This window comes from Stieleria neptunia (assembly GCF_007754155.1).
GTDB lineage: Bacteria > Planctomycetota > Planctomycetia > Pirellulales > Pirellulaceae > Stieleria > Stieleria neptunia.
This window is the reverse complement of sequence record NZ_CP037423.1, coordinates 8,361,081-8,418,751: the sequence shown is the minus strand read 5'-3', so window position 1 is coordinate 8,418,751 and position 57,671 is coordinate 8,361,081. Positions and strand designations below refer to the sequence as shown.

General features: G+C 59.9%; 31 protein-coding genes (2 of these 31 cut by a window edge). 12 read left to right on the top strand and 19 right to left on the bottom strand.

Going from position 1 to position 57,671, the window contains the following annotated elements:
* A protein-coding gene (gene tnpC / locus Enr13x_RS29310; RefSeq protein WP_145385599.1) for an IS66 family transposase crosses the window boundary here: on the bottom strand, positions 1-552 show its 5' portion. Its footprint begins 1,005 nt before the window's first position; 552 of the gene's 1,557 nt are visible here — the first part of the coding sequence; the start codon lies at positions 550-552; its stop codon lies beyond the left edge, outside the window.
* 407 nt (positions 553-959) lie between these two features.
* A complete protein-coding gene (gene tnpC, locus Enr13x_RS29305; RefSeq protein ID WP_145385599.1) occupies positions 960-2,516 on the bottom strand; it encodes an IS66 family transposase in 1,557 nt (518 codons plus the stop codon).
* A gap of 134 nt (positions 2,517-2,650) precedes the next feature.
* Between tnpC (Enr13x_RS29305) and Enr13x_RS29300 the strand changes: the two genes are divergently transcribed.
* Positions 2,651-4,342, top strand: a complete 1,692-nt coding sequence (locus Enr13x_RS29300; protein WP_145390390.1) for a potassium channel family protein — start codon at positions 2,651-2,653, stop codon at positions 4,340-4,342.
* Positions 4,343-4,374: 32 nt separating this feature from the next.
* On the opposite strand, the gene Enr13x_RS29295 is transcribed toward Enr13x_RS29300, so the two are convergent.
* The 4 genes from Enr13x_RS29295 to guaA all read right to left on the bottom strand — a co-directional run bounded on the left by Enr13x_RS29295 (position 4,375) and on the right by guaA (position 12,271).
* Positions 4,375-8,517, bottom strand: coding sequence for a hypothetical protein (locus tag Enr13x_RS29295; RefSeq protein ID WP_145390389.1), 4,143 nt, complete (start codon positions 8,515-8,517; stop codon positions 4,375-4,377).
* Between the two features lie 93 nt (positions 8,518-8,610).
* Positions 8,611-8,877: a hypothetical protein gene (locus Enr13x_RS29290; protein WP_197455441.1), complete on the bottom strand. Its 267-nt coding sequence runs from the start codon at positions 8,875-8,877 to the stop codon at positions 8,611-8,613.
* An 85-nt stretch (positions 8,878-8,962) separates the two neighbouring features.
* On the bottom strand, positions 8,963-10,639 hold the full coding sequence (gene ettA, locus Enr13x_RS29285) for an energy-dependent translational throttle protein EttA (protein WP_145390388.1): 1,677 nt from the start codon (positions 10,637-10,639) through the stop codon (positions 8,963-8,965).
* 18 nt (positions 10,640-10,657) lie between these two features.
* On the bottom strand, positions 10,658-12,271 hold the full coding sequence (gene guaA / locus Enr13x_RS29280; protein ID WP_145390387.1) for a glutamine-hydrolyzing GMP synthase: 1,614 nt from the start codon (positions 12,269-12,271) through the stop codon (positions 10,658-10,660).
* Positions 12,272-12,680: 409 nt separating this feature from the next.
* Here guaA and surE point away from each other — a divergent pair, with 409 nt between their 5' ends.
* Positions 12,681-13,442: a 5'/3'-nucleotidase SurE gene (gene surE, locus Enr13x_RS29270; RefSeq protein ID WP_095737086.1), complete on the top strand. Its 762-nt coding sequence runs from the start codon at positions 12,681-12,683 to the stop codon at positions 13,440-13,442.
* 426 nt (positions 13,443-13,868) lie between these two features.
* Here surE and Enr13x_RS29265 read toward each other — a convergent pair whose 3' ends face one another.
* The 3 genes from Enr13x_RS29265 to Enr13x_RS29255 all read right to left on the bottom strand — a co-directional run bounded on the left by Enr13x_RS29265 (position 13,869) and on the right by Enr13x_RS29255 (position 18,256).
* Positions 13,869-14,096: a hypothetical protein gene (locus tag Enr13x_RS29265; RefSeq protein WP_145390386.1), complete on the bottom strand. Its 228-nt coding sequence runs from the start codon at positions 14,094-14,096 to the stop codon at positions 13,869-13,871.
* A 3-nt stretch (positions 14,097-14,099) separates the two neighbouring features.
* The gene (locus Enr13x_RS29260) at positions 14,100-14,321 is read right to left on the bottom strand and encodes a hypothetical protein (protein ID WP_145390385.1); all 222 of its coding nucleotides are present in this window, start codon (positions 14,319-14,321) and stop codon (positions 14,100-14,102) included.
* Between the two features lie 74 nt (positions 14,322-14,395).
* A complete protein-coding gene (locus Enr13x_RS29255) occupies positions 14,396-18,256 on the bottom strand; it encodes a CRTAC1 family protein (protein WP_197455439.1) in 3,861 nt (1,286 codons plus the stop codon).
* A 45-nt stretch (positions 18,257-18,301) separates the two neighbouring features.
* Between Enr13x_RS29255 and Enr13x_RS29250 the strand changes: the two genes are divergently transcribed.
* Both Enr13x_RS29250 and Enr13x_RS29245 read left to right on the top strand, forming a co-directional pair.
* A complete protein-coding gene (locus tag Enr13x_RS29250) occupies positions 18,302-19,156 on the top strand; it encodes a fumarylacetoacetate hydrolase family protein (RefSeq protein WP_145390383.1) in 855 nt (284 codons plus the stop codon).
* Between the two features lie 127 nt (positions 19,157-19,283).
* Positions 19,284-20,858, top strand: coding sequence for an aldehyde dehydrogenase (NADP(+)) (locus Enr13x_RS29245; RefSeq protein ID WP_145390382.1), 1,575 nt, complete (start codon positions 19,284-19,286; stop codon positions 20,856-20,858).
* 314 nt (positions 20,859-21,172) lie between these two features.
* Here the strand turns inward: Enr13x_RS29245 and clpB are convergent, their stop codons facing one another.
* Both clpB and dnaK read right to left on the bottom strand, forming a co-directional pair.
* Positions 21,173-23,818 (bottom strand): ATP-dependent chaperone ClpB, encoded by a 2,646-nt coding sequence (gene clpB / locus Enr13x_RS29240; protein WP_145390381.1) that lies wholly within the window; start codon positions 23,816-23,818, stop codon positions 21,173-21,175.
* A 375-nt stretch (positions 23,819-24,193) separates the two neighbouring features.
* Positions 24,194-26,131, bottom strand: coding sequence for a molecular chaperone DnaK (dnaK, locus tag Enr13x_RS29235; RefSeq protein ID WP_145390380.1), 1,938 nt, complete (start codon positions 26,129-26,131; stop codon positions 24,194-24,196).
* Positions 26,132-26,649: 518 nt separating this feature from the next.
* Between dnaK and Enr13x_RS29230 the strand changes: the two genes are divergently transcribed.
* From Enr13x_RS29230 to Enr13x_RS38360, 3 genes are all read left to right on the top strand, one after another.
* Complete coding sequence (locus Enr13x_RS29230) at positions 26,650-27,288, top strand: RNA polymerase sigma factor (protein WP_145390379.1); 639 nt, start codon at positions 26,650-26,652, stop codon at positions 27,286-27,288.
* Complete coding sequence (locus Enr13x_RS29225) at positions 27,288-28,826, top strand: serine/threonine protein kinase (protein ID WP_145390378.1); 1,539 nt, start codon at positions 27,288-27,290, stop codon at positions 28,824-28,826. The genes Enr13x_RS29230 and Enr13x_RS29225 overlap by 1 nt, the downstream gene beginning before the upstream one ends.
* A 225-nt stretch (positions 28,827-29,051) precedes the next feature.
* Positions 29,052-30,893, top strand: coding sequence for a hypothetical protein (locus Enr13x_RS38360; RefSeq protein WP_197455438.1), 1,842 nt, complete (start codon positions 29,052-29,054; stop codon positions 30,891-30,893).
* A 495-nt stretch (positions 30,894-31,388) separates the two neighbouring features.
* Here the strand turns inward: Enr13x_RS38360 and Enr13x_RS29210 are convergent, their stop codons facing one another.
* The 3 genes from Enr13x_RS29210 to Enr13x_RS29200 all read right to left on the bottom strand — a co-directional run bounded on the left by Enr13x_RS29210 (position 31,389) and on the right by Enr13x_RS29200 (position 34,865).
* Positions 31,389-31,574, bottom strand: a complete 186-nt coding sequence (locus Enr13x_RS29210; RefSeq protein ID WP_145390377.1) for a hypothetical protein — start codon at positions 31,572-31,574, stop codon at positions 31,389-31,391.
* A gap of 322 nt (positions 31,575-31,896) precedes the next feature.
* On the bottom strand, positions 31,897-33,354 hold the full coding sequence (locus tag Enr13x_RS29205) for a sulfatase family protein (RefSeq protein ID WP_145390376.1): 1,458 nt from the start codon (positions 33,352-33,354) through the stop codon (positions 31,897-31,899).
* 221 nt (positions 33,355-33,575) lie between these two features.
* Complete coding sequence (locus tag Enr13x_RS29200) at positions 33,576-34,865, bottom strand: hypothetical protein (RefSeq protein ID WP_145390375.1); 1,290 nt, start codon at positions 34,863-34,865, stop codon at positions 33,576-33,578.
* A 235-nt stretch (positions 34,866-35,100) separates the two neighbouring features.
* Between Enr13x_RS29200 and Enr13x_RS29195 the strand changes: the two genes are divergently transcribed.
* The 3 genes from Enr13x_RS29195 (at position 35,101) to feoB (ending at position 39,236) form a co-directional block, all read left to right on the top strand.
* Entirely contained in the window at positions 35,101-36,501 is a 1,401-nt protein-coding gene (locus Enr13x_RS29195; protein ID WP_145390374.1) for a dicarboxylate/amino acid:cation symporter, read from the top strand.
* A 272-nt stretch (positions 36,502-36,773) separates the two neighbouring features.
* On the top strand, positions 36,774-37,082 hold the full coding sequence (locus Enr13x_RS29190) for a FeoA family protein (RefSeq protein WP_197455437.1): 309 nt from the start codon (positions 36,774-36,776) through the stop codon (positions 37,080-37,082).
* A 39-nt stretch (positions 37,083-37,121) separates the two neighbouring features.
* Complete coding sequence (gene feoB, locus Enr13x_RS29185) at positions 37,122-39,236, top strand: ferrous iron transporter B (protein ID WP_145390372.1); 2,115 nt, start codon at positions 37,122-37,124, stop codon at positions 39,234-39,236.
* A 167-nt stretch (positions 39,237-39,403) separates the two neighbouring features.
* Here the strand turns inward: feoB and Enr13x_RS29180 are convergent, their stop codons facing one another.
* From Enr13x_RS29180 to Enr13x_RS29160, 5 genes are all read right to left on the bottom strand, one after another.
* Positions 39,404-40,585 (bottom strand): HD domain-containing phosphohydrolase, encoded by a 1,182-nt coding sequence (locus Enr13x_RS29180; protein WP_197455436.1) that lies wholly within the window; start codon positions 40,583-40,585, stop codon positions 39,404-39,406.
* 182 nt (positions 40,586-40,767) lie between these two features.
* A complete protein-coding gene (locus Enr13x_RS29175; RefSeq protein WP_231744455.1) occupies positions 40,768-42,903 on the bottom strand; it encodes an efflux RND transporter periplasmic adaptor subunit in 2,136 nt (711 codons plus the stop codon).
* 5 nt (positions 42,904-42,908) lie between these two features.
* Entirely contained in the window at positions 42,909-44,804 is a 1,896-nt protein-coding gene (locus Enr13x_RS29170; protein WP_145390369.1) for an efflux RND transporter periplasmic adaptor subunit, read from the bottom strand.
* A gap of 6 nt (positions 44,805-44,810) precedes the next feature.
* Positions 44,811-45,644, bottom strand: a complete 834-nt coding sequence (locus Enr13x_RS29165; RefSeq protein WP_145390368.1) for an efflux RND transporter periplasmic adaptor subunit — start codon at positions 45,642-45,644, stop codon at positions 44,811-44,813.
* Positions 45,645-45,912: 268 nt separating this feature from the next.
* Complete coding sequence (locus Enr13x_RS29160; RefSeq protein ID WP_197455434.1) at positions 45,913-47,829, bottom strand: TolC family protein; 1,917 nt, start codon at positions 47,827-47,829, stop codon at positions 45,913-45,915.
* Positions 47,830-48,193: 364 nt separating this feature from the next.
* Between Enr13x_RS29160 and Enr13x_RS29155 the strand changes: the two genes are divergently transcribed.
* On the top strand, positions 48,194-54,079 hold the full coding sequence (locus Enr13x_RS29155) for a DUF4347 domain-containing protein (RefSeq protein ID WP_197455433.1): 5,886 nt from the start codon (positions 48,194-48,196) through the stop codon (positions 54,077-54,079).
* A gap of 143 nt (positions 54,080-54,222) precedes the next feature.
* Positions 54,223-57,671 carry the 5' end (the start) of a DUF4347 domain-containing protein gene (locus Enr13x_RS29150; protein ID WP_145390365.1) on the top strand. Its footprint extends 4,984 nt past the window's final position, so only the first 3,449 of its 8,433 coding nucleotides appear in the window; its start codon is at positions 54,223-54,225; the stop codon falls past the right edge of the window.

The window sequence follows — 57,671 nt, the reverse complement described above, 5'->3', positions numbered from 1 at the left end:
ATGACGATAGAGCACGACGCGGAACTGTCCATCAACAATATCTTCCTGCAGGTGCTCCAATGGATCGGCATCCAACAAAATGACTTGGCGACTCGCGCAGCAGGGGCAGACTCGAGGAGCCTTGACATCAATGTCCCAATCGTACTCTTGGGGAGTCTTTCGAAACCATCCTGGATGACCTACCGGGGCGCCGCGTTTAGCTTTGCGACCCGAATCATCTTGGTTGGCCTCTTGCAATTCCGGTTTCGCATCGTCGTCAGACTGCTCATTGGTTGCAAACTTGTTCTGCCGCTCAATCTTCAATTCAAGTTTGACGCGTTCCAGTTGCTCTTGGAGGCTGACGACGTCGCTGAGCAATTCGCTGTTACGCTTTTCGAGCAATCGAATCTGGCGAAGCGATGATTCTCGGGTGTCCTCGCTTTGATTAGCTACCATCGCAACAGAAATCACCGAGGCGCCACCAAGATGCGGGCAATTCCCTACATTGGGGCAAGCGTGCTCGTGGTTGGGATAGATTGGAATAGACATTTCGCGGCAATCCTCGATTGCCACCAATTTATCCCGCCGCCCCAAAATCGACCAATAGCAGTTCCAAGAGGACTAAACTGTTACATCTGTAATGCGTGCCAAAAAAGGGTCAGGAGCCTTTTAGGAAGAATAGGCAAACGGCAGTTGCCCGTAACAGTTTAGTTGAATGACCTGGGGGACGGTGGTGTCGGACCATCGCTCGAACTGCGCATCGCCGAAGGATTGGATTCAGCTCTCCCCGCAGTCTGTCATGGGGCGTGCCGATTGGTTTACCATCAGCGCAGCATTCAACGTCGTTTCACCGGAATCGTCCAGCGAACGTGACTACAGGTGAGTCGCTCGGCTGAGAATTTCGCTCGCTGCTTCTTCCGGAGTCGCAGCTTGTCTCTTCCTATGAAGAGGCGACACGATCGCCTGCACCGGCGTAGCCGCTACGCCGGTGCATAAAGCGAACGCAGTACTTCGTCCGGAGGTCGCGTGAAAAGACCGTAGTAGATGTCGCTGGCACGGTGCCCATGACGCCGCGCTGTCTCTGCAACGCTCATCAGATCTGCCATCCGCTCACCACCTTCCCGACTTCGGCTGCCGAAGCAGATCTTGCGCAACACGACTAGTGGGCGAATAGCACGTTCTGCAAGGTTGTTCGTCGGCGAAACTCGTGGATCGTCGATGAACACCAACCACTCTGAGAGGTGACGAAGAATTCGCCCTTGAAGTTGGATCGCTTTTTCGTCTTCGACATCAGTCAACGAAAGGCGTTCCAATTCGTTTCGCAGCCACAAGATCTCAGACTCAAGTGCAGCTCCTTTTAGCTTACCGGCTTTTCGTCGGCGGTGGAGGCGAGTACCGCGTTGGACGAATTGCTTGACATCTTCGAAGAACTGATAGTCGGCTGATACCGGAGCAACGAGCTTTTGCCAATCACGCGAGGTTCGAGCAAGATGTGCCAAACATTTTTGCTTCGCGCCAGCGACCTGAGCATTGTAGCCACCGTAGCAGTCCGTTACCAAAGTGCCGCAAAAGTCAGGGCCAAGAACGTCGCGTGAAACGAACCCCGCACGCGTCGTTTCAAAAGTGAAATGGATGAACTGTTCGTTGCCGTGTACCCAAAAGTAGGCGCGATCGCCGTCTAAGGTCCAGTAGGTTTCATCCGCATAGACTGGCCCGTCAGTGCTGGCAAGCTTCTTGGCGATATCGTCGACAACCGGTTCGGCAAGCTTCGCAAGAGCCTTTTCGAAACCGATCAGTGCTGCCGCTGTGAACGTGATTCCAAATAACTCTTCAATCGCTCGTGGGACCTTGCGGTAGGTAATGCCAATGACATTGCGGAGATAGATCGCCTTGCTGCGCAACCCTGGTCCTATGCGACTTCCCAGAACCTCTCCCGGACCAGCTTTTTGCACAAGCGTATCACAGGCGATGCATTTGGCGACCACATGACGATAGAGCACGACGCGGAACTGTCCATCAACAATATCTTCCTGCAGGTGCTCCAATGGATCGGCATCCAACAAAATGACTTGGCGACTCGCGCAGCAGGGGCAGACTCGAGGAGCCTTGACATCAATGTCCCAATCGTACTCTTGGGGAGTCTTTCGAAACCATCCTGGATGACCTACCGGGGCGCCGCGTTTAGCTTTGCGACCCGAATCATCTTGGTTGGCCTCTTGCAATTCCGGTTTCGCATCGTCGTCAGACTGCTCATTGGTTGCAAACTTGTTCTGCCGCTCAATCTTCAATTCAAGTTTGACGCGTTCCAGTTGCTCTTGGAGGCTGACGACGTCGCTGAGCAATTCGCTGTTACGCTTTTCGAGCAATCGAATCTGGCGAAGCGATGATTCTCGGGTGTCCTCGCTTTGATTAGCTACCATCGCAACAGAAATCACCGAGGCGCCACCAAGATGCGGGCAATTCCCTACATTGGGGCAAGCGTGCTCGTGGTTGGGATAGATTGGAATAGACATTTCGCGGCAATCCTCGATTGCCACCAATTTATCCCGCCGCCCCAAAATCGACCAATAGCAGTTCCAAGAGGACTAAACTGTTACAGTTGCCCAGAGTGCCAAAAAGGCTCCTGACCCTTTTTCCCCGGGGCGGGCGAGATTACGACTCCGGAGACGTCATGAAGTCATTCACCACGCTGTATCTGCATTTTATGCGGAACCGTGCCAGTCGCCGCAACCTGCGGGTGCTTGCTCAGTTCGTCGTCACGTTGCTGGCGATGATCCTCGTCTACAGCGTGTTCTTTCACTACCTGATGGCCTGGGAAGGTCGTCGCTACAGTTGGATCACGGGCATCTATTGGACGTTGACGGTGATGTCCACGCTGGGGTTCGGCGACATCACGTTCCACACCGACTTGGGGCGGGTGTTTTCGATGCTGGTGTTGATGAGCGGAACATTGTTCATGCTGATCCTGTTGCCGTTTACCTTCATTCAGTTTTTCTATGCACCGTGGATGGAAGCCCAGGAGGCGGCGCGGGCACCTCGCGAGTTGCCTGAAGACGCCGAGGGCCACGTCATCTTGACGCATTACGGCCCGATCGACGCCGCGTTGATCAAGAAACTGACGCAGTACCAATATCCGTACGTCATCTTGGTTCCGGAAGTCGCAGAAGCGTTGCGGCTTCATGATCTGGACTTGAGAGTCGTCGTCGGGGAATTGGATGATCCGGAGACGTATCGACTGTTGCGTACCGACAAGGCAGCGCTGGTGGCCACCGTCGGCACAGATGTGGTCAACACCAACGTCGCATTCACCGCGCGCGAAGTCGCCGAGACGGTCCCCATCGTCGCCACGGCGGCTGACGTCGCTTCGGTGGACATCCTCGAGCTGGCGGGCTGCACTCGCGTGTTGGAACTGGCAGAAATGTTGGGGCGTTCGCTGGCCCGACGCGTGATCGGACGCGACGCCAAGACGCATGTCATCGGGCAATTCGATCAGTTGTTGGTCGCCGAGGCCAGTGCCGCTGGAACGCCGCTCGTCGGGCGAACGCTTCGAGACATTCGTTTGCGTGATCACGTCAATCTGACCGTGTCGGGCGTTTGGGAACGAGGGCACTATCAAAACGCCGGCCCGGACACGCTGATCGCCGAGAACACCGTTTTGGTGCTGGCCGGAACACGCGAGCAACTCGATGAATACGACAGCCTGTTTTGTATCTATCACGCCAGCGACGTACCGATCGTGATCATCGGCTACGGCCGTGTCGGGTCCGCGACCGCTCGCGGGCTTGCCGAGCAGTCGATTGATTATCGAGTTGTGGAGAAAAATGCGAAAGCAAACCGCGCTGACGACCGGCTGATCGTCGGCGACGCGGCCGATCTGGAGATCCTGAAGCAAGCCGGGATCATGGAAACGTCTGCGGTCGTGATTACGACCCACGACGACGCGCTGAACGTCTACTTGACGCTCTATTGTCGGCGTTTGCGCGCGGACATTGAGATCATCAGCCGAGCGACGCTCGAACGCAATGTTCACACCTTGCACCGCGCCGGCGCCGATTTTGTGATCTCGGAGGCCTCGATGGGGGCCAACGCGATCTTCAATCTACTGCACCGCAGCAACGTGTTACTGCTGGCCGAAGGGCTGGACGTTTTCAGGGTGAAGGTCCCGACCTCCCTTGCCGGCAAAACCTTGACCGAGGGCGCCATCCGCCAACGGACCGGCTGCAGTGTGATCGCCATTGACACCGCCGACGGAGTCCTCGTCAATCCGGATCCCAGCACCACGCTGCCCACAGACGGGGAAATGGTCGTGATCGGCAGCGATGAATCACAACAGCGGTTCTTAGAACAGTATTTGAATCGCTGACAAAGCACTCGCCGGTGTTGAGCTTTTGGCGGCTACTCTTTGGACCGCATGTGCGGCAGTCGTCGGCCTTGGGACTGGGCGACGTCGAGTTGGTCGTTGAGGTCGTCGACGGCCAGCGGAACGATCGGGATGGTCATCAGCGATTCGGGATCGATCTCGCTGCTGGCGCTGCGTTTGGCGAGTTGCTCGACTTCTTCCTCCAAGGCCGCCAACCAGGCGGGCACGTCCAACCCGGCGCCGGTCGGCGTGCGGGCGAGCAACTCGGCTTCTTCTTCCAGCAGTTCGAATCGCGAACTTTCGCGGCCGGCTTCGGCATCCCGCATGGCGGGTTTGACCAAGGCGCGCATCCGCGCGATCGTCATCGGCTGGACGAACCGTTCCAGGATGCGATCGGCGACGGTGGGCATTCGCATCGAGTAGTTTTTTTGCATCTTGCGCAGCCGCATCACGAACTTTTCGGCTTCGGCGCCGATCCGCTCGCTCAAACTGCGGCGCCACATCATCGCCGCGTTCTCCAGGCCGTTTCCGACCAGGACTTCGTGGGCCCACATGACGGGTTTCAGGTTCCACGCGATGCGTTCATAGCTGGCCCGCAGACGCAGGAAATCCATGAACATGTAAACCAGATCGCCGCGATCGCTTTGCGTCGTCGTGCTGTTGTAATCCTGGTACTCGGCGTGATGATCGATCAGCGTTTCGTAGACCAGGGTGATCCAGCGGTTGGCCTGGTTCATGGACAGTTTTCCGCTCCGCAGATCCTCGAACAGTTGCATGTCGGCGATCTGGGCGTCGTCTTCGTCGATCACGCGTTGCAGCCAGTCCGCGACGCCTTGATGCAGGATGGCGCGGACGTTGCCGAGTTGCAGAAACACCTGGGTGAAGATCGGGTCGCCGTAGCGGCGGATGAATTCGACCAATCGTTCCCAGCTTTGCCGGTCGTTGACCGTTTCGAGCGGCGACAAACGCAGCGTTTGGCTGTGGGCGAGCCACGAACCGAGCATCGTTTCGGTCAGCCGTTCGACTAGCGGAATCAGGACTTCGCCGATCGCGTTTTCGTCACCGTTGAGTTCTTCGTAGTCGCGATCTTGACGCACCGAGGCCGTCAACGCGTCGACTAACGCGGTGAACCCGTCACGGAACAGGCTGTCAAATTCCGTGACCGCGCCGATGCCGACGCTGTTTTGCTGTTCCATCAATCGCGACACTTCGATCAAGCGGCACGCTTCGCTGACCAGCCCGCGACGTGGCAGCCAGTGCATCAAGTGCCGCAGCACGCGTTGACGCAACCGGGCCAGATAAATTTTGACCGGGTCGCCGCCGCGTGAAATCGGGATGTACAGCAGGTTTTCGCGGCTGATCGCGTCGACGTATTCCGGGAACAGTTTGCGGGTCGATTCGACATCGCCGGCGATCAGCGACGCGTACAGTTTGACCGCTTGCACGTCATCGGCGGACATCTCGTCCAGTCCCGCTTCCTCGCCGGCCACCTGATCGGTCGACGATTCGCTGTCCGCCGCATCGGGACGCAGCGAGGGGTGACTGGCGACATGGGCAATGATCGCGCCGCAGATCAAACGTCGCGCGTCGGACATCTCGACCGCCGTGCCGATGATCCGTTCCATCAGCGAATCGCGGAGCACGCGGGAGCGATCGTAGTCGCGCATCGACTCTTTGTCGCTTCCGCCGGGCGTGATTTTGTACTCGCGGACGGCATCGAGCAGTTCCAGCAAGCCGACACGGTTGACCTTGGCGCGTTGAGACCAATCGCGGAGCGCGAGCAGTTGGTCTTGGGCCCGTTCGGCGTCGTCTTGACCATCGGTGATGACGATATCGGCCGCGACCGACCACATGCGTGCCAGCGATTGCAGGAAGGTGAGCCGATCGACCAGCCGTTTCCATTCCGCTTCCAATTCGTCTCGGCTGCCGTCGCCGGAATATTCAAAGATCGCGCCGTCGACGCCATCGTCGGTGGTGTCGCGGTAGGAAACGCCGTCGTATGCGGCGTCATACAAACCGCCCGATTCGGGGTCGTTTTCTTCGTCCGGGTTTTCACCGGCGAGTTCGCGTTCCCAGTCGCGCGGGGGTTTTGCGTTGTCACCGAGTTCGAATCGGGGGGCCGACCAAAAGTCTTCGGCGTTGGCTTCCAAGTAATCGAAGCACTTCCGCGCCAGGGGCCAAATTTCGGACGCCTCGCAACCGGCGCGTTGGGCATCGTCCTGAGATTCGTCTTCGAACTGGCCACGCAGTCGCATCAACCAGCGTTCGGCCAAACGTGGCAACGAGTTGCCGCCTTGGCGAAGTCCGATTTCATTGGCGTTGCCGAGCCAGTGAATCAGCAGTGCCATCGCGGGCAGAAAATCGTAGCGTTCCAACAGCGCCGAGATCACCAGCGAGTAGGCTCGCGGGGAATCAAAAAACTCCGCGTGGGGCGCCCAAAATTTCACATCGCCGGCCGCCGCACCGCCTTCGTGCCAGACGCGCAGGGCTTGGGCGACCAGTCGCGCCGAATCGTAGGATTCCAGCGGATCGGCCGCTTCGAGTGATTCGACCGTGTGGGCACCGAATTGACGCCACCACTCGGCGACTTCACGGTACAGCTTGCTGATCGATTCGTATGACGCGGCATCGTTGCGTGCCGCCGCCTCGCTCCAGACCTTGGCCATGTAACTGAACAGCTGGTCGATCAAGTACAGCAGATCGTCGGCACGAGAATCGTGAACGCTGCATTCTGGACTGGGGTGCAAGCTGAATTGGCCGGCAAAACCGATCAGGTCCCAGGGGTCGGCCAGGGCACCGCACTTGATGGCGCGTTTGATCAAGTCATAGACGCGCTGCGGCACTTCCATCGCCTGGTCGAGCTTGCCGAACCGCAGGGCGCGCAGACCCAACGTGGTTTCGCAGTCGATGCGGCAAATCATCCGCGCCGAGGCGGCCGGGACGACATCGATTTGTCGTCCCGCGGCGTCGGGGTATCCCATGCGGGCGTACAGCCGCGCCAGTTGGACATGTTGGACCTGCGCGGCGCGACGTTCGGCCAACGCGGCGTTCAGGTTTTGGCGGGCCGCACCAAAGGGTTGCCGACGAACCTGTTGCTCGGCGTCCAACCGTTCGCGATGGTCTCCGGTCAATTTGCTCAGCCGATCCAGATAGAACGCATCGCGATACTCCGCGATCGGTTTCATCAACGTGCTCAGCGTGACGTCGCTGGAATAAGCCGTCGGTCCCCAACCGCTGATCCCGCTGGCCATCAGGATGGTGCCGGCTAAAACCGTCGCCGCTTCGGTCATCAATTCGTCGGGGGACAGCCCCTGGATTTCGACCTGCTCTTGATCGCTGACCCGTTTGAGCAGCGAATCGAGCGTGACCTGCCGCAGCACGAACCGGTCGTAATATCCCTCGGGATTGACGCTGCGTTCGTCCCAGCCACCGAAGTGATAGTTGGGGCGTCGATTGACCGGGTGATCGAAATCATAGGCCCGGGGGTCGAGCGACAATTCGGCGAGCTGCTGGAAGTCGAACGAGGCGCTGCGCAGGACATCGGGGTCGCTGTCTTGCAGGATCGCAATCGTCTGCGTGATCAGCTCGAAATAGGGTCCCGCCGAAACGCCGGCCCCATGCACATAGAGCGGGATCGGGCGGACGAATTCGTTCGGGTAGGGCTGGCAACGCCGGTTTTCCAGCACCGCGACGGGGCGGTACCCGACGAAGTCGTTGAGTTCGCAGATCGCTTGAAAGACCAAGCCGGACGTCGTGTCCTCGTCGTCGTCGGTCGAGGCCTGTTCGCTGTAAAGTCGCAACACCGACTCCGCGGCCCGGGCCAGGAAGAACCCGTTGAACAAGACTTCGGGTTCCTGATGGAACAGCAAGTCCCGGTGGTAGTCCATGTAGGCCGGCAGCAATTCGCTGAGCAGCAATCGTGAGACGTCGCGTGCCTGGGTGATGTCGGCAAACGCGGACGTCGACTCGGCCAGCCCGGCCAAGGTTTGCTCGATCCAGTTATTGAGCACGAGCCAAGCCGGCGTTCCCGTCAGGGGATTGCCTTGGCTGGCGTGGTAATACGCTTCGTTCCAAAGCGCAGCGATCGTGGGATCGCTGCTGCCGCTGGAAAAATTCAGGTACCCCGCCAACCGCTTGAGCGAATCGCAGATCGACTCCGGTGGTGGAAGATTGGACATGGGGTGCGGGCAGCAAAAAGTAGGGCGACTCACCGAATCAGAGGACAAACAAGCGTGGGCAGAATTCGACAGGAATTCGCCTCACCGGGGAAATCACTTTTTGGTCGTCTTTTTCTTTTTGACGCTCTTTTTCTTGGTGCTCTTCTTGGATGCGGCTGCGGTTTTGGCGACGACTTTTGTTGCCTTCTTCTTGGCGGCTTTCTTCTTCGCCGGCTTCGTGGCGGTCACGCCGGCGGCGGCCTTCTTCTTGCTCGCTTTCTTGGCGGCCTTCTTCTTGCCGGCTTTTTTCTTCTTGCCGCCAAAAATGTCGTCCCAATTGTTGGAGTACTTTTCGTTCGTTCCGATACGAAGAATGGTCATAGCTGAGTGTGGTTAGGGAAAAAAGGAACTGCCGCGTCGGCGGCAAGATGGATGATTTGATCGAGGTGACCGCGGCGCCGGCGGGTTAACCGGCGTGAATGCTCTTGTAGCGGGCCTGTTTGACTTCGTTGGGGTCCTCGCCCATCCGCTCGCGCAATCCCCGATCGTAGACTTCGAAGTTGCCTTCGCACCACGTGACTTTACCGTCACCTTCGAATGCAAGGATATGCGTTGCGAGCCGATCAAGGAACCAGCGGTCGTGCGAAGTGACCACCACGCAGCCGGCAAAATGCATGATCGCTTCTTCCAGGGCACGCAGGGTGTCGACATCCAGGTCGTTGGTCGGTTCGTCCAGCAGCAGCACGTTGCAGCCACGACGCAACAGTTTCGCCAGGTGGACTCGGTTGCGTTCACCACCGGACAGGTTGCCGACTTTCTTCTCCTGGTCGGGGCCTCGGAAATTAAAACGCGAGACGTAGGCCCGTGCGTTGACGTTGCGGCCTCCCAACACGATCGTCTCGGTGCCGCCGCTGATTTCTTCAAACACGGTGTGGTCGTCGGCCAGCGAATCGCGGCTTTGGTCGACGTAGCCCAAGTCGACGGTCTCGCCGACGCGGAACTGACCTTCATCGGCCGGTTCCTGGCCGGTCAGCATCTTGAACAGCGTCGTCTTGCCGGCTCCGTTGGGGCCGATCACGCCGACGATGCCACCGGCGGGCAAGCGAAACGACAGGTCATCGATCAAGACCTTGTCGCCGAACGCCTTGTGAATGTTTTTGCCTTCGATGACCAGTTCGCCGAGGTGTCGATTGGAGGGGATTTGGATCTCCAGTTCGTCGGGCCGATCTTCGAATTTTTCGGACGCCAAATCCTCGTACGCCTTGATCCGCGCCTTGCTTTTCGCCTGGCGGGCTTTGGGGCTCATGCGGATCCATTCCAGTTCGTTGGCCAGCGTGCGTTCGCGGGCCTTGGCCTGGCGTTGTTCCAACTGCATCCGTTTCTGGCGGGCTTCCAGCCAAGCGGTGTAGTTGCCTTCGAACGGAATGCCGCGGCCGCGGTCGATTTCCAGAATCCACTGGGCGACGTTGTCCAGGAAGTAACGGTCGTGGGTCACCGCGACGACGGTCCCGGGGTACTTGGCCAGGTGTTGTTCCAGCCACGAGACCGATTCGGCATCGAGGTGGTTGGTCGGTTCGTCCAACAGCAGCAAGTCGGGCTGGCGGATCAGCAATTGGCACAGCGCGACGCGTCGGCGTTCACCGCCCGAGAGCGTGGTCACGGTGGAATCGCCGGGGGGCAGATTCATGACCGCCATCGCCATTTCGACTTGTCGATCCAGTTCCCACAGGTTGTAGGCATCGATCGTGTCCTGCAGCGTCGCCATTTCGTCGCACAACTTTTGCATTTCGTCGTCGTCGGTGACGTCGCCGAGCAGCATGCTGATTTCATTGAATCGATCGACGATCGCGCGACGCTCGGCGACGGCGGTTTGAACGTTTTCGAACACCGTCTTGGTTTCGTCCAGCGGCGGTTCTTGTTCCAGGTAGCCGACGGTGAAGCCCTTGGTCAGTCTCGCGCTGCCGTCAAAGTCGGTGTCCTGGCCGGCCATGATCCGCAACAGCGTCGACTTTCCGGCACCGTTGGGGCCGAGGACGCCGATTTTTGCGCCGGGGTAAAATGCCAGATTGACTTCGTTGAGCACCGTCTTTTGACCGTGCTTTTTCGTCAAGTCTTCGACTTGGTAAATGTATTGCCTGCCCATGCCTTGCTTATTCCTGTCCTATTCCCACTCGATCGTTGCGGGCGGCTTGCTGCTGATGTCATAGCAGACTCGGTTGACGCCCTTGACTTCGTTGATGATTCGTGTGCTGATCCGCGCCAGCAACTCGTACGGCAATCGGCTCCAATCGGCCGTCATGAAATCGTCGGTGTTGACGCTGCGGACGGCGATCGCATTGTCGTACGTCCGCGCGTCGCCCATCACCCCCACACTTTGGACCGGCAACAGCACCGCAAAGGTCTGGCTGGTTTCGCGGTACAGTCCCGCCGCTTCGATCTCTTCGATCACGATCGCATCGGCCGCCCGCAGCACGACCAGTTTGTCGCGTGTGACTTCGCCCAGGCATCGGACGGCCAGACCGGGACCGGGGAAGGGGTGCCGCCAGACCAGTTTTTCCGGCAGACCCAATTCCAATCCCAGTCGTCGGACTTCGTCCTTGAACAGGTCGCGGAGCGGTTCGATCAGTTCAAACCCCAATTCCTCGGGCAACCCGCCGACGTTGTGGTGCAATTTGATCGTTGCGGCCGGTCCGTCGGGATCGGCGCCGCTTTCGATCACGTCGGGGTACAGGGTGCCTTGGGCGAGGAAGTGGGCGTTCTCGATCGATTCGGCTTCCTTTTTGAAACACTCGATAAAGTCATGGCCGATGCGTCGGCGTTTTTCCTGGGGCTCGACGACTCCGGCCAACGACGCCAGGAACCGGTCTTCGGCATCGACGACGTGCAAGTCGGCTTTGAAGTGATTGGTGAACTCGTCGATCACCAACGCTTGTTCGTTCTGGCGAAGCAACCCGTTGTCGATCAAGATGCAGGTCAACTGCGGGCCGATGGCTTTGTACAGCAGTGCCGCGACGACGGAGGAATCGACGCCGCCGCTGAGCCCGCAGATCACGCGTCGGTCGCCGACGGCGTCGCGAATCTGGCGGACGGTGGCATCGGCAAAATCACTCAGTTGCCAATTCGGTTCACAGCCGCAGATGCCGCGGACAAAATTCGCCAGCACCTTGCCGCCCAGCGGGGTGTGCGTGACCTCGGGGTGGAACTGCATGCCGTAAACCGGCAACTCCTTGTGCCGGATCGCCGCAAACGGGCAGGTGCTGGTGCGGGCGAGCGGTTCAAATTGCTCGCTGATCGCCGAAATCTGGTCTCCGTGGCTCATCCAGACGTCGATCTCGCCCGGCAATTCGTCAAACAGCGTACCGGGCTGGACGATTTCGCACATCGCGTGCCCGTATTCGCGTCGCGAGGTGTTGGTCACCTTGCCCCCGAACGCTTCGCAGGCGACTTGTAACCCGTAGCAGATGCCCAGGACGGGAATCCCGAGTTTGAACAATTCGGGATCGCAGCGCGGCGCCCCGTCCTCGTAAACACTCGACGGGCCGCCCGACAAGATGATGCCTTTGGGGGCCAGTTCAGCGATCCGATCGGCGGACAGATCGTGCCGGATGATCTGACAGTAGACGTTCTGCTCGCGCACGCGTCGGGCGATCAGCTGGGCGTATTGCGAACCGAAATCCAGAACAACGATCCGTTGATCGGTCAGCACCGAAGCGCCGGCCTCGGAAAGGCTTGATTCGGTGGAGTTGCCCGTCGAGTGGGCGCTGGAAACACTCATGCAGGTGTGAATGGATTAAAGGGGGAGCCGAGGTGGCAGGACCGTCGGGCCGAACACGCGACGATTTGGAAACGCCGGCGGCGTCGATCAGCCGCCTGCGTTTCGCTGGATCGACTTTGTTGCGCGTGCCGTAGTCGCCAATGCCAAACCGGGAGTGTAGAAAATGCACCGGTAATCCCCAAGGGGCTAAACCGCTGACGCCGGGTTTATCATCCGGCTCTGTCGGCCGTGGGGGGCGTTTGCATCGGCTGTCGATGCCCCGCCGCCGGCCCGAGTTTCGGCCGCCAACCCCCGGGATGGACCAGCGATCGGCTGAGCCGAGGGCTGGGCTGAAGGCTGAGCCGAGGGCTGGGCCGAGGGCTGGGCTGATCGCCAGAATTTTCCGTAACGATGCCACTTTGAAAAACTCATGCGAATCCTTTTGACCAACGACGATGGCGTGTTCGCACCCGGACTGGCCGCACTGGAGCAACAGCTCCGCCACCTCGGGGAGGTGATCGTGATCGCGCCGGCGACCGAACAGTCCGGCGTCAGCCACTCGATCACCTTCCTCACCCCGTTGGTGGGGAAATCGATTCATCGCGACGGCCGGCACTGGGCCTGGGCGGTTGAGGGGAGCCCCGCCGATTGCGTCAAACTGGCGATCGCCGAGCTGCTGCGAGACAATCCGGTCGATCTGGTCGTCAGCGGCATCAACAACGGACTCAACGCCGGCATCAATGTGCTGTACAGCGGCACCGTCGCCGCGGCGATCGAAGGGGCGTTTTTCGGAACCACCAGCGTCGCCGTTTCACTCGAATATGACCCCGACGCCGATTTTCAATCCGCCGCGGTGATCGCAAAAAAGATTATCGGTGGAATCGCAAAACACCCCGCCTCCAAAGGAAAGTTGTTCAATCTGAACATCCCGACCGCCGCCACCCAGTCGCCCGCGGAATTGCAAATCGTGCCGATGGGACTGGCCCAGTACGGCAACCGCTACGAAAAACGCCAAGACCCCGGCGGACGCGATTACTACTGGGCACTCTGGGAAGAACCCAGCGAGCCGCCGCAAGAAAAAACCGACATCACGGAGCTGCGCAAGGGCAACGTGACGCTGACGAGTTTGCAATTCGACATGACCAACCACCCGCTGACCGACGACATGGAAGGCTGGGGATTGAAGTTGTAGCGACGAGGCTCAACGCCTCGTCAAATGCGAAGCGAAGTAGGGCATGCTGTGCATGCCAGCGCACGTTGGTGTCTAGCCTTCAGGCGATTCCCTCTCGCTGCGGGGGAAGTCGATTGTATTACTGAGCGACTTTTTGGTTAGTACCGCTCAGTGGTGTACATCGATTTGCTTTGTTAGCCCAGCAGGCTGTTTCACGATGCTGCGGAACTCATTCCGCAGCACTTGCCCAAAGGGCATACACATCCCTAGCCTGGGGTCAGGGAACGAGCGCAGCGGAGTGACCGCAACCCCAGGAAAGAAAGCCCAACGCCTCTCTCCCCCTTTCGATCGGCCGGCGGCTTTGCCGCCGGCCGATCGAAAGGGGGGAGGTTTCTTGATGTGCGTGGACCTGGGGTTACGCCCGGATTCGCTGGGGCTCATCCGGTCTCACCCCAGGCTAAGTTGTAGATCGCCGTTGGCGAACCGAGCCGAGTGATCTTCGATGCCGAACGTAACAAAACCAACTGAATCCGTCAGTAATACAATCGACGTCCCGAGCAGCGAAACGATGCGGCTAAAGCCTGGGCACCAGCGCATGGTACCGCCGGGCCAGGGTATGGTGGTGCGTTCGGCGATCTCATCATCCCCGATCGGGGCGGCCGTCTCGATCAGCAAGCGTTACGGAAGTGTTGTCTGGTCGACTTGCCGATCTGCCTGAACCTCCCGCTGGCGCTCGATCGCAGGACGGTCTTCCTTGCGCAGATTCAGGTACGTCAGCATTCCGATGATCGGGAGCATCATCACGATGATAAAGAGCAGAAACTTTCGTAACACGGATTTGTTCGCCGCATCGTTCTGGACGACTTCTTCTGGGGCAGATTCGGTTGGCAATTTGGTCATGGCGAGTGGGTCAAGCAGAGGGACAATCGCGGAGAGAAGTGAACGTCGAAAATGCGGCAATTGATCGCTTGTTGCTAACCGGCATCGCCAGTCGTCAAGAACGGCTTTTCGCTCTGCGTTCCGCGATTCCAAAACGCTCGGAACGACTGGCGTCGACGCAGCGAATCCGCGTTCTTGCGTTCGACCGAGTCAAACTGATTCGCCGACTCCAACGTCGGGGGGTAGCCCCGCATGTCGCGAATCGGCAGCGGCCCGATCGATTGGCCGGTCAGCGTGTTCAGGTCGGCGTCCTTGTCCCAGCCCACGCAGTGCAAGATGAAGTCGCGTTTCCACCCAGCCGGCAGTTCCTGCTCGGGGGCGCGAAACCGCATCCGTATTTCATCGCCGCCGCTGATCACGACCATCGAGTCATCCCAATCGCGAAGTCGGTCGCTGCAGTCACCGAATTGTGTGACCGCTCCACGCAGCGGCGGCCATTTCGGTTGGGCGTCGGCTTGCCCATAGTCGTAGGTTTCCGGACGCGTGGAGTCGGTTTGGATCCGTTTCGAAAACCCGTGAAAGCCGACTTCGGCGTCGATCAAGGACATCGGTTGGGTCACGCTGGACGCCGGGTTTTCCTGGATCGCAAGCGCGGCCGCGTCCCAATAGATTTGCGCGCTGGTTCGCACCCGAATGCGTGGATCGTCCAGCAGAACGTGTTCGCTGACGTCGACGACGATCGTCTTGGTTTTGCCGCCCGGAAAACCCATGAACTCGATGGCGTTTTTCCAACCCGATTCGGCCGACGCATCGGGCACCCAAACCGACGGGAATTCGATCGCGGGCAGCTCGGGGTTCTGGTCGATCTGAATGTTCAACGATGTGTCGGTCGGCAAGATCCAACCGCGAAGCACCAGATAGACCGACGCATCATCGCTGGCGGCGAGCTGTTGTTTGACCGCGTCACCGAAGTCCAAATCGATCCAGTGCGGCGGGCAAAGGCCTTGCCGGATCCGCCGATCGAAGCCTTGGACGTAGCGTTCATCCGCCGTGGTTAATAATTCAGTCACGTCGTTTGCGCGGGTATCCGAGGCGGCAGTGACCGGATGCAATTCGTTTTCGTCAAACGAATAAATGGTGGGTGTCGCGACGCTGGGGGGGCCGACTTTTTCATTGGAGTAAATCGCGACGTCGGCGGGATGGTCGACGGCGGTCAATTCAATCTTGTCGACGTAAGCGACTTCCCACAACTCTTCGGTCAATCGAAATTCGTATTCGCCGTCATCGTTTGGACGCACCTTGTCGCCGTCGATCTTCAAATACTCCCACGGCCGATCCGGTTGAACGACGCCGGCGGCGACTTGCAAACCCAACGGGGCCGCCCACAAACAATCGGTGACGAAGGCAAACCGTTCCCCGTCCCAGCTGTAAAGGTACGGACAGGAACCTTTGAGCGTTTGCTCTTCTTCGATGATCGAGTCAACCTCGGGGCTGCGGATCGTTTGCGTCAATCCGTTGGGCATGATGACGCGGATCGTGTCGGCCGAATCGAATCCATCCATGCCGAAATGCGTCGCCGGCCCGCGCACGATCCGGCTACGATAATGTGGCCCGAATCGCAGCTCCAGGACCGATCCGATCGCGTAGTGGTTCACCCGTCCGCTCGCCGCCGCGTTGTCGGCGATGCCTTTGAAGCGAACGGAAATCTGGTGCGCGTCTGCGGCGGGCTGGTTGACCCCGACTTGGATGCCGTCGGCGTTGGTCGACACGAGGTCGATGCGGCCATCGCCGTTGACGTCGGCCGCGGCGGCGCCCGTCAGATCTTCGGGCAGGTCGGTGTCCGATTCGATGACATTGATCCCCCACGGGCCCAGTTTCAGCGTTTGGGCTGTCGTGGGTGACGACACCGGGCCGATCAGCTCGAGATAGGAATCGTTGTCAAAGTCAGCCAGGACCGGCGGTGATGCAAACCCCTTGGCCGTTTCCACACGGTCGACGGTCCAGACCCCGATGTCGGATGAGTTTCCGAAGGCGACCGTCGACTGTTGGCTGGACGTTGCGACGACATCCCAGCCGACATTGGCGTCGACGTCTTCGACCGTGATGGTCAGCGCTGGATCGTTTTCGGAAACCGGCAGCGGTGGCACGGCGTCCAAGTTTCGGAAACGGAATTGCAGGTGCAACAAGTTTTCCAGCATGCTGACACGCCCGGACCGATGGATGGCCAGGACGTCCAAGTCGATGTCACGATCCAGGTCGGCAATCGTCATGTCGGCGATCGGATCTCCGTCGTCCACGGTGCTGGTTCCGATCGGTGCTTCGAAAAACGTGCGATTACCGCGATTGATCCACACGCGGATCTGGCCGTCGGAGGGCGCGACGATCAAATCCAGATCGCCGTCCCCTTCCAGGTCGCCGGTCGTCACCGCGGAAATTGCCGGCAAGTCCTCGAGCCCCGTCGTCTTTTCCACCAACGTCAATCGCTTGTCGGCGGGGGTGTCACGTCGCATGTCGATCTGGATCAGTCGCAAGCCGAAGGGGCCGTATGCGACCAAGGTGGGCAGCGTGTCATGGCGAGCTTTGGTCGAATAGTCGCGCTGGGTGTCTTCCCCGGCAACTGGTTCGCTACGTTTGATGCGATCGGAATCACTGCTGTCGACCATGAATAGATCCGCGGCCACCAAACCGCTCGGAACCACGCCGAGATCGAGTTCGGCGATCGTATCCCAGGCGTCGCCTTGTTGCTTCAGCAAGTTCAGTTTTCCGTCACCCGAGACGCTGGCCAGATCGATGGTGAAATCCAGGTCGGCATCGACTGGCAGCACCAGTGCCGCGTCGCCGGCGGCGGAGACGTCGAATGCGATTCCCGTTTCGTCGCTGGCGATCGGTTTGGCGCTGGCGATTTCGGAACTCAGTTCCCGGACGGTGTTGAAATTCAATCGGTCCAACGGGTGCGGCGAAGTCCGTCGCCGATCGGTGCGGACGATTTCTAAGGGATTCAAAACGTTCGACCACAACACCGATGACTGGTCGGCTTTACCCCAGTCTCCGTCCTCGATCGCTTCTTTGATTCGATTGACCAGGTCTTCGGGCGACAGTCCGATCGGTTTGGTGTAGGCGGCCAAGGTCGGCTCGACGGCTTGGGCCAAACGCCAGGTGCGGTCGACCAGTTCGGCCGCCGACGGGTCTTGGTTGTCGATCGCCAGACGCAGTGCCCGCAGCGCCAGGAACAGGTTGTCTTCGTTTTCGTCGGAAAGTCGTCGCAGCGATTTGGCGGCCGGTTTCAGGACGGAGTCCGGCAGCCCATCGACGGGGTCGGACATTTTTTCCAGCAGGTCGATCAGCGGTCCGCCCAAGATGACGGCCCTGGGGTCGTCGCCCATCGGGCCGTCGATGGCTGCGGTCAGACGCGTGAACAGATCCCGGCGCAGCGACTTGCCGATCGTCGCCCCCAGCAGCGCCGCCTCGTGCGCGTCGATGCGGCTGTTCAGCCATTGTTTGGTGACTTCATCGCCGGAGTTCTGCTGATAATCTTCGATCGCCGTTCGGGCGGTTTCGATGGCGTCGGGAAGCCGCGCGCGTGCCGCTTGTTTTTCTTCGCCGGACTTGACCGAGTCGGTCGCCGCGGCCGTCAGCATGTCCACCGCCAGCACGGAATTGAGCGCCCGGTTGAGCGCCACCGAGGGGTCGTCGGAAAACTGTTTTCGTAGCCCGGCCCACAGCGTTTCGGCCTGCTCGGGTTCCATGTTTTCCGTCGCCGCGAGCGCCTGATTAATTTTTACCAGGTTCGCCTCCGATTCACCGTTGAGCGGCGGCGTGGTACCGTTTCCGTTTCCGCCCGGGTCTCGAGTGCAGCTGCAACCGGAAAACGTCATCGTGATGGATGTTGCGACCGCGGCGAAGGCGATGGTCAACCGCCGGTGCAGGTTCGGGCGGTTGGTCTGGGGTGCGTTCACGATGTATGCCATCCGTTGGGACCATTCATTCAAAAGGTTTGATATATGAAAGTAGCAAAATTCTTTGATGCGTCCGACACGATTCGCGTCGGACTGGTCCGCGAAAACGAATTATTTCCGTTGGTGATGACCGATGAAATCGCCACGCTCTCGGATCTGATCGCCCATTCCACGCCGATTGCCGCTGCCGAGTCGCTGCAAACCGAGTCTGCGATCGAAATCGATGATCAGCTGCGCTGGTTGCCGCCGATGGACCACCAGGAAGTCTGGGCGGCCGGCGTCACCTACAAACGTTCGCAAACCGCTCGGATGGAGGAGTCCGAAGCCGCTGCGTCGTGCTACGACCGTGTCTATAACGCCGATCGCCCCGAATTGTTTTTCAAGGCGACTCCCCATCGCGTGTCCGGTTACGGGCAACCGCTGCGGATTCGATCCGATGCCAGTTGGAACGTGCCCGAACCCGAAATCACGCTGGTGATCAGCCCCCAGATGCGGATCGTGGGACTGACCGTTGGCAATGACATGAGTTCGCGAGACATCGAGGGCGAAAACCCGCTCTACCTGCCGCAAGCGAAGTGTTATGACCAGTGTGCCGGGCTGGGACCCTGGATCACCTTGTTCGACGTCTTGCCGCCGGCCGACTCGATCGGCGTGGACCTGCAGATTGTCCGTGACGGCCAGACCGTTTTTGATCAACAAACCAGCGGCGGCCAGATGGCGCGAAGCTTTGAGAACTTGGTGGGCTGGCTCGCCAAAGACAATTCGTTTCCCGCCGGTGCGTTTCTGATGACGGGGACGGGGATTGTCCCCACCAGCGATTTCACACTGTTGCCCGGCGACGTCGTCAATATCACCATCGATGGCGTCGGAACACTCAGCAATCCGATCATCCAGGGCTAAGCAAACGTGGGATAGGCTTCCTGGCTCGTCATCCCACTCTTAAGAGCTGAGATCGTTTTCCTGACCGTTGGCAGGCGCCCAACGCCTGATATCTTCTTCAATTCGAAACTCAACACCCAATATCATCATGACCGCAAAAGTACTCCTCGCCGGAACGTGGCGCGACGCCGATTCGGTCGGCACCTTCCAAGCCACCAACCCGAACACCAACGAAAAGCTGCCTGCCGAATTTCCGATCAGCTCATGGGCTGATTGTGATGCGGCGCTCGATGCCGCCGCGGAGGCGGCTCGCGAAATGCGAAAGCTTCCCGCGGCGAAGATCGCGGAGTTTTTGGATTTGTATGCCGACAAGATCGATGCCGCCAAAGAGCCGCTCGTTGAAGCGGCCCATGCGGAAACGGGTTTGGCCAAGTCTCCGCGGCTTGCCGACGGAGAGTTGCCACGAACCAGTGGCCAACTCCGCTCCGCCGCCGAATCCTGCCGATCGGGCGATTGGGCGCTGGCGACGATCGACACCGCCGCCGGGATTCGTTCTTGCTACGAGCCGCTCGGACCGGTTTGTGTGTTCGGTCCCAATAATTTCCCGTTTGCCTTTGGGTCGGTTTCCGGCGGAGACTTTGCCGCGGCGATTGCGGCTGGTAATCCCGTGATCGGCAAAGCCAACAGTTCCCACCCCGAAACGACGCGTCTGTTTGCGGAACTGGCATTGGAAGCCGCGAAAGAAACCGGCATGCCCGCTGCAATCGTGCAGTTGATCTATCGCACCGGACATGCCGACGGCGAACGCTTGGTCGCCGATCCACGTGTCGGTGCGACCGGGTACACCGGCAGCCGATCGGCGGGATTAAAACTCAAGGCGGCTGCCGACGCGGCCGGCAAACCGATCTATTTGGAACTTTCCAGCGTCAACCCGGTCGTGTTGCTGCCGGGCGCCTTGGCGGCGCGCGGCGATGAGATCGTCGATGAGTTTTGCGGCAGCGCGTTGATGGGCAGCGGACAATTCTGCACCAACCCCGGCGTGGTCCTGGCGATCGCCGGCGAGGGAACCGACAAGTTCATCGCCACAGTCAAAGAACGTTTTGCCGGCTCGCCCGCGGGAACCCTGTTGTCGCCCGCCGTTGCCGGAAGCTTGAAACAAAGTATCGAGACGCTTTGCGGTTTCGGCGCCGAACTGTTGGTCGGCGGTGGCGAAGTCGAAGCCGGCCGATGTGCGCTGGCCAACACGTTGATGACGGCGACCGGGAAACAGTTCTTGGCCGACCCCGAAGGGTTCCAGACCGAAGCGTTCGGCAATGCGTCGTTGGTCGTGGTCGCCGAAGACCTGGCAGAACTCTGCAACGTGATCGCCAGTCTGGAAGGCAACTTGACCGGTTGCGTCTACAGCGATCCGGCCGGCAGCGACGATGCGTCGTACGATCAAGTGGCGTTCGAATTGACGCCTAAGGTCGGACGAATGCTGAACGACAAGATGCCGACCGGAGTCGCCGTCTCGGCCGCGATGAATCACGGCGGTCCCTACCCGGCGACCGGGCACCCGGGTTTCACCGCCGTCGGTATCCCCGGATCGCTGCTGCGGTTCGCGAAACTGACCAGCTTTGACAACGTCCGCGCCGAACGGTTGCCGGCGTTGTTGGGCGATAAAAACCCGACCGGCCAAACCCCACGCCGCATCGATGGAGCGTGGACGACGGCGGATCTGTAGGTTGACTTGTCGCGGCAGTAGGGTAGGGCATGCTGTGCATGCCAACGGGCCTTTTCCGACATGAGCCTTGAGGGGCATCCCCGGTCGCTGCTCTGCGGCGAACCAGAGCGGCTGAAGAGACCGTCCAGCTTAAGGCGATCGTTTTTCTGATGTACGATGGCCCTTCCGGGCCGTCGCCCGTGGGGCTCTGCTCGACGACCTAGAAAGGACGTCGTACACCCCTCCGCAGACCACCTCTCACCCATTCGGTCAGATCATTCAGATTTGTCGCGTTTCGCGCTAGCCCTAAGCTGGACGGTCTCTTGAGCCGAGCCTTACCGGAACACGTAGTTCATTCCGTCGTGGTCGACCGTGACGGTGCTGCCTTCGGCGAATTCGCTTTTCAGCAGCGCGGTCGCCAGTTCATTCTGGACCTCGCGCTGGATCACGCGTTTCAGCGGGCGTGCACCGTAGGTCGGGTCGTATCCGGTCTTGGCGATCTCATCAATTGCCGCATCGGTCACTTCCAGCGTGAGCCCGTTGTCCTGCAAACGGCGTCCGAGATGTTCGAGTTGCAGTTTGACGATCTGACGGATCTGGGCCTGGTTCAACGGACGGAAAATGACGGTGTCGTCGATGCGGTTGAGGAACTCGGGCAAGAACCGCGTGCGGAGTGCCTGTTCAACGGCCTCCCGCATCTCTTCTTCGTCTCCTCCGTCGGCCGCGATCTGCTGGATCTCTTGGCTTCCCGCGTTGCTGGTCATGACGATCACCGCGTTGGTGAAGTTCACGGTGCGTCCGTGGCCATCGGTCAATCGGCCGTCGTCCAACACTTGCAGCAAGATGTTGAACACGTCCGGGTGTGCCTTTTCGATTTCATCGAGCAGGATCACGGTGTAGGGACGTCGACGCACGGCTTCGGTCAGCTTTCCGCCTTCTTCGTAACCGACGTATCCGGGAGGTGCACCGATCATCCGCGCGACGCTATGTCGTTCCATGAACTCGGACATGTCGATCCGCACCATCGCGTTCTCGTCGTCGAACATGATTTCGGCGAGCGCCTTGCACAGTTCCGTCTTGCCGACACCGGTCGGTCCGAGGAACAAGAAGGATCCGATCGGTCGGTTCGGGTCGGCCAACCCGCTGCGGCTGCGACGGACCGCATCGGAGACGGCGCGAACGGCTTCGTCTTGACCGATCACACGGGTGTGCAACCGCTCTTCCATGACCAGCAATTTGGCCCGCTCGGTTTCCATCATTCGGCTCACCGGGACACCGGTCCAGGCCGACACCACTTCGGCGATTTCCTCCGCCGTCACTTCGCGACGCAGCAACCGCCGCTCGGGTTCGTCGGACGCTGCTTCGGCGGATGAGCCTTGATCGCGTTTTTCGATTTCTTCCAGTTTCGATTCGAGTTCCGCCTGGCGCGATTGGACTTCCAACATCTCGCGATACAAGTCCTCGGGGTTCTCGCCGCGCAGCTGAGTCTGCTTGGCTTCGGCGTCGAGGGTTGCGAATCGGTGCGCCAGCGTTTCGGCTTCCTGGCGAATCGACTGCACGCCCTCAAGCCCGATCTTTTCGCTTTCCCATTGTTCCCTCAGGTCGGCGAGTTCTTTGCCGAGCGATTCCATTTCGGATTGAATCTCTTCGCGGCGAGCCAAGATCGATGTGTCGCCGGCGTCTTCGTCTTGAAGCTGTCGCTGGGCGAGTTCCAGTTGGCGCAACCGGCGTTGGATGCGGTCGATGGGTTCGGGAACGCTTTCTTTTTCCATCGCCAATCGGCTGGTCGCTTCATCGACCAGGTCGATCGCCTTGTCCGGCAAAAAGCGATCGGCGATGTAGCGATCGGCCAGCGTCGCGGCGGCCACCAGGGCGCTGTCGGTGATCCGCACGCCGTGGTGGGATTCGTAGCGCGACTTCAGCCCGCGGAGAATGGCGATGGAGTCTTCGACCGATGGCTCTTCGACGTAAACCGGTTGGAACCGCCGTTCCAGTGCGGCGTCTTTTTCAATGTGTTGCCGGTACTCATCCAGCGTCGTCGCACCGACACAGCGGAGTGCGCCGCGGGCGAGTTCGGGTTTCAACAAGTTGGCCGCGTCGGGTGAACCTTCCGCCTTGCCCGCACCGACGACCAGGTGAAGTTCGTCGATAAACAGGATCACGCGTCCGTCGGAATCCTTGACTTCACGCAGCACGGCTTTGAGGCGTTCTTCGAAATCGCCGCGGAATTTTGCCCCCGCGACCAGGGCTCCCATGTCCAGCGCGATGACTTTTTTGTTTTTCAAACTTGTCGGAACGTCGGCTTCGAAAATCCGCAGGGCCAAGCCTTCGGCGATCGCAGTTTTTCCCACGCCGGGTTGACCGATCAAGACGGGATTGTTTTTTGTGCGTCGCGACAGCACTTGGATCACCCGGCGAATCTCATTGTCCCGGCCGATGACCGGATCGAGTTTCCCGGCGGCGGCGAGTTGGGTCAGGTCGACGCCGTATTTTTCGAGCGCCTGATAGGTGTCTTCGGCGTTCTGGTCGGTCACGCGTGCGCTGCCCCGGATTTCGCTGGCCGCTTTCAAAACGTCGTCGGCGTTGACGCCGCACAGCGAAAGCAGGCTCTGGGCTTTCGTTTTGGCTTTGGCGATCCCCAGCAGCAGATGCTCGGTGCTGACAAATTCGTCTTTCAGCGATTGTGCACTGGTGGCGGCTTCGTTGAGGGCCGATTGCAGTTCAGCAGCAATGCTCGGTTGTCGGCCGCCGGTGACCTTGGGCAACTTGTCGAACTCGCTGGTGGTCAATTCTCGCAATTGATTTGCATCGGCGTTCATCTTGGACAGCAGCGCGCCGGTGATGCCGCCGCTTTCGTCGAGCATGGCCGAGAGCAGGTGCAGGGAGGTGATTTCGGGATTGCCGGCCGATGTCGCACGCCCCTGTGCTTCGGCGATCAAGCCCTGGGCTTTGGTGGTCAGTTTGTCGAATCGGAAGGTCATCGCGAGTGCTCCTGCGTGGTTGACTGGTGGGTAGGCTGGCTTGGCATCGAATGAGTGAGCGGAACGGCGCAAGCGGCCTGTCGATTGAGTGAGCCGCGGGCGCGTAAGCGGCCGGGCATCCTGGCGCCCGCCCGAGGCCTTACGGCCAGCGGCTCACCATTGACTCAGTGGGCGTCGGTCAGGCTGTGCCTGACGGCCCCCGGCATGCACAGCATGCCCTGCGGTTGGCATGCACAGCATGCCCTACTTGTTGGTGGTGATGGGGTTCGGTCGGTGCGCAAAAAAAGACGGGCGACATGACACCCGTCTGTCGTCGCCACCGACCGGTGTTGTGCCGGTCGATGGCGTTTGATCGTTCAGACAACCTGTCGTCGTTTAGCTCTTGACTTCAAAGTCGGCGTCGATGGCATCGTCGTCGTCGGAGTCGCCCGCGGGTGCTGCGGCTCCGGCGGCCGCGGCGTCTGCGTCGCCACCGGCTGCGGCGGTCTTTTCGTACAAGACTTTGCTGAACGCCTTGGCTGCGGCGTCCAACTCTTCGGTCGCCTGTTTGATGGCATTCACATCGTCGGTGCCCGACGCCGTTTTGACTTTTTCGATCGCTTTGTTGAGCGGTTCTTTGTCATCGTCGGAGAGCTTGTCGGCATGTTCGGACATCTCTTTTTCGAGCTGGTGAACCTGCTGATTCGCCTTGTTGCGGGCCTCGGCCAATTCGAACTGTTTGCGGTCTTCTTCGGCGTTCTGCTCGGCATCGCGACGCATCTTTTCGATCTCGTCATCGCTCAGCGCGCCGGCTTCCTTGATTTCGACCTTGGCTTCTTTGCCCGTCTTCAGCTCCTTCGCCGAAACGCTCAAGATCCCGTTTTGGTCGATATCGAACTTGACCTCGATCTGCGGCACGCCGCGCGGTTGGGCCGGGATGTCGTCGAGGTTGAACTCACCGAGCAGCCGGTTGTTGGCGGCCATCTTGCGTTCCCCTTGGAAAACGCGAACGGTCACGGCGGTTTGATTGTCCGCAGCGGTGCTGAAGACGTTTTTCTTTTCGACCGGGACGGTGGTGTTGCGTTCGACCAGCGGGGTCATCACGCCGCCTTCGGTTTCGATCCCCAAGGTCAGCGGCGCCACGTCGAGCAACAGGACGTCGGTCCGGTCGCCGGCCAGAACGCTGCCCTGGATGGCGGCACCGATGGCGACGACTTCATCCGGGTTGACGCCCTGGTGGGGCTCTTTGTTGAAGATCTTCTTGACGAGTTCGCGGACCTTGGGAACCCGCGTGCTACCACCGACCAAGACGATTTCGTCGATGTCGCTCGGTGAGAACCCGGCGTCCTTGAGGGCATCCATGACGGGTTTCTTACATTTTTCGACCAGATCATCGATCAGCTCTTCGAACTTGCTGCGGGTGATCTTCATCGTCAGGTGTTTCGGACCGGCTTGGTCCATCGTGATGAAGGGCAGATTGATGTCGGTCTCGGGAAGGCTCGACAGTTCTTTCTTGGCCTTTTCACACGCTTCCTGCAAACGCTGCAACGCCATCGGGTCGTTGCGCAGGTCGATCGCGTTTTCTTTCTTGAATTCGTCAGCGACGTAGTTGATCAACGCTTCGTCAAAGTCGTCACCGCCCAGGTGCGTGTTTCCGTGGGTGCTGATGACCTGGAAAACGCGACTTTCGTTTTCTTCGTCACCGCTGTCGGCGACTTCCAACACGGAAACGTCGAAGGTACCGCCACCGAGGTCAAAGACGATGATCTTTTCGTCCTTGGCTTTGTCGAGTCCATAGGCGAGTGCGGCGGCGGTGGGTTCGTTGATGATCCGCGCGACTTCCAGACCGGCGATTTGCCCGGCGTCCTTGGTCGCTTGGCGCTGCGCGTCGTTGAAGTAGGCCGGGACCGTGATCACGGCCTTGTTGACCTTGTGACCGAGATAGGACTCGGCGGATTCCTTCAGCTTGCGAAGCACTTTGGCCGAGATTTCTTGCGGCGTGAAGGTCTCGTCGCCGACCTCGATCTTGACGTACTCGTTGGCGGCCCCGGTGACACCGTAGGGGACCATCTTCTCTTCCGACTCGACTTCGTGGTGGCGTCGACCCATGAAACGCTTGGCCGAATAGACGGTGCGTTTGGGGTTGGTGACCGCTTGGCGTCGTGCGGGTTCGCCGACAATCGTTTCCTTCTTGTCGGTGAACGCGACCACACTGGGCGTCAGCCGGTTGCCTTCGGGGTTGGGAATGACTTTCGGCTCGCTGCCTTCCATGATGGCGACCACACTGTTGGTCGTCCCGAGGTCAATGCCGATGATTTTTTCGCCCTGAGCCATAACGCTTCATCTCCGTGAAAAAGTGGATTGTTCGATTGAATTCGGCCGTGGCGTTTGCCGCTCTCGGGCCGCAGTGGGTTGTGCTGAACGTGTCAATGTTGAGGGTGTTCCTGGCAGGCGACCGCCGTCCGATCTGCCTGTCGTTTTCGCCGTGTGAGGCGTCGGTGAGATCGAAAAGCAAAGGACGTGCCAGTCGAAAGCTCGACTCGCAGAAAATGCCGGTCTGCCAAGTGCGACGACGCGTTTTCCTCGTAAAAAGCAAGCTTTGCAGCGAGCGGATCTCCTCGAAAACCTTTTTTGGCAGCGTCGCCGGTGAGCGGTTTTGGGGCCCCAGAGAGGCAATGCCAGATTGACAGCTGTCGACCGAGGCGGCACGGCACCGCGCGCCGGGCGATGGTCCACCGCAGAATCGATATTCTCGTGATCAGGAAAGATTTCTTGTCAGAAGTCATTTCCGCTGGGGTCTTTCACATGTTCCCCCCCCACACGATCTCCTCCGCTCTGCGAGAATCGATCGAATGCACCACTGGCCGGATACCGAAACGAAACTCGTCCAGCGTTTGGCGGACCCGCGCGACGATGCCGCCTGGAACCGCTTCGATGCGCTCTATCGCCCAGTGGTTTACCGCTACGCACGGGGCCGTGGGCTGCAACACAGCGATGCCGAAACGCTGGTCGCCGAGGTCATGGCACGGGTGTTTCGCGCCGCCAGTCGCTGGTCCGGTGATTCCGCCGCCGACCATCAAACGCGTCCGCTACGTTTTCGGGCCTGGCTGCGACGGATCGCGGAAAACGTGTTGCTGAATTTGGTCACGCGGCATCTGTCCAAGCGTGGCACCGGCGGCACCAGTGCCCAGCTCTCGCTCTCACAACGAGCGATCGTCGATGATGCATCGCGGATCGAGTGGAATCGGCAGCACCAACAGCACCTGTTTGTCACCGCCGCCGGAAAGGTCCAGTCCCAGGTCGACGCGGAGCATTGGAGGATTTTCTGGCAAACCCACGTCGACGGTCTTTCGATCGAACAAGCCGCCCACCAATCGGGACGGTCGATCGGTTCGGTTTATGCCATCCGCAGCCGGATCGTTCGTCGCTTGCGCGATGCCGTCACGCAGATCGAACAACTCGAAGACGCCGGTCAGATGGAGGACGCGTGATGGTCGACCAAGCGAACTGCCCCGACGAATCAACCTGGCGGGATTGGCTGACCGGCAGCGGTAACGTGGCCGTGGACGAACAGGACTTGTTGAACCATTTGGATGGCTGCGATCTCTGCCAATCGGTGGTGGCTCGTTTGTCAGCCGACGACCCGTTCTTCTGTCTCTCTCGCGATGCGCTGCGGTCGACGGGGCTGACCAGTCACGATTGGCACGACGGCGGTGCGGAGGGTTTGGAACAATCGCCGCGCGAACCATCCAGCCCGGCGATCGTTTCGCTGGTGCAAACGCTGCTCGGTCCCACCGACGACGAACGCTCGCTCGGTCGCCTGGGACGATTCGAGATTTTGGGCGTCGTCGGCAGCGGCGGAATGGGAATCGTGCTCAAGGCGCGCAGTATCGACATGGACCGCGTCGTCGCGATCAAAATCCCACAGCCCCAGTACTGGCAATCACCCGAGACCTTGCTGACGCTTGAACGCGAAGCCCGCTCGGCCGCCGCGGTCGTGCATCCCAACGTGATCTCGATCTATCACGTCGATCGGTACCGCGACGTTCCCTATCTGGTGATGCCGTATTTGGCCGGGCAGTCCTTGGAGCAGCGGATTCGCGATTCGGGCCCGATGCCGCTTGATGAAACGCTGCGGATCATGCGTCAAGTCGCGTCCGCGCTGGCGGCGGCACATGCCTGTGGTGTCGTGCACCGAGACGTCAAACCCGCCAACATTTTACTGCACGCTGGAACCGAACGTGCTGTGCTATCCGATTTCGGCTTGGCGAAGGTTCAAACCGATGCGACGTGCACCGCGACGGGAACCTTTGCCGGCACACCGATCTACCTGTCGCCCGAACAAGCCTCCGGCTGTGGCGCCGGCCCGGCCGGTGACATCTATTCGTTGGGAACGGTGCTATGGACCATGCTGGTCGGGCAGCCGCCGATGTCCGGCCTGCACACGCACGCGATCGTTCGCCGAATCGCCGATGCTCAGCTGCCAGTCCTTTCCGACCACTGCCGTGACCTTCCCGACTGGGTGAATCGCTTGATCGAGAAACTGCACGCGACTGTCCCTGCGGATCGGCCTTCGGCGGAACAACTGACCGAATGGATCGAAGCCTGTCAGAGGCATCTCGCCGAAGGCGGATCCGCCCCGATCCCTGAGGAGTTATCCGTGAACGATGCAAAGCCGAAACGCATTGCGGCGATCGCGTCAATTTTCCTGGCCACGATCCTGATCGCCGGAGCGGGCTGGATGATGTTTGATGCGTCCGGCGGTGTTTCCCGTATTGCGCCGCAACCGGAAGCACCAAGTGCTGCCCAGCCACTTGACACCACTCCGATTGAAGCGGACGGGGCCGAACCGCTGCCATCCGAACCGATCACGCCGCCCGAATTGGTCACCGAAGCACCATCAAACTCGATTGCCGACGAAACCGACATCTATCTCGAGCAACTCCAAGCGGAGCTGGACCAATTGAACCAAACCACGCTGCCGCGTTTGGAATCCGAACTGCATTCTCTGCTTCCGGATCCGCCTTGAGCGCTGACCGGCTGCCAATCTTCCTACCTCTCCACGCAGCCACCGTGCCCCGTCAGCTGGAAGGACTCAGGGGAGGGATGGCAGAACGATTCGGGGCAGAATGATGCAATGCGCGACAGCTGGCGTCAAACGGATGATCCCACGAATCCCCCCGGGGATTTGAACCGATCGAATTTCCCCGACTAAAACCCCTCGAACGAATACGCTTATCAACGGAATTGACTCATGAATCGCACCACCCTCTTCATCTTCTTCTGCTGTCTGTTTGGGGCCCATGTTGCCACCGCAGCCGACGTCACCTTTTTGACACCCGACGGTCAACCGGCTAGCGGCACCAGGTTCTATCGAACGCTGGTTCAGGGGGCGATTGGAATGTACATGGACATGGACATGGACATGATGGACATGGACATGGACACGGACGACATGGGGACGGACGACATGGGGATGGACGACATGGGGATGGACGACATGGGGATGGACGACATGATGATGGACGACATGATGATGGGGAGCGGTGGTGATGCGGAGATGTATGGTATGGATATGGGATATGGTTCGATTTCGCCGGGAGCCTCTCGTTCACCCCCGCACATCGCGTTTCTTGACGGCAAGCCGTTGCAACCGGTGAAGCCGCCGTGGCAAACGTGGACCGCCGGGGACGACGGAACCATTGAATTGGTCAACGGCATGTTGAGACGCAATCGCAGAGTCAGTTCGCACACGGCGCCAGCCTTGGCCGTGCATGAATCGGGCTTCAGCTTCATCCCCGCAGGCACGAAGCTATCACCAAAAGTCAAACTGCGCAGCGTCGGGAAACTCATCGTCGACGCGCCGTCGGGCATCGACAGTTCGCGGTACCAAGTCCTGACGTGTTGGCAAAACGGCTTCGCCTATCCCAGCTTGCAAGAATACAAACAGGAACTCAATTCGTCACAGACGTTGGGCAAACAACTTGATGTCGACGACTGGCGATTCAGTCCACGGTTTCGATGGTACCAGACTGCCGCATTGGGCGAAGTGATCTCGGTCCCGCCGGGGGAGGTTCGGGTGGCGATCGTGCCAAGACATTCCATTGAATTGGAGCAATCGAAGGTCAATAGGAATCGGTTGTTCAGGATTTTGACCAGCGGCGGTCCCAGCACGATTGTTTTGGTTTCCGGAAAGTCGCCCAAGCCGATCACCGTCGACTTTCCTCCGCTGCGTTCGTTGATTCTGCGCGCCCCGGAAAAGCGTGATGACGCGCTGCCCGAATGGGGTGATCAACCGTCGCCCCACTACCATCTGGAGAGCTTCCGTCGCCAATCCTTCGGGGACACGCCAACGCTGACGACACCTCCCGCTTCGGCCGTGACCTCGCGGTCGACGATGGCCAAGTTCTTAAACGAACATCGTGACGAGCGGGCTGCCTATCAACACGTGCGTTTGCCTTCATCGACCGATGGCAGAAACATACGATTTGATCTGCTGCGGCCCGGTCGGTACGTCGTCATCAAGCCGATCGAAGGTGACATGGAGATTCGTGGGATTTCCATCAACAACTGGGAAAGTGACGCCGGAGTCACCACAGCCGTGTTGGCAGACGGAAAAGTCAAAGGAGTCGAGGGAGTGTTCGAACTGGCGGTCTCCGATCAGGGCGTGGCGACGTTCCGGTCAAACGGATCCTCGGCAAGCCTCGCCGATAACGCAGCCAGCACCCAACGGTCTGACGCCGAGAAGTTGAAGCTCGTCCAGACGCTGCGACGTGACATCGAAGCGACCGTGGCGCGACTGGTGAAGCATCGAAAGCAGTTGCTGGAACTCGAAGCCAAGCTGCAACAAAAGGCACCGCCTGTTGACCCCAAGGCCGATCCTTTCGGCGGCCCGGACGGAATGAATGATCCATTCGGTGGTGGAGGCGTCAACGCCAGCGATGATCCGTTCGGCGGCGATGGAGGAACGCCGGGCGATGATCCGTTCGGCGGATCACGCGGAGGCGGCGATCCGTTCCGTGGCGGTAGTGACGCTCCCAACAAGCCTCCATTCGGCAGCCCGAGCTCACCAGCTGAAGCGGATCCGTTCGGTTGAAGAAGCGATCCCGGAGGGATCAAAGCGGGTAGCCGGAGGTAAGCGCAGCGACACCTCCGGGAATCCAAACCGAACTCCTCAGCGACCCCGGATGGGGTCGAAGCAAATCGATTCTACTGCGGCCTCAAAGACCAGCTTTCAAGAGGGCTCGACCGCGTTGACGCCACACTTTATCCGTCGTTCATGAAAGGAAAAAGGGTCAGGAGCATTAAAGGTAGAATAGGTAAGGGGCGGTTGCCTAATTTTCCAAAAAGGCTCCTGACCCTTTTTTATTCTCTATTCTCGGCGGAGGGGTGTACGACGTCCTTTCTAGGTCGTCGCGCAGAGCCCCACGGGCGACGGCCCGGAAGGGCCATCGTACATCAGAAAAGCGATCGCCTTAAGCTGGACGGTCTCTTTAGCCGCCCTCTGTCGCTGCAGAGTAGCGACCGGAGATCGCCTCAAGGCTAGACACCAACGGTTGCTGGATTCCTTTGATGCTCCCCTGCCCTGCGGCTACTTCCCCGGCCGCTTGTCGATCACAATCTCGGCGTCGTTGGTTTGCGGCAACCCCGGCGTGCTGCGGCCGCGTTTGACGTGTTGCTCCAAAAGGTCGTGTAGTTCATCCACCTTTCCTTGATGTTCCCTGGCCAGATTGGTTTGCTCGCCCAAGTCTCCGTCCATGTCGATCAATTGCACCATCGGCAAGCCTGGGAAAGGAAAAAGGGTCAGGAGCATTAAAGGTAGAATAGGTAAGGGGCGGTTGCCTAATTTTCCAAAAAGGCTCCTGACCCTTTTTTATTCTCTATTCTCGGCGGAGGGGTGTACGACGTCCTTTCTAGGTCGTCGCGCAGAGCCCCACGGGCGACGGCCCGGAAGGGCCATCGTACATCAGAAAAGCGATCGCCTTAAGCTGGACGGTCTCTTTAGCCGCCCTCTGTCGCTGCAGAGTAGCGACCGGAGATCGCCTCAAGGCTAGACGCCAACGGTTGCTGGATTCCTTTTATGCTCCCCTGCCCTGCGGCTACTTCCCCGGCCGCTTGTCGATCACAATCTCGGCGTCGTTGGTTTGCGGCAACCCCGGCGTGCTGCGGCCGCGTTTGACGTGTTGCTCCAAGAGGTCGTGTAGTTCATCCACCTTTCCTTGATGTTCCCTGGCCAGATTGGTTTGCTCGCCCAAGTCTCCGTCCATGTCGATCAATTGCACCATCGGCAAGCCTGCCTTTTCGTATTTCGCCCAGGACTTTTTGGACGGTCGGGTTCCCGTCCATCCGCCGGAATCCGGGCACAGCGACAGTTTCCATTTACCTTGCCGAATCGCGAAGTACCCGCTGACGCTGTGATGGACCACGCTTTCTCGCTGATGCTCGACTTCGCCTTTGAGCAGCGGCAAAAAACTGATGCTGTCTTCGGCGGCATTGTCGCTCAGTTCCACGTCCAAGATGTCGGCGACGGTGCGGATCACATCGGACAGACAAACCAACCCGTTCGATTGCGAACCCGGTCGCACCACGCCGGGCCAGGAAACCAGGAACGGGACGCGGTGGCCGCCGTCCCAGATGTCGGCCTTGGATCCCCGCAGGTCGCCGCTGGGAAAGTGTCCCAGCTCCTGAAGCTGGCCGATCTTTGACGTCGGCCCCGAGGTGCCGTTGTCGCTGCTGCACAGGATCAACGTGTTGTCCAACATATCGTTGTCACGCAGCGCGTCCACCACTTTGCCGAAGCTGTCATCGGTTTGCATGACGAAATCGGCGTGTGCGTTGAGCCCACTCTTGCCCTGCCACTCTTTTGACGGAACCACCGGGCTGTGCGGGGAGCTCCAGGGCACGTACAGAAAGAACGGTTCCGATTGGTCTTTGCGTGATTCAATGTATTTGACGGCCGTTTTGGTCAGACGCGGCAACATTTCAATCGGCTCGATCGTTTCAGTGACGACGTCGTTGTCGATCCACGTTTCAATCTGTCGGGCGTGATGAAATCCGTGGAACTCATCAAAGCCGCCGCGGTCGAGCGGTCCGTGGGTGACCTTGGCGCCGACCGGGACGGCTTTGGAAATGTGTTTGCCATCGAACAGCATTCCGAGGTGCCATTTACCGATGACGGCGGTGTGGTACCCCTGGGTAGAAAGCAACTTGGCCAAGGTCAAGCGGTTGGGGGCGATCAAGGACGGACCGCCGGTCAGCACGCCGCTTTGCAGACGAGTCCGCCACGCGTAACGGCCCGTCAACAGACCGTAGCGGGTCGGCGTGCAAACCGACGATCCGCTGTGGGCGTCCGTAAAGACCATCCCGCCGGCGGCGATCGCATCCAATTGCGGCGTCGGGATTTTGCCCCGGCGCGGATTGAGGCATTGCAGTTCACCGAACCCCATGTCGTCAGCCAACAGGATCACGAGGTTGGGGCGATCGGCGGCGCGGGCGGTTGTGGCCAGGGCGATCGAACACGCGAGAGCGGCGATGAGCGATGGAATGAGTTTGGTCATGACGTGGTCTCGGTGTGGGAGTCTGATGAGGGGGGAGAATCAGATCGTTGTACGACGTCCTTGTACGACGTCCTTTCCAGGTCGTCGATGTAGAGTTCGCGACGGCCCGGAAGGGCCATCGTACAGGGAGATCCTGCGACGGCCCGGAAGGGCCATCGTACTGGGAGATCCTGCGACGGCCCGGAAGGGCCATCGTACTGGGAGATCCTGCGACGGCCCGATCATCCCTGCTTCAATATTTCGGCGATGTCCAACAGATAAACCTGACGGCCTCCGTCGTGTGGGCTGTCGATGGCGACTTTCGTGCCGTCGTTGCTGCTGCGCGGGTGCGTGTCACAACGCCATTCGCCGCTGTAGGCCGGCGGCGAGGGGATGTGCCCGAGATCGAATCGTCGCCCTGAAGGCACGTGATACAGATAGACTGTCTGGCGACGCGTCTTGCGGTCTGGATAGGTGTCGTTGAGGATCCAGTCCTGGTAGGGCGATGGCAGATACGTGTTGTGGCCGTTGGTCGGCATCTTGTCGTGGCCGACGGGGCGAACTTGATCGGTTTGGTCGACGAACTCGTAGAACCCCGCTTTTTGTCCGGCCGGCTTGGTCCACATCGTGACCGCATCGCTGCCTTTCCAGATGAAGTGCGAGGTGTAACCGGAGGGGTCGAGCACGTATCGGTCGGTGCCGTCGATCGCCGCGGTCAACATCCGAGTGACAAAGCCGCCTTTGAACTGCAGCGTGTTGGGGTCGAACTCGGGGCGATAACGGTGCAAGACGATGAACCGCTGTGCGTCCGGGCTGATCAACAGGTGGTTGAAGTAGTGCCAGGCTTGCGCATGTTTGTCGCCGTCGGGCCATGGCATCGCCGCGACATCGGCCAACGACAGGATCAGCTCCTCCCCGCCGGTTTCCAAGTCCACCCGCCAGATCCCCGAATCGGCCGGCGCGCGAACGGCAACGTTGGGATCGGCCAAACCGTCGTACCCGTAACCGGGACGGAGATTGTCGATGCGTCGAAAGTCGGCGGACAGACCAAATCTTCCGTCCGGCGAAACGGTGTAGATCGGTTTGTTGATCGTGCGTGTTTTCTTTGTCTCGGTGGAATAGATGCGGCAAACGAACGAGTCGCCTTGACGGTCGTTCCACAAGATTCGGTTGCCGTCGTCGCCTAGCCATTGCAGCATGCAGCCTTGTTGCCATCCCCAGGCGTTGCTGGTTCCGATTTCATGCCAGCGATCGCCGTTGCCGGTGTCGACGTATCCCACGGCAATCGTGTCACCTGCAGTCGGCGAACGGCCTTCGAAGGAGACTTCGTTGGAAAGCACAAGCGTGTTGGTCGGATCAAACTCGCGTTTGTCGTAATAGCCGAACCAATGGTTTTTGGGGCCACGGGTGATCGCACGGCAGGGAACGAACGTTTCGAGCGGTCCGGTTTCCGCGGCATCGGTTGTGGCGTGGTTGAAGGCGATCGCGGACGAGGCGGCGAGCGCACCAAATTGGCGTCGGGAGAGTTTCATGAAGGAATCGGATCGGTGAAGCTGGGGGAGCAGGTGGGACGGAGAAGATCATAGTCTAACAATCTGTGCGTTCGCGTTGGATCGACAGACGATCGCACTGAAGTTTGGTATGTTGGCAGGGCGTGTTTTCGGGGACGATCGATCCATTTTCTCGGCTGCTCCCCGCACCCTTTTTCGGCCCGTTTCTTGATTGAAGCGTTCGTCGTTTCATCACCTCGCAACTTTCGGCAAACTCATGTCCGACGCCAACCCAGGTTCCTCACCGGCTTCCGACGATCAACCGCACGGGAATTGGCTCGCGTATGCGATTTTCTTTTCGATCGTTGCCGCCATTGCACTGGCGCTCGTTAGCCCTCATCTGGCGGCGTCCTTGGAAATCGGGGGTGAAGTCTTTTTGCGGATGTTGAAGATGATCGTCGTGCCGCTGGTCCTCACCTCGGTGATGTGCGGCGTGTTGGGGATGGGAGACGTTCGAAAACTCGGACGCCCCGGTGCGGCGGCGATCGGGTTCTATCTGGTCACCACCATCTTGGCGGTCGTGGTGGGGCTGGTGGTCGTCAACGTCGTTCAGCCGGGAGTCGGCACGGTTGACCAGGCGGCCGTCCAGGCGATGAACACCGAGGGGCAGGGTTCGCCAAAATCCAAGATCGTCGACGCGTTGTCGCAATCGACGGGGCTGAGCAAGGTGGAAGTCGGTGGCGTTCTGGAGGGGTTGCCACAAGGCGAGAGCGTGCAGCCAAACATCGGCACGATCTTCAAAAATCTGGTGCTGATGCTGGTCACAGACAACCTGTTTGTTTCGGCCGCGCAAACCCAGTTGTTGCCGATCATCGTGTTTGCGATCGTGTTTGCGGGGATGCTGACCACGATGCACGAAGACGTCAGCAGCATCACGAAACTGATCACGCAAGCGAACACGGCACTGATGCGATTTGTGATGCTGCTGATGAATTTCGCGCCCTTGGGAATTTTTTGCCTGGTCGCGGCGCGTTTCGGTGAGGCTCAAGCGGAGGGCAAGTTTCTCGAAGAACTCTCTCAAATCGGCTGGTACTTCGGGACGGTGGTGGGAGGTCTGGCGTTCCACGCCCTGATCACCTTGCCGGCGATTTATTATCTGGTCCGACGCGACAATCCGTATCGGTACATCCTGGCGATGTCCAAGGCCCTGTTGACCGCGTTTTCGACGGCCAGCTCTTCGGCAACCTTGCCGGTGACACTCGAATGTGCCGAAGAAGCCGGGATCTCTAAACGTTCGACCGAGTTTGTGATTCCGTTGGGCGCGACGATCAACATGGACGGGACCGCACTCTACGAAGCCGCCGCCGCCATCTTCATCGCCCAAGTGGTGCCGGGCATTGATCTCGGGTTTTGGGAGCAAGTGATCGTGGCGGTCACCGCCACCTTGGCCGCGATCGGGGCGGCGGGGATCCCCGAAGCCGGGCTGGTCACGATGTTGATCGTGCTCAATGCCGTCGGGTTGCCGTTGGAATACATGGGGCTGATTCTGTCGGTCGACTGGTTGCTGGATCGATTTCGGACCACCGTCAACGTGTTGGGCGACAGCGTCGGAGCGGCGGTGGTCGAAAAAGCGCTGCCGGACCGACCCTCCCCGCCCGGACTGGCCGCCGGGGCGTAGACGGGCTGGGGCATACGTTTCCCCATGTCTTCGCCAAGTCTTTTCATCCCGGACGGGATGACAGAAAGGGATTCAGGTGCGCCAAGGCGGCCACCGGCTACTTGCTGCCACCCGTCTCGGGGTCAAACCTGCTTGGCCAGCGGATTGAGTGCGACAACCTGAAGCGCTTGACAGGCCGGATGCCGCCTGTCATCCTATTGAGACTGATTCTCATTTCCAGCCGCTGCTTTGTTGCAGCTCCCGCCCCGCCCACGATCGGATGGTTCAACTCGATGGCAATCGTCCAGGCTCCCCCGGACCCGATTCACACGACCACGCTCGCTGAGATCCAACCCGGTCGCTACGTTTGCAGGGAGATTCACGCCGCGGGCCAAGATGCGGTTCGGCTGAAACGTTTGGGTGTCTGCCAGGGGCGAATGATCGAACTGGTGGGACGCGGGGATCCGATGATCTTAAAAATCGGAGCGTCCCGCGTCGGCCTTTCGCGACAGCTGGCCAAGGTGGTCTTGGTCGATCCAGCGTCTGTTTCGCCTTTGAATCCCGAGTCTGCGCCGGTTTCTGCTCCGGCGCCGGCCGTCTAAGCCAGAGCCCCTCCCTTGAGTCTTCCGACGGTTAGTTCGATGCCCGGGTCGGACGTTTCGGCCACGAAACCGGTGGTGTTGCTGGTCGGCAATCCCAACGTCGGCAAGACGTCGTTGTTCAATGCGCTGGCGGGGATGCGGGCCAAGACGGCGAACTACCCCGGCATCACGGTCGACTTGCGCAAGGCGATGATTCAGGTCGCGGCGGTGGACAAGGATTCTCGCTGCCAAGCGACCAGCGAGATTGAATTGGTGGACCTGCCGGGCCTGTACAGCATGGAAACGGCCAGTCCGGAGGAGGAGGTTGCCGCGCGGAGTATCCGGGGAGAGTTCCAGGGGGAACTGAGTCGTCTGCCCGACGCGGTCGTTGTGGTGGTCGACGCGACGAACATCGCTCGCACGTTGGTGTTGGCCGGCGAGATTCTCGATCGCAATCTGCCGACGATCGTCGCGGTCAATTTGATCGACGCGGCCGAGTCGTCGGGAACGGAAATCCGGTTCGACGAATTGAGCGAAAAACTGGGCTGTCCGGTGATTCCGGTCAGCGCCCGAAAGGCGCGTGGACTGGGCGAGTTGCGTGAAGCGATCTACGAGTTGACCAAGCCGGCCAGGCCGCTGCTGCCGATCGCTCGTGAACCTTGCGTCGCCGGTTGTGGCGGGTGTCCGTTCGCGGCGCGTTTCGAATGGGCCGATGGCGTGGCGGGTTCCTCGGTCCGTCAGACGCCCGGCAAGGGAGTCAAACTGGAGTGGCTGGACCGATTGCTGACCTCGCAAGGGATCGGTTTGGTGACGCTGTTGGGCGTGATGCTGTCGGTGTTCTTTTTGATTTTTTCGTTGGCGGATCTGCCGATGTCGGCGATCGAAGACGGATTCGGTTGGGCCGGCCGGGTGATCGACAATCTGTTGCCGTCCAGCCCGCTTGCGACCATGATCTGGTTGCCGATTGCCACCGCGATTTCGTTGTCGGTGTTTGCGGTCGCGTATTGGTTGAATGAAACGAAATGGACGCGTCTGTGGGCCTCGGTCGCCGTGTTGACGTCGCTGGTGATCGGCAGTTTGCCGCTGGATGATTTTCGTTCGTTGGCGATCGACGGTGTCGTCGGCGGCATCGCGGGTGTCGTCGTGTTTTTGCCGCAGATTTGTATCCTGTTCTTTTTCATCACGCTGTTGGAAGATTCGGGGTACATGGCGCGAGGCGCGTTCGTGATGGAGCGGTTGATGCGTCGCGTCGGGCTGCCCGGCAAAGCGTTCGTGCCGATGCTTTCGGCACACGCGTGTGCGATCCCGGGGATCATGGCCGCACGCACGATCGAGACGTGGCGCGACCGATTGGTGACGATTTTGGTGTTGCCGCTATTGACGTGTTCGGCTCGGTTGCCGGTGTACGTGATGGTCGCCGCCCTGCTGTTTGGCGACAGCCCGTGGCAAGCGTCGTTGATGTTCGCCGGGGCCTATTTGTTGGGGCTGCTGGCGGCGTTCGGAACCGCGTTTTTGTTGAAGAAGACGGTGGTTCCCGGCGAAGCGGCGCCGTTGGTGCTGGAACTGCCCAATTATCGCATGCCCAGTTTTCGCAACGCCTGGTTCACGACGGTGGAACGGGCGACGGTGTTTTTGCGTGGTGCGGGCACGACGATCTTGTTGATCTCGGTTGTCTTGTGGGCTTTGGCAACGTATCCGAAACTGCCCGAGGAGCGGACGTTTTCGTCGGATAAACAACAGGCCCAGGCGGCGCTGGAGTATTCCTATGCGGGGCGATGCGGCCAGATGGTCGAACCCATTTTCGCGCCGCTCGGGTTCGATTGGAAGATCGATGTCGGGATCATCACCTCGTTTGCGGCGCGTGAGGTCTTGGTGTCCACGCTTTCGATCGTGTACGGATTGGGCGAAGACGCCGCGGAGGAACCGGCCGGGTTGGTCGAGACGTTGCGGCGGCAACGGCGTCCCGATGGCACGCTGGTGTTTTCGACGGCCACCGGATTGAGTTTGCTGGTGTTCTTTGTGTTGGCGATGCAGTGTTTGCCGACACAGGTGGTGACCAAGCGAGAGACCGGAAGCTGGCGATGGGCGGTCTTTCAATTCATCTACATGACCGTCTTGGCCTATGTCGCGGCGTTGATCGTGTACCAGTCGCTCGCCGCGGCCGGGTACGCTTAGGATCGGTTGTGGTACGACGACCTTTCCAGGTCGTCGATGTCGAGTCCGCGACGGCCCGGAAGGGCCATCGTACGGTCGATCTCGCGACGGCCCGGAAGGGCCATCGTACGGTAGCGTTAGCGACGGCCCGGAAGGTGGTACAGCTGCGGTTGGTGAACTCCAAGCGCTTACTGGTCGGCCAAGCTGACGACGATCTGCGTCACTTCGTCCATGCGGGACAGAAACGCGTCCAAGACCTTGGGGTCAAAATGTTTGCCGCGTTCCTTGCGCATGATTTGGATGCATTGATCCAGTGGCAAGGCGTCTTTGTAACAGCGTTTGCTGCTGAGGGCATCGAAGACATCCGCGACGGCGGTGATGCGGCCGACGATCGGGATTTCTTCGCCGGCGAGCTGTTGCGGGTAACCCGTCCCGTCCCAGCGTTCGTGGTGAGTTTTGGCGATCACCGAAGCCATCCGCAACACGGGTGACCGGGTGACGGGGCGACGGGAATGCAACAGAAACGGTTCGCTTTCGTCGCTCGGTTGGGCTTTGAGGATTTTTTCTCCGAACTCGCAGTGACGCTTCATCATCGCGAACTCGTCCTGGGAAAGCTTGTCCGGTTTCAACAGAATCGAATCGGCGATGCCGATCTTACCGGCATCGTGAAGGATGGCGGCGTGTTCGATCAATTCGGAATCGGATTCCGAGCACCCCAGTTCTCTGGCGATGATTCCCGCGAATCGGCCGACTCGAATGACGTGGTTGCCGGTTTCCTGGTCGCGGTATTCGGCGGCACATGCCAGGACATGGATGACCTCTTCACGCGATTGGGCCAGGTCGGCGGTCCGCTGGGCGACTTCGGCTTCGAGTCGTTTGGAGTAGGCGGCCATCTGGTCGTGGTGCGCTTTCAGCACCAACGAGTTGCGGACCCGGGGCAATAGTTCGGTGGGCTTGACCGGTTTATGCAAAAAGTCGGTGGCACCCAATTCGAGCGCATCGATCTTGGTTTGTTCGTCCGTCGACGCCGTCACGATCAGGACCGGCAGATGGGACTGGTCGGGCGTGTTGCGAATCGTCTCCAGGATTTCCAGCCCCGTGACGTGCGGCATCACCACATCCAAGACCAGGATGTCCGGACGTGTCGAACGCACCAAATCGACCACCTCGCGAGACTCGCTGGTGGTGACAAAATCATGGTACCCCGAGCTGCGCAGATACTTCTGAATCAACTTGATGTTGATCGGCTCGTCATCGGCGATCATGACGCGGCCGGACTTCGTCGCATCGGTCTCCTTCGACTTCAACGAAGCAGCGCGTGTCATGGGTGCCGCAGCAGCGGCCAACGTTGATGGAGTCGTTGCGTTCATCCGCCCTTCGGGTTGACTGGGAAATTTCGCGCGAGCTGGGCCCGCAGCAAACCGTAAGTCAAGGTGTCGGGCTGGGAGCTGATGTTGCGAGGGCATGCCCGGCGAACAAAATGGATTTTCAACGCAGGTCCCTCGTTTTCGTTAGATCCGTTAGGACCGGATGAACGCTCCCCGGCATGAATCTACTGCATCCACTCGGTCAGCATCCGCCACAGGTGCGATCCGACGGTCTCGTCGAGTGATCCGATCGAGACTTGGGCGCGCTGTCCGCTGAACAGATCAACGCCTTGCGAAGCGCTGAGCGGAACAATGGCCTCGAAATGCGGCACCAGCAGTTCGAATTCCGAGCCGGATTGCGACGTCTCGTTGGCGACTTTCTTGACCGGCAAGGGGCCGCCGTTGCAGGCCAGCAGGGCCGGGTAGTCTATCCCCGTTCTGGCCCGGGGAATGATCTTTGTCAGGGACGAAGTGTTCGTCGCGTGTCCGCGGGCGCGATATCGCACCGCCGCACCCACCTGGTCCCGAAACTGGTCGAACCGTTCTTGCGAGATCAGCACACGCAACTCTTTTTGAGATTCATCTCCGATCACCAGCAAGTCATCACCCTGGGCGACATAGGTGCCCTTCAATTCATTCAACCGCCGCCGGACGACGACACCGCTGCGGGGAGCGCGGACGATCAGGGCATCGATTTGTTCGGTCGTTTCTCGGTGCTGTTTCGTCAGTGCCTGCAGTTCGGTTTCCTCGGCTTGGGCGGCGGCGTGCCGACCTTGCAGCGTTTGTTGGCGGGTGCGGAGGGTGGATTGCTGGATTTTGGTTTCCAGCTTCTGCGCGTCCAGGACCAGGTCGGGGTTGCGGAGCGTCAACAGTGGTTCGCCCTGAGACACCCGTTGTCCCGCGGAGACGTGAATCGTGTCAACAAAGCCCGGGACTTCGGCGCGAATCACGTCGTGCGGTGAATACTCGACCACGGCGGGGACGGGGGCGGCGCCCGGCCATGGGATCGCCGCCAACAACGTGGCCAGCAATGCCGCCGATGCGGTCGCCACGCACGTGAATCGACGGCGTCCGGCGGAGGGAGCCTTGCGGAACAATTGAACGACCCGCCAGGCGGGGACGCCGATCCATCCGACACAGGCGGTGACGGCCAGCAATGTGCCCAAGCCGTGAAAGAGTTTTGACGCGGCAATCGTCAACCCGAAACAAACGAAACACTTCCACAGCAGCGCCAGCCAGGCGTAGACGGCAACCGCGAAGCGATAGCCGGATTGCCATTTCGGTTCTTTCAACTCACCGCCGAAGAACCACCGTCGGGCCAGGCGAGCCAAGTAGTTCTGGCTGTCCGTGTACAGGTTCGGCGCCCGCGCCCAATCGGTCAACACAAAGTAGCCATCGAATTTCATCAGCGGATTGGCATTAAAAATCAACGTCGCCACGCCCGCCGACAACATCACGCTGATGCACACATGTTTGACCAGCGGGGATTCGACGGATTGCCAAATCAACATCGCGATGGCCGCGACCAGCAATTCGAGATAGATCCCCGCCGATGCGACGTGAATGCGTTGCCAGCGGCGACGAAATCGCCACACCGAACTGACGTCGACGTAGGCGAGTGGCGCGAGCAAAATGAACAGCACGCCCATCTGGCCGACGTCGCCCCCGTAGCGTTTGCAAACGATCGCATGGGCAAACTCGTGGAGGATCTTCAAAACGACGGTGACGGCGATCAACAGGTACAGCGCCGAGGGTGAGAACAAGTACTGCGAGGAATGCGTCAGATCGTCCCAATGCTGGATCGCCAGGCAGCCGCCGAGCAGGATCAGCAACATGCCCGCCGCGGTCGCTGGAAGCCCGAAGATCCAGCCCACGTACTTCATCATCCGCCCGACCATCTGATCGGGATGCAGCAGTGGAACGCGTATCGCGATCGGATTGGCGTGCTGCTTGATTCGATTCGTTTTCGCTTTTTCGGCAGAGCGTTGGAGTCGGGCGGAGGACTTGGAGGACTCGGTGTGTGCCAGTTCGTTGGAGATCAGCCACCGACACAGGTCTGCCGCATCCTCTTCGGACAATGAATGGTCGGGCGATTGTTCGCACAGTTCACGATAGGCCTGGGCGATCGTCCGCGAGGCGGTCAGCCGAATGGCCAACGCGTACTCGATTTTCCCGAGTCGGTAAAACGAGCCCGCGACGGGGTCTTCGACGACCACGTGGGGTTGCCGTGCATCGTCGCACGGTGTCACACGTAGATCTTGGCGAAAGACAACGGACGTTGTGCTTTGGTCGCTGGCAAAATGCTCGTGGTCGTCCTGCATGGCGTTCACCACCAGAACCATTGTGAGAGGGATTCGATGGGTCGGTGAAACAGGATCCAGCCGAGTGCGCGACGACCACATCCGATCTTCAGCGAGCCTTTCATTCCGGGACGCAACAATTGTTCGGTGTTGGAAAGCCTGCATTCGGCGATGAACACGTTCTCTTCGTCACGAATTTCACTGCGTGGATGAACGATTCCGATCGTGGTGTCCCAGATGCGATTGGGATAAGCGTTCAGTCGCAATTGAGCGGACTGGTCCCTGCGGACATACGCGATCTGATCGTCATTGACCGCCGCCTCGACGATCATTTCCTCCAGCGGCGCGATTTCAAAGAGCGACTGCCCGGTGGTCAGTGGGGCGCCTTGGACGCGTTTTAAATCACCGCTGACGACCATCCCATCGACAGGGCTGCGGAGTTCGAGTTCGCTGAGTCGGAGATCCAGCAATTGAAGCTCTGATCGAAGCCCGTCGATTTCCAACTGGGCGATCCGCTGATCGGCGTAGGCGCGTGAGGCCTGGGCGGCGTCGCGTTTTTTGATCGCCTGGTCATGATCGGCCTGCAGGGCGTCTCGTTGCCAGCTCAATTCCCGGCCGTCCAGCGTCGCCAACAGATCGCCCTGTCGGACAAGGTCGCCGGGCGCGACGAAACAGTCCTTGAGCGTCGCGTCGAAGGGGGCGGCCACGAAACGTTTGAAGCGGGGTTCGACGCGCACGTCACAGGTTTCACGATGACGTAGCGGAACGAACATGGCGGCGATCACCGCGACCATGAGCGTCAACGCAATCACGCCGCCGCGCGATCGGATCGCGCGGCCGCCGCGACGAACAAAATCAGTGGAACGACGTTGATCGAGTGCATTCACGACCGCGCCGAGCGATTCGCTGGCGGCGTTGAAGAACTGTCGCAGCGGATCGACACGTGACTCCGAATCCAGGATCGCCAGAAACACGGCGCGCGTGTCTCGGGATGGATCGACGAGCGGAACGATCAGCACGCCGGCGGCATGTTGGCGCGCCAGTTCGCCGGCGCTGCGTGACGCATCGAGTCCGTGATCGGTCGGCTGGACGATCGAGATGGACCCCCGCATCAACGCTTCGTCCATGGCGTTCTCGATGGCCCGTGTCTGGGCGGTGGTCGTATCGATCCGCGTCGAATCGCTGAGCGCGACCAATCGGCAACTGCCCGCGGCGGAGCGCGCGACGCCGATCGCCGCGCGGCGGAGTTTCCAGTGATCGGCCAGTTCGGTGACGATCACCTGGCAGGCTTCGTTACGGTTTTTTGAATCCAGGGCTCGGGTGAGCAGCTCGACCGTGGCGGCGGCATCCGACGCGACGGCGGACTGTTGATCCAGACGATGCTGAAGCGTCCACAGGGCGAACTGTCGGGCCAGGGTTTCGACCGATCGGGTGAAGCCGTGCAAGTCCGCTGGCAACGCGGCGATCAATCCCAACGCTTCGGACGGTTGCCGTCCACTTGCCATCGGAACGGCAAGGATCACTCGTTCGGGATCGAGTTGGCGGCGGGAATGAATTTGGCCGCTCTGGGCGGATTGCTGACAGACCGATGTCAATTGCGTCCGTTGCGATTGGGCCGTCCGGTCGCTCGGATCGACCCGCAAAGGTTGCAGCCGCGTCGATTCGTCGGGTGCGTTCGGGGCAAAGTGCACCGCCGCAAGGATGCCGGAGAGTTTGTCCAGGCATTCGAGCAGCACCAGGTGTGCATCCTGGAGCGTGTTCGCAGAATGAAAGGGTGAAGCGACCGGCGGATCGACCGCGTCGCGGTGCGTGTTGACGTCGCCGACCGCGACCGCAGGTTGCGGGGCGGTCTGGCGTGTGACGGCGCCGACCAGGATCGGGGCCGTGGGGCATGATCCGCCGTTGGGAATCTCGGTCGACACGGCAGATCAATCCTTTAATCGGATCGTGCAGCGGGCACCGCTACGTAGGGTTCCGTCCGGATTGCTGATTGCGATTTTGACCAGGACGGTACCGCTTTCGGCATCGGTCACCGGCGAGATGAAGTGGACCACGCCGGAGATCGATTGACCGGATTCACCGAATTGAAGTTGGATGGCTTGGCCGGTGGTCAGCTGCTCGGCTTGGGGGCCGAGAAGTGAGAAATTGGCCAGCAGCGTGTCCAGCTGGACGAGCGTGACGACGTCGGGTTTATTGGGCGCGACGAACTCACCGGGTTCTTTATGAAGCTCCGTGACGATTCCGCTGACGGGGGCATGGATCACGCGTCGCTCCATTTGCGTGAGCAATCGTTGGTGTTCCAATCGACGCGTTTCCATTTCTTCGACGACGCTGCGTAGATTGGCTTGGGCGACTTGGAATTCTTTGGCCGCGCGTTGGAGTTCGGCTCGGCGGGCGTGTCCCGACTGGCGCAGTGATTCGAGTGTTTTCAATCGTTGGGAGGTCAATTCGACTTCCGCCCGCGCGGCATCGAGACGCCCTTCGGCATTCATCTGTTGTTTGGCGACCTCCAACTGGGCCAAGTGGACTTGGCTGTTGAGCCGCAGCAGCGGCTGGTCTTGCTCGACTTTTTGGCCTTGTCGGACCAACACTTCGGCGACCGTCCCTGTTTCATCCGATGCCACTTCGATCGTCCGGATCGGCTCGGTGTATCCCTGGACTTCGGTGGCGAGGGAAACCCGACAGGACAGGGCGAGGACCGCGATCAGGACGGATGGGAGTGGGCGGATTCGCAGGTCAGAGGGTTGGTGACAGAGTTTCATGGCGTCGCGTGAAGCACGAATGGAGACCGGGAAAACAAGGGCGGGCGGCAAGAATCACTTGCTCTGGGCAAGCTTAGGTCACCAATAAGCAGCCAAAACCAATGATCTGGTCGATTGAGTGTGATGCGGCGAGCGGACCGTTTTAGGTCGTCGGGGCGAGCCCTCGGGACGACGGCCCGGAAGGGCCATCGTACTGGGGAAATCGGTCGCCCTGAGCGGGACGGTCCCTGGAGGCGAGACACCAACGAGATTCAATACCCGGTGCCCGTCAGCGCGGCATCGATTCAGCCGCATCGGGCCCCGACCCGATCGGCTCGATCTGCAACAGCGTGCCGGTCGCCCGTTTGAGCCGTGACGTGCTGAGCGTGTAGTCAATCTGCGCCCTGGCGAACCCGACTTCCTCCAGCAACAAGCGATCTTGGGCATCGAGCAAGTCCTCCAACAGGGAGTTGGCCGAATAACCGTCTCCGGGCAGTTCACGCCATCGATTGGAGATCAGTTCGACATATTCCTGTGCGGAAACCATCGCCACGTAGCGTGCCCCGAGTTCCCGGTGGCTGGTTTCGACTTCACGCACGGCCGCGGCGACCTCGGCGTGCAGTTTGGCGATCGTTTCACTCAAGCGGCTGGCGAGTTTCCGCAGCTCGGCTTGTCGACGCATCACGTTTGCCTTGGCCGCCCGTCGCTGCAACGGCACTTCAAACCGCAGCCCGGCGGTGTAGCTCGGTTCGCCGACGCTGAACTGGTCGGTCCAGGCGCGGCCGATGTCTTGGCTGCCCCGCAACCCGCTGAAATAGGTTTCCAACACCAAGTCCAACATGGGCAGCAGTTCGTTTCGGGCGGCGTTCAAACGAACCCGCGCGGTGTCCAATTCACGCGCCACTTCATTCATTTCACTCCGCTGTTGCAGCGCCGTGACGACGGCGTCTTCCAATGAGACGGGGACCAGGGTCAGCGAGGGGGGCCGGGCGGGGATGATCTCCGCCGTTTTGTCGCTGGTCAGTCCGGGGGAGTTGACGAGCATGCGGAGCTGGTCTTCCGCGTTTCGAATCGACGTCACTGCCCGGGCAAGCTCGGATTGACGCGTCGCGATGGCCGCTTCGGCGCGTTTCAGTTGGCTTTGCAACGCATCCAAGCCCTGTCGGTTTTCCAGCCAATCATGAATCGATTTGGCTTGATTGAGGTGACGGATCCGCAACAGCAGCGACGCGCGCTGGTAATACAGATTCCACATCGATTCCTGGACGGAAAGCAAGTGATCTTGGATCGCCGTGGTGGCGGCTTCGTTTGCGATTTGGGTGTCCAGCTTTGCCAACACGATCAGGCTTCGATTGAATGCCCGGCCGGCGCCGTTGAGCAGCGGTTGATTGAAGCTGAGCGTCAGCCGAGAATTGCCTTGATTGTTCGGCGTGAAAAACTGTGAACTGCTGTCGCGCAGGCCGATCTGTTGTCCGATCTCGAACTCGGCTCCGGTTTGAAGTCGCTGCCGCAGGCCGCCGGAAAACGAAAAATCTTCTTCTCTCAAGCGGTCGACATTATTGCCGGCATCAAGCTCGCTCCCGGTCGGGACGCTGGTGCGAATGAATTTTGATTCGACAAAGGCGGTCGGATCGAAATCGGCGGCCGCACGCGTGATCCCGGTGCGTGCGATGCAGATGTTTTCATTCAGCGCCGAGATGCGATAGCTGTGTCGCAGGGTTTCCAGGATCAGACTGTCTCCATCGACGACGATGGAGGACGGCGACAATTCGAAGGGCGCCGTCGCGGTGGTTTCCCACCACGGTCGAAAGTCGTCCGCGATCGGCGAGCCGTCGGCCTGAGACTTCAAAAACTGCCGTACCGACTCGGGCGAAAGGGGGACATTGGAGTCGGACGTGGAGATCGACGTTTCGTTCAGCCATTCGTCCGGCAACGCGCCGACCGTCAAGGGGGGCGGGGCCGTCGCCGCTGCGGTCGACGGTGGGGCGGAGTTTTGGGCCACCCGGACGCCGTGGCGGGCCGTGTCGACGACGACCGGTTCGGCGAAAACCTCTGTCAATTCCGTTGCGGGATCTCGGGGGTGTTCCGTCTGTGAGGGTGGCGCAGTGAGCCAAGAAGGCAAATCGTCCGCTTGCGCAAAGACCGATCCGACGACCCAGCAGCAGGTCGCGATCGCGAGGTAGCATTTGCGAGCGGTTGGATCCATGGAACACTCCATCCGTGGAGTTGATGACGCGAGAGACTTTGGTCGTTCATCGGTTCGAAAGACCGCCGTTGGCTTCCGGCAGACGTCACAAGCCGGCCGCAATTCGGACGGGGCCATGCATGCTCGGAATGAGTGACAGTCTCTTCAGCACTCGCCCAGGCGTTGCAATCGTTACGTCTTGCCCCGATGTTACACGCCATCCGGCTCCGGCGGCGTCTTTCAGTCACATGATGACTTAGGGTTCGATGGAGCGGATCATCCCACTCATCTGAACTGTCGGGTCCTCGAAGTGCACTGGCGTAAACGAACATCAAAAGCTGACCCAGGAGTTGTCCGTTCTACCGGATACCTGCTCGACGCTGCCGTGTTGGAACGGCGTCTGTTGTTCAGCGCCACCCCGATCGCACCCCCGCAGGTCGACGACGTCTCACCGGACGCTGTATCGGACGAAACGACACGGGTCGATCCGAGTCTCTCGGACGCGGCATCGACTGGCGCTGCGACTGGCAATCCGAGTGCTGACACGGACCAAGACGGACAGGGAAGCGGGCGGCTGGAGTTGGTGTTCGTCGACGCGGGCGTCCAAGACTATCAACAATTGATCGATGATCTGCGGGCCGGAAACGAGCACGCCGATTTGGAGATCTATTTGCTCGACGCGACGCGTGACGGCGTCCTTCAAATCGGCGAGATCCTGGACGGCTACACGGATGTCGACGCGATTCATGTGCTTTCGCATGGCAACGACGGTAAACTTCGCCTCGGCGACAGCGTGTTGGACGAGGGCAGTCTGGCCGGATACGCGGGCGAATTGGCGACTTGGGGAGCCTCGCTGAGCGATGAAGCGGACGTGTTGTTGTATGGCTGTGAGTTAGCCGAAACGGCCGCCGGACAGACGATGATCGAGGGGCTTGCCGCACTGACCGGTGCGGACGTCGCCGCGTCGATCGATGACACCGGCAGCGGATCGCTCGGCGGGGACTGGGAATTGGAATTTGCGACGGGACGGATTGAATCCAATCCGATCCTTGCCGAATCCTACGATGCGACGTGGAGTGGACTGCTCGCGACTCCGGAAATCTCGACCACAGACGAAACACTCGTCAATTCGCCAGCGACGGGGAATCAATCGATCCTAAAAGCCCAGCAGGCGGTGGCGGTCGATGGGCTCGGCAACAGCATCGTCACCTGGATCGACTACAGTGCCGATCTGAACGGAACCGCGGTGATGGCGCAGCGTTTTGATGCCACGGGGGCAAAGCTGGGAGGGCAATTCCAGGTCAACGTCAACACCGTCGGTGATCAGACCTTGCCGGTGGTCACCGCCGATGCCAGCGGCCGATTCGCGATCGCCTACGTTTCAGCCGATGCCGATGGGACCGGCATCTACGTCCGTCGGTACGATGCCAGCGGAGCAGCGATCGATGCCGCGGACATTCTGGTCAACGCGGGTTCGCAGGCGGGAAACCAAACCAACGTTTCCATTGCCAGTAACAGCGCCAACCAAATCGTGCTGTCGTGGGAAAGTAGCGGCGCGACCGAGGGAATCTTCGCCCGCAATTTTGACTACACGTCCACGCCGGCCGGGAATGCTTTGTCGACGACACTGCTGACCGTCGATACCGACTCTCCGGCGGAGAACGCCGTGATCGACATCAACGAGGGCGGACGATTCGTGGTGCTCTGGAAGGACGGTTCGGCCGCGTACGCGCGGAAATACGATTTCGGATCCGCGACGGCGTTGAATTCGAAACTCGACGTCAACTACCCCGGAGCGATCGACCGACAGCTCGCGATCGCGGTCAAACCGAACAACGATTACATCGTGGTCTACCGAGAGGACACCTTCGTTGCCCAAGGAATTTGGACGCGAACGGTCCAGGATGATGGAACGCTGATCTTTCCGGAACGCATCATTTCGGCCAGTTCGGCAGAAGCCCCCTCGATCGCGATGGATGCAGCGGGCAATTACGTGATCAGTTTCTTGCAGTTGGACGGTAGCGGATTGGGGGTGAAATCCGTTGCCTTCAACGCGGCCGAGACGCAGATCGGCAGCGTCACCAGCGTGAGTCAATCGACGTCCGGATCACAGATCAACGCGTCGGTTGCGATGCACGACCTGGACAATTTTGTGGTGGTCTGGAGCGGCCAGGGTGACCAAACCGGGCAAGTGGACTCGGCTGGCGTCTTCGCCAGGCAGTACGGAACGGCCGTTGTCGGCAACACCGCTCCCGTGGCGGATCTGTCCGCCGGCGCCCCCTACACGATCAGCGAAGGCGGCTCGCTTTCGCTCAACGGTTCCAACTCCTCCGATGCGAACGGCGACACGCTGACGTTTGCCTGGGATTTGGACAACGACGGAAACTTTGGCGAAACCGACGAACCGACGACCGCGACGGCGAGCGTCGATTGGGCGACGCTGTCCAGTTTCGGGATCGACGATGACGGGACCTACACGATCGGATTGCAAGTCGACGACGGAAACGGCGGTGTCACGACCCAGACCACAACCATCACGGTCAACAACACCGCCCCGTCGCTGATCGTCTCCGGCAACGCTTCGGTCGCCCAGGGCGCCACCTACACGCTGAATCTCTCCGCCAACGACCCTGGCGATGACACCCTCGCCGAATGGCGGGTCGATTGGGGCGACGGAACGATCACCACGCACGCGGGAACCGCCACCAGCGTCAATCACACGTACAACGTTGCCGGGCTGACGCGTAACATCCTCGTCTCGGCAACCGACGAAGACGGCAAGTGGCTGACCGGGGATCTGTTCCTGGCCAATGCGACCGGGACACCGGTCCACCGCTACGACGCCTTGACCGGCGCATTTGAACTATCGACCGGTGTGTTCAATCAATTGAAGTATGCCGAAGAGATCCTCATCGGTCCGGATGGGCAACTCTATGTGTCCGCATTCAACAGCGACAAGGTCCAGCGATTCGATCCGGTCACCGGCGTCTTAGATGGAGATTTCGTCGCGGCGCGTAGTGGGGGACTAGACGGTGCGAGCGGGATGGCGTTCGGACCAGACGGTAACCTCTACGTCGGCAGCTTTTCAAGTGATGAGGTGTTGCGGTACGACGGAACGACCGGCGCCTTTATCGATGCCTTTGTGACCGCGGGATCCGGCGGGCTCGATGGAACTCGCAAAATCTTCTTCGGCGATGATGGCTACTTGTACGTTGCGAGTGCACAATCCAATAGCGTTTTGCGTTTCAACGGTACCACCGGAGCCTATGTCGATGATTTCGTCTCGGCCGGTTCGGGTGGTCTGGACACGCCGACATCGTTTGCCTTCGGTGCCGACGGGAATTTTTATGTCGCTTCGTTTCTTACCGATGAAGTCTTGCGTTACAACGGCACGACCGGAGCGTTTCTCGATACCTTTGTTACCGCGGGACTCGGCGGGTTAAACGAACCCTTCGGAATCACGTTCGGGGCGGACGACTACGTTTACGTCACCGACCATTGGAATCAGCGGATCGTGCGCTACGACACGTCGGGGAATTTCGTGGACTCTTACATCACGGGGCTGTTCGATCCGAAGGGAATGACATTCACGCCGACACATCAAGTGACCGTCACCTCGACACCGAATACGATTCCGCTGGCCACCAATCTGAACCAATCGAAGAACTACACCGAAGGCGACGCCGGTGTCGCCCTGGACGACATCGTGGTGACGGATCCCGACGGCGGCCAGACGATCACCGCAACGTTGACCTTGAACTTGCCAGCGACCGGGGCATTGACCACCGGAACGTTCGGGGCGTCGACCAGCACGTACAACGGCGGCAGCGGAGTGTGGACGGTCACCGGCGGTGTCACAGATGTGAACGCCGCCCTGGCTGCGGTCGCCTTCACACCGGCGACCGACAACGACATCGATTCGCAAATCACCGTCCGCGTCCGAGACTCCCTGGGCGACGGCCCCGTCGACGGGTTGATTCAGCTGAACGTCACGCCCCAGAACGATCCGACCTTCATCGATCTGGACAGTGACAACTCGAGCGGGGCGTTCGGGACCGCTTTTAATGCCGCATTTGTCGAAGGCGGAGGACCGGTTCGGATCGCGGATGCGGCCGATGCGGTGATCACGGACATCGACAACACGACATTGACTTCGCTGACGGTCACGATCACCAACCTGGCCGACGGAACCGATGAATCCTTGACGGCGGTTACCAGTGGGACAAGCATCGTCGCAAGTTATGCCGGCGGCACGCTGACGCTTTCAGGCACCGATAGCATCGCAAACTACCAGCAAGTCCTCCGCACGATCCGCTACAACAACGTCTCGGCGACACCCACGACGACGCCCCGGTCACTGAGTGTCCAGGTTTATGACGGAACCGGCGTGACGTCGATCGTGACCACGGTCAGCGTCGCTGCCGTGAACAACGCTCCAAGCCTTGACCTGGACGGAGATGATTCCAGTGGAGCGACAGGGACGGCATTCAACGCCAACTTCATCGAGGGCGGTGGTGCCGTGTTGGTTGCTGATGCGGCCGATGCGACATTGGCCGACCTGGATTCGCCGAACTTGTCGTCCTTGACCGCAACGATCACGAACGCGCTTGATGGGGCGGCGGAAACACTCTCGGCCGACACCAGCGGCACCAGCATTACCGCGTCCTTTGCGGGCGGAACGCTGACGCTCAGCGGTGTCGACTCCGTCGCCAACTACCAGCAGGTGTTGCGGACCATTCGCTACAACAATACGTCGTTGGCACCCGATCCGACGACGCGGACGATCAGCTTTGTCGCCAATGATGGATCCGCCGACGGCAACGTCGCCAATGCGAACATCGCGGTGACGTCCGTCAACAGTGCGCCGACAATCATTGTTCCCGGCACCCAATCGCCAACTGAAGACATTCCCTGGCAGATCAACGGCATCAGCTTCAATGATGTCGATATCGGAGCTGCGACCATGCAGTTCTCCTTCGACGTCAGCCGTGGCAACCTGATACTGGACGTCACGATTGCCGGTGGGGTGACGGCGGCAAACGTCTCCGGCAACGGCGGCTCCTCCGTCAAAGTCAACGCGTCACTCGCCCAAATGAACGCTACGCTTGCGGCCACCAACGGGCTGACTTACGTGAGTGATCCGAATGTCAGTGGAGCGGATACGCTGGTCATTGCGGCGAACGATTCGGTGGCTTCGACCCTTGCCAACGTCAGCATCAACGTGCTGCCGGTCAACGATGCACCGGTCGCGGTCGCGGATTTCTATACCATGGATCCCGACAGCACGTTGAGCGTCGGACCCGCTGGGATCCTGGCCAACGACGTTGACGTCGACGGCAACGCTCTCACGGTGGTTCCGGTGAGCGGACCCTCGTCGGGAACCCTGACGCTGGGCACGGACGGTTCCTTTCAATTCACGCCGCTGGCATCCTTTTCTGGGACGGTCACGTTTTCGTACGCCGTGACCGATGGCATCGCCACGAGTGCTCCGGTAACCGTCGTCATCAAAGTTTCCTTGCCGATCAGTCCGGCGGACCTCCAAAGCGTTCGATCTGATCCCGAGCCCGAAGCACCGCCCGCAGAACCGGTGGTCGACGACGCTGAAGAAGCCGAAACGGAGGACAAATCTGAAGAGCCGTTGACAGACATCTCGGCTGCTGATTCGGGGGCCGACGTGCCGTTAGTGTTCACGCCGCGGGGTGTCGTGCAAACCGGCGAGGATGCGATGTTGACCCTCAGCGTGATGCCTCAGCGAGCGGCGATGCAGATCGACGCGGTTGCTCAAGATGATGAGGTTCGCACTTCATCGGATGGCGAAAGCGGTCGTGTCTCAAGACGGCATCGCAAGGAGTCGTCGGGCGGACGAGTTGCCGTAGGTGAGATCGCAAGGTTCGACAGTAAACTGCTGTGGAGCGACATGGAAGACCTGGAGCATGAACTCAAGCAAGGCGACAGCACGCCGTACATTTTTGCGGGTTCGTTCGCCGGAGTCTCCAGCGCTCTCTCGGTCGGGTACGTGATGTGGACCGTCCGTGGCGGGCTGCTGGCGACGAGTTTGCTGGCGCACTTGCCGGCGTGGAGTTTCGTCGACCCGTTGTTGGTGCTCAATGAAATGGATGACGATGACGACGAGGATGACGATTCGCTTGAAGAGATGTTGGACAAGAACGAGTCGGGAAAGAGTGGGACGCAGACTGACGGCCACGAGAGCTCGATCGGTGCCGCGGACCCTCCCCTCGCTTCGCTCGACCCTCCCTGCCAGGGAGGGTGACTTGCCGGAATAGTCTGACGCACCCTTTTAAATCGTTCCTTCGTTACCAAGATCCTGGACGTTTCTCACTGACGCCGAGGAATCTGACCTACGTTTGAGAGACGCGTCCCCACTCCAGATCCCGGCTTTCTCAAGACTCCGCCATGCCGTGGCTTAGACGAAAACGAAAAAACGATTCTTCGTCGACAGGCCGCGGCAGCCATCTACTCGATGCGTCGGTGTTGGAAAAACGGTTGCTGCTGAGCGCGACGCCGATTGACCAGGCCGGTACGGAGATGGACGCGGAGGAGCCCGTTGCAATCGATGTCACCTCCTCCGACACCGTGACCGATGCCGGACGAGGCAATCCATCGGACAGCCAATCGCAGCAAACGCGACGTTTGGAACTCGTTTTCGTCGATGCGGGAGTCGAGGACTACGAACAGCTGCTCGACGACCTGCGATCCGAAAGCGGAAACGCAGACCTGGAAATCTATTTGCTCGACAGTTCGCGGGACGGCGTCGAACAGGTTGGCGAAATCCTCTCCGGCTACCGGGACGTCGACGCCGTCCACTTCGTCTCACACGGTACCGAAGGCCAGTTCCAACTGGGTAACACGTGGCTGTCGATCGACAACCTCGATGGCCACGCGGGCGCGATTGCCAGCTGGAACGCCTCGCTGCGGGACGGGGCCGACCTGTTGATCTACGGTTGTGACCTGGCGGCGACCGACGATGGTCGGGCGTTGGCCGAAGCGTTGGCAACACTGTGCGATGTTGACGTGGCGGCCAGCGATGACGACACCGGGCACAGGATCCTTGGCGGCGACTGGGACCTGGAGTTTTCCACGGGCGCGATTGAAACCAGCCTCGCGTTCAGCCTCGATGTGCAGCAGAACTGGGGGCATTTGCTGAACGTGACGGTCGGCAACACGGCGGTGTTCACGACGCCCAGTTTCACGGGCAGCGATAGTACATCATTTGACGTCGGCGCCGGTACCGATCAATTGCTGTTGGTCAGTGTTTCCTTTGGCGAAGACAAGGGGAATGAGGTGTCAAACATCACGTTCAACGGGGTCGGTTTGACAAAAATTGGCTCGCGACAAGACGCCGACAAGGCACGCGTCGAAATTTGGGCGCTCGTCAATCCGGCCAGCGGCAATCAAACGTTGAATGTCACGTATTCCGGGACCGCCCACGAAGGCGCCGCCGTGGGCCTGATGTCATTCAACGATGTGGATCAGTCGACGCCGTTGGGGGCGTTCGCATCGGCAAAGGGCGATTCGACGAGCCAATCCGTCACCGTCGCGACCGCACCCACGGACATCGTGTTCGGCGTGTTGGCGTACAGTGACAGCAACGACTACGAGTTCACCGCCGACACCGGCATCGAGCGTTGGGAAACATTCGTTGGAAAAACCAACGCAACGGCTTCGACGCAGTCGGTCGCCGGGACGCTGTCTGTCAACGCCCAGTGGTCGACCAGCAACAACAGCACCTGGGCCGCAGCGGGCATCTCGATCAAGTCCGCCACGGTCAGCGGTGCGCCGTCGATCAGTGGGCTCGCCGGCGACACGCTGAACTACAACGAAGACGACTCGGCGACCGTGATCGAGCAAGGCGGCAACGTCGTCGTGACCGATGGAGACTCGACCGATTTCAACGGCGGCGTCTTGCACGTGTCGATCACCTCCGGAGGTGACAGCGGCGAAGACTTCCTCGGCATCCGCGATCAAGGCACCGGGGTCGGTCAAATCGGTATCTCCGGCAGCGACGTCACGTATAACTTCGGGGCCGGTGCGGTCACGATCGGAACGTTTTCCGGTGGCAGCGGCGGAAACGATCTGATCGTCTCGCTCAGCAGCAACGCGGACGGCGAAGCGGCCGAAGCACTGATCGAAAACATCACCTATTTCAACTCCGACACCGCAAATCCGACCACCTCCGCCCGCAATGTGCGATTCCAATTGTACGACGGGGCCGGCGGTGTCAGCGGGACTCACGACACCACCGTCAACGTGGCTCGGATCAACGACGCACCAACGGCCAGCAACAAGACGGTCAGCACCGACGAAGACAGCGTCTATACCTTCTCGGCGTCGGACTTTAACTTCTCCGACGTGGACATCGGTGACAGTCTGACACAAATCAAGATCAAGTCGCTGGAATCCGTCGGCACACTCAAGTTGAGCATGTTCGACGTGACCGACGAACAGGTCATCTCCGTGGGACAAATCCCCAATTTGACCTTCACGCCGGTGTCGCAGAATCATGGCAATCCCTACGACAGCTTTACGTTCCAAGTCTATGACGGGACCGAATACAGCGCCGCGACCTACACGATGACGATCGACGTCGACCCGAAAGCGGACACGCCGACGTTCAACGGGCCGACCAACACCGACGAAGACGTCCTTTCGAATGGCTTTCAACTGCAACGCAACGCCGCCGATGGCACCGAGGTCACGCACTTCAAGATCTCCGGCATCACGAACGGAACGCTGTACAAGAATGACGGCGTGACGGTGATCAGCAACAACAGTTTCATCACGTACGCCGAAGGCAACGCCGGCGTCAAATTCAAAGGCAGCACGAACTACAACGGATCGGCCGGATTCAATTTCCAAGCATCCGCGACCGGAAACAATTCCGACTTGAGTACGATGGTGACGGCGGGGTTGACAATCGACCCGGTCAACGACGCCCCGGTGCTGGGTAACAATCGGCTCGTCATTTCCCAGGGCGGCAGCGTGGTGCTTTCGTCAAACGAGCTTTCGGCAACTGACGTCGACCACTCCAACGCAGGTCTTACCTTCACGGTGTCGAGTGTGACCGGTGGCGGTTTTGAGCGAGTGTCGGCTCCGGGCGTTCCGGTTTTCACGTTCACCCAGAGTGAGATCACAGCGGGCGACATTCAATTCATCCACGACAACGGCGTGGCAGGGCCTTCATACGATGTTGATGTCTCCGACGGGTCCGCTACGAGCGGTCTTGATGCGGCAAGCATCACATTCATGCGGGAAGCAGTGTGGCTCAGCACGAAAGGAGATGTCATTGGCAGCGGTACACTAGGTATCACAAACTGGGACAAGGACACCTTGCTGGAAGTCTCGGATCCGAGTTTCTCCTTGGAGCCGGGTGTTACCAACGGTTCGTTTTCCAGTGCTTTCGATCTTGTCAATCACTTCGGAGCGAGCATTGATGTCGAACTGACGGGGCTACACGTCGTCAGTCGGTCGATCAGTGTGGGGGCGCCGGGGAATACGATTAGCCTTCAGGAAGGCGATGTGTTGTTCTCCGTTAATGGTGCGCAGCCAACGTTGACGAGCACCAACTCGTTGACGATCAACAAGAGTGATATCGTACGCTTTCGTCCGGACACTCCTGGCAACTACTCCGTCGGGACCTTCGAAATCGTACTTGACGATCCGTTGCTCGGTGACACAAACATCGGTGGTTTCAGTCTGGTTGAGGAAAATATGACCGTCGGTGGTCAATTGCTCACTGCGGGCGACTTCTTGCTGGTTGAAACGAAGGGAACGGATAACGTCATTCACTACTTCGACGTGACGAGTGCAGGAAACACCACGACTTCAGGTACGCCGACGCTTTT

Coding starts and splice junctions, on each gene's coding strand:
- Enr13x_RS29300 (WP_145390390.1), top strand. CDS start 2,651: ATGAAGTCATTCACCACGCTGTATCTGCATTTTATGCGGAACCGTGCC.
- surE (WP_095737086.1), top strand. CDS start 12,681: ATGCGAATCCTTTTGACCAACGACGATGGCGTGTTCGCACCCGGACTG.
- guaA (WP_145390387.1), bottom strand. CDS start 12,271: ATGAGTGTTTCCAGCGCCCACTCGACGGGCAACTCCACCGAATCAAGC.
- Enr13x_RS29165 (WP_145390368.1), bottom strand. CDS start 45,644: ATGAAACTCTGTCACCAACCCTCTGACCTGCGAATCCGCCCACTCCCA.
- clpB (WP_145390381.1), bottom strand. CDS start 23,818: ATGACCTTCCGATTCGACAAACTGACCACCAAAGCCCAGGGCTTGATC.
- Enr13x_RS29295 (WP_145390389.1), bottom strand. CDS start 8,517: ATGTCCAATCTTCCACCACCGGAGTCGATCTGCGATTCGCTCAAGCGG.
- Enr13x_RS29250 (WP_145390383.1), top strand. CDS start 18,302: ATGAAAGTAGCAAAATTCTTTGATGCGTCCGACACGATTCGCGTCGGA.
- ettA (WP_145390388.1), bottom strand. CDS start 10,639: ATGGGCAGGCAATACATTTACCAAGTCGAAGACTTGACGAAAAAGCAC.
- Enr13x_RS29180 (WP_197455436.1), bottom strand. CDS start 40,585: ATGAACGCAACGACTCCATCAACGTTGGCCGCTGCTGCGGCACCCATG.
- Enr13x_RS29290 (WP_197455441.1), bottom strand. CDS start 8,877: ATGACCATTCTTCGTATCGGAACGAACGAAAAGTACTCCAACAATTGG.
- Enr13x_RS29160 (WP_197455434.1), bottom strand. CDS start 47,829: ATGGATCCAACCGCTCGCAAATGCTACCTCGCGATCGCGACCTGCTGC.
- feoB (WP_145390372.1), top strand. CDS start 37,122: ATGCCCGGGTCGGACGTTTCGGCCACGAAACCGGTGGTGTTGCTGGTC.
- Enr13x_RS29175 (WP_231744455.1), bottom strand. CDS start 42,903: ATGCAGGACGACCACGAGCATTTTGCCAGCGACCAAAGCACAACGTCC.
- Enr13x_RS29190 (WP_197455437.1), top strand. CDS start 36,774: ATGGCAATCGTCCAGGCTCCCCCGGACCCGATTCACACGACCACGCTC.
- Enr13x_RS29230 (WP_145390379.1), top strand. CDS start 26,650: ATGCACCACTGGCCGGATACCGAAACGAAACTCGTCCAGCGTTTGGCG.
- dnaK (WP_145390380.1), bottom strand. CDS start 26,131: ATGGCTCAGGGCGAAAAAATCATCGGCATTGACCTCGGGACGACCAAC.
- Enr13x_RS29200 (WP_145390375.1), bottom strand. CDS start 34,865: ATGAAACTCTCCCGACGCCAATTTGGTGCGCTCGCCGCCTCGTCCGCG.
- Enr13x_RS29205 (WP_145390376.1), bottom strand. CDS start 33,354: ATGACCAAACTCATTCCATCGCTCATCGCCGCTCTCGCGTGTTCGATC.
- Enr13x_RS29210 (WP_145390377.1), bottom strand. CDS start 31,574: ATGGTGCAATTGATCGACATGGACGGAGACTTGGGCGAGCAAACCAAT.
- Enr13x_RS29260 (WP_145390385.1), bottom strand. CDS start 14,321: ATGACCAAATTGCCAACCGAATCTGCCCCAGAAGAAGTCGTCCAGAAC.
- Enr13x_RS29195 (WP_145390374.1), top strand. CDS start 35,101: ATGTCCGACGCCAACCCAGGTTCCTCACCGGCTTCCGACGATCAACCG.
- Enr13x_RS29245 (WP_145390382.1), top strand. CDS start 19,284: ATGACCGCAAAAGTACTCCTCGCCGGAACGTGGCGCGACGCCGATTCG.
- Enr13x_RS29225 (WP_145390378.1), top strand. CDS start 27,288: ATGGTCGACCAAGCGAACTGCCCCGACGAATCAACCTGGCGGGATTGG.
- Enr13x_RS38360 (WP_197455438.1), top strand. CDS start 29,052: ATGAATCGCACCACCCTCTTCATCTTCTTCTGCTGTCTGTTTGGGGCC.